General features: G+C 60.1%; 51 protein-coding genes (2 of these 51 running past the window's edge). 32 read left to right on the plus strand and 19 right to left on the minus strand.

The genetic code is table 11. The annotated features are described in order from the left end of the window. Both AC1RAC_RS08645 and AC1RAC_RS08650 read left to right on the plus strand, forming a co-directional pair. Positions 1-160, plus strand: the final stretch of a protein-coding gene (locus AC1RAC_RS08645) for a hypothetical protein (RefSeq protein WP_072447665.1). The gene continues 161 nt to the left of window position 1, outside the view; the window shows 160 of its 321 coding nt (coding positions 162-321); the start codon falls outside the window, past its left edge; it ends in the stop codon at positions 158-160. 73 nt (positions 161-233) lie between these two features. Continuing rightward, positions 234-428 (plus strand): hypothetical protein, encoded by a 195-nt coding sequence (locus AC1RAC_RS08650; protein ID WP_072447667.1) that lies wholly within the window; start codon positions 234-236, stop codon positions 426-428. A gap of 24 nt (positions 429-452) precedes the next feature. Here AC1RAC_RS08650 and lptF read toward each other — a convergent pair whose 3' ends face one another. From lptF to AC1RAC_RS08665, 3 genes are all read right to left on the minus strand, one after another. Further along, entirely contained in the window at positions 453-1,238 is a 786-nt protein-coding gene (gene lptF / locus AC1RAC_RS08655) for a lipotoxin F family OmpA-related lipoprotein LptF (protein WP_034126516.1), read from the minus strand. A 56-nt stretch (positions 1,239-1,294) separates the two neighbouring features. Continuing rightward, on the minus strand, positions 1,295-1,720 hold the full coding sequence (locus tag AC1RAC_RS08660) for a DUF4398 domain-containing protein (protein WP_034126517.1): 426 nt from the start codon (positions 1,718-1,720) through the stop codon (positions 1,295-1,297). A 283-nt stretch (positions 1,721-2,003) separates the two neighbouring features. Beyond that, positions 2,004-2,348 (minus strand): hypothetical protein, encoded by a 345-nt coding sequence (locus tag AC1RAC_RS08665; RefSeq protein WP_054917830.1) that lies wholly within the window; start codon positions 2,346-2,348, stop codon positions 2,004-2,006. 197 nt (positions 2,349-2,545) lie between these two features. Between AC1RAC_RS08665 and ppc the strand changes: the two genes are divergently transcribed. The 6 genes from ppc to AC1RAC_RS08695 all read left to right on the plus strand — a co-directional run bounded on the left by ppc (position 2,546) and on the right by AC1RAC_RS08695 (position 8,922). Beyond that, positions 2,546-5,191 (plus strand): phosphoenolpyruvate carboxylase, encoded by a 2,646-nt coding sequence (gene ppc, locus AC1RAC_RS08670; protein ID WP_034126519.1) that lies wholly within the window; start codon positions 2,546-2,548, stop codon positions 5,189-5,191. Between the two features lie 280 nt (positions 5,192-5,471). Continuing rightward, entirely contained in the window at positions 5,472-6,119 is a 648-nt protein-coding gene (gene adk, locus AC1RAC_RS08675; protein WP_003189104.1) for an adenylate kinase, read from the plus strand. A gap of 90 nt (positions 6,120-6,209) precedes the next feature. Continuing rightward, positions 6,210-6,896: a tRNA (adenosine(37)-N6)-threonylcarbamoyltransferase complex dimerization subunit type 1 TsaB gene (gene tsaB / locus AC1RAC_RS08680; RefSeq protein WP_034126520.1), complete on the plus strand. Its 687-nt coding sequence runs from the start codon at positions 6,210-6,212 to the stop codon at positions 6,894-6,896. A gap of 160 nt (positions 6,897-7,056) precedes the next feature. Beyond that, complete coding sequence (locus tag AC1RAC_RS08685) at positions 7,057-7,359, plus strand: hypothetical protein (RefSeq protein WP_034126521.1); 303 nt, start codon at positions 7,057-7,059, stop codon at positions 7,357-7,359. Then, positions 7,359-8,219, plus strand: a complete 861-nt coding sequence (locus tag AC1RAC_RS08690; protein WP_038449171.1) for a DUF72 domain-containing protein — start codon at positions 7,359-7,361, stop codon at positions 8,217-8,219. The genes AC1RAC_RS08685 and AC1RAC_RS08690 overlap by 1 nt, the downstream gene beginning before the upstream one ends. A gap of 16 nt (positions 8,220-8,235) precedes the next feature. Further along, positions 8,236-8,922, plus strand: coding sequence for an extensin-like domain-containing protein (locus tag AC1RAC_RS08695; protein WP_054917832.1), 687 nt, complete (start codon positions 8,236-8,238; stop codon positions 8,920-8,922). A gap of 3 nt (positions 8,923-8,925) precedes the next feature. Here AC1RAC_RS08695 and AC1RAC_RS08700 read toward each other — a convergent pair whose 3' ends face one another. Further along, complete coding sequence (locus AC1RAC_RS08700) at positions 8,926-9,546, minus strand: energy transducer TonB (protein ID WP_089041282.1); 621 nt, start codon at positions 9,544-9,546, stop codon at positions 8,926-8,928. Between the two features lie 96 nt (positions 9,547-9,642). Between AC1RAC_RS08700 and AC1RAC_RS08705 the strand changes: the two genes are divergently transcribed. Next, on the plus strand, positions 9,643-10,425 hold the full coding sequence (locus tag AC1RAC_RS08705) for a class I SAM-dependent methyltransferase (protein WP_014717213.1): 783 nt from the start codon (positions 9,643-9,645) through the stop codon (positions 10,423-10,425). 603 nt (positions 10,426-11,028) lie between these two features. On the opposite strand, the gene AC1RAC_RS08710 is transcribed toward AC1RAC_RS08705, so the two are convergent. Next, on the minus strand, positions 11,029-11,685 hold the full coding sequence (locus AC1RAC_RS08710; protein ID WP_034126815.1) for a TetR/AcrR family transcriptional regulator: 657 nt from the start codon (positions 11,683-11,685) through the stop codon (positions 11,029-11,031). A 93-nt stretch (positions 11,686-11,778) separates the two neighbouring features. On the opposite strand from AC1RAC_RS08710, the gene AC1RAC_RS08715 reads away from it, so the two are divergent. Further along, entirely contained in the window at positions 11,779-12,879 is a 1,101-nt protein-coding gene (locus AC1RAC_RS08715) for an efflux RND transporter periplasmic adaptor subunit (RefSeq protein ID WP_054917837.1), read from the plus strand. A 5-nt stretch (positions 12,880-12,884) separates the two neighbouring features. After that, positions 12,885-15,950 carry an efflux RND transporter permease subunit gene (locus AC1RAC_RS08720; RefSeq protein WP_259038559.1) on the plus strand — a complete coding sequence of 1,022 codons (3,066 nt, stop codon included), beginning with the start codon at positions 12,885-12,887 and terminating at the stop codon, positions 15,948-15,950. A gap of 592 nt (positions 15,951-16,542) precedes the next feature. On the opposite strand, the gene AC1RAC_RS08725 is transcribed toward AC1RAC_RS08720, so the two are convergent. From AC1RAC_RS08725 to plsB, 3 genes are read right to left on the minus strand one after another with little or no spacing between them, the layout of a single operon-like run. Next, a complete protein-coding gene (locus AC1RAC_RS08725; protein WP_003189124.1) occupies positions 16,543-17,232 on the minus strand; it encodes a DUF4197 domain-containing protein in 690 nt (229 codons plus the stop codon). A 27-nt stretch (positions 17,233-17,259) separates the two neighbouring features. Then, complete coding sequence (locus tag AC1RAC_RS08730) at positions 17,260-17,661, minus strand: YbaY family lipoprotein (RefSeq protein WP_014717218.1); 402 nt, start codon at positions 17,659-17,661, stop codon at positions 17,260-17,262. Positions 17,662-17,712: 51 nt separating this feature from the next. Further along, positions 17,713-20,232 carry a glycerol-3-phosphate 1-O-acyltransferase PlsB gene (gene plsB / locus AC1RAC_RS08735; protein WP_089041279.1) on the minus strand — a complete coding sequence of 840 codons (2,520 nt, stop codon included), beginning with the start codon at positions 20,230-20,232 and terminating at the stop codon, positions 17,713-17,715. 180 nt (positions 20,233-20,412) lie between these two features. Between plsB and AC1RAC_RS08740 the strand changes: the two genes are divergently transcribed. Beyond that, positions 20,413-20,622 (plus strand): cold-shock protein, encoded by a 210-nt coding sequence (locus AC1RAC_RS08740; protein ID WP_034126819.1) that lies wholly within the window; start codon positions 20,413-20,415, stop codon positions 20,620-20,622. Positions 20,623-20,741: 119 nt separating this feature from the next. On the opposite strand, the gene AC1RAC_RS08745 is transcribed toward AC1RAC_RS08740, so the two are convergent. The 4 genes from AC1RAC_RS08745 to AC1RAC_RS08760 form a co-directional block, all read right to left on the minus strand. Then, on the minus strand, positions 20,742-21,119 hold the full coding sequence (locus tag AC1RAC_RS08745; RefSeq protein ID WP_034126820.1) for a hypothetical protein: 378 nt from the start codon (positions 21,117-21,119) through the stop codon (positions 20,742-20,744). Between the two features lie 54 nt (positions 21,120-21,173). Then, a complete protein-coding gene (locus tag AC1RAC_RS08750) occupies positions 21,174-21,983 on the minus strand; it encodes a putative RNA methyltransferase (protein ID WP_054897127.1) in 810 nt (269 codons plus the stop codon). After that, positions 21,983-23,134, minus strand: a complete 1,152-nt coding sequence (dapE, locus tag AC1RAC_RS08755; RefSeq protein WP_072447683.1) for a succinyl-diaminopimelate desuccinylase — start codon at positions 23,132-23,134, stop codon at positions 21,983-21,985. Before dapE ends, AC1RAC_RS08750 begins: the two co-directional genes overlap by 1 nt. Before the next feature lie 224 nt (positions 23,135-23,358). Continuing rightward, positions 23,359-25,950, minus strand: a complete 2,592-nt coding sequence (locus AC1RAC_RS08760) for a glycosyltransferase (protein WP_034126823.1) — start codon at positions 25,948-25,950, stop codon at positions 23,359-23,361. 217 nt (positions 25,951-26,167) lie between these two features. On the opposite strand from AC1RAC_RS08760, the gene tcdA reads away from it, so the two are divergent. After that, positions 26,168-26,977, plus strand: a complete 810-nt coding sequence (gene tcdA, locus AC1RAC_RS08765; protein ID WP_373456461.1) for a tRNA cyclic N6-threonylcarbamoyladenosine(37) synthase TcdA — start codon at positions 26,168-26,170, stop codon at positions 26,975-26,977. A 632-nt stretch (positions 26,978-27,609) separates the two neighbouring features. On the opposite strand, the gene AC1RAC_RS08770 is transcribed toward tcdA, so the two are convergent. The 4 genes from AC1RAC_RS08770 to AC1RAC_RS08785 form a co-directional block, all read right to left on the minus strand. Continuing rightward, positions 27,610-28,023 (minus strand): SufE family protein, encoded by a 414-nt coding sequence (locus AC1RAC_RS08770; RefSeq protein WP_054917849.1) that lies wholly within the window; start codon positions 28,021-28,023, stop codon positions 27,610-27,612. Further along, complete coding sequence (locus AC1RAC_RS08775; RefSeq protein WP_259285013.1) at positions 28,020-29,225, minus strand: cysteine desulfurase; 1,206 nt, start codon at positions 29,223-29,225, stop codon at positions 28,020-28,022. The genes AC1RAC_RS08770 and AC1RAC_RS08775 overlap by 4 nt, the downstream gene beginning before the upstream one ends. A 68-nt stretch (positions 29,226-29,293) precedes the next feature. After that, a complete protein-coding gene (gene dapD, locus AC1RAC_RS08780) occupies positions 29,294-30,328 on the minus strand; it encodes a 2,3,4,5-tetrahydropyridine-2,6-dicarboxylate N-succinyltransferase (protein WP_034126827.1) in 1,035 nt (344 codons plus the stop codon). 31 nt (positions 30,329-30,359) lie between these two features. Then, complete coding sequence (locus AC1RAC_RS08785) at positions 30,360-30,668, minus strand: arsenate reductase (protein WP_259285226.1); 309 nt, start codon at positions 30,666-30,668, stop codon at positions 30,360-30,362. Positions 30,669-30,947: 279 nt separating this feature from the next. On the opposite strand from AC1RAC_RS08785, the gene AC1RAC_RS08790 reads away from it, so the two are divergent. Beyond that, a complete protein-coding gene (locus tag AC1RAC_RS08790; RefSeq protein WP_236281392.1) occupies positions 30,948-32,591 on the plus strand; it encodes a Na+/H+ antiporter in 1,644 nt (547 codons plus the stop codon). 11 nt (positions 32,592-32,602) lie between these two features. On the opposite strand, the gene dapC is transcribed toward AC1RAC_RS08790, so the two are convergent. The 3 genes from dapC to map form a co-directional block, all read right to left on the minus strand. Beyond that, positions 32,603-33,802, minus strand: a complete 1,200-nt coding sequence (gene dapC, locus AC1RAC_RS08795) for a succinyldiaminopimelate transaminase (RefSeq protein ID WP_034126829.1) — start codon at positions 33,800-33,802, stop codon at positions 32,603-32,605. A 135-nt stretch (positions 33,803-33,937) separates the two neighbouring features. Then, the gene (locus AC1RAC_RS08800) at positions 33,938-36,640 is read right to left on the minus strand and encodes a [protein-PII] uridylyltransferase (RefSeq protein WP_054917855.1); all 2,703 of its coding nucleotides are present in this window, start codon (positions 36,638-36,640) and stop codon (positions 33,938-33,940) included. Between the two features lie 64 nt (positions 36,641-36,704). Continuing rightward, positions 36,705-37,487 carry a type I methionyl aminopeptidase gene (gene map / locus AC1RAC_RS08805; protein WP_054917857.1) on the minus strand — a complete coding sequence of 261 codons (783 nt, stop codon included), beginning with the start codon at positions 37,485-37,487 and terminating at the stop codon, positions 36,705-36,707. 388 nt (positions 37,488-37,875) lie between these two features. Here map and rpsB point away from each other — a divergent pair, with 388 nt between their 5' ends. From rpsB to tilS, 18 genes are all read left to right on the plus strand, one after another. Then, complete coding sequence (gene rpsB / locus AC1RAC_RS08810; protein WP_003189158.1) at positions 37,876-38,613, plus strand: 30S ribosomal protein S2; 738 nt, start codon at positions 37,876-37,878, stop codon at positions 38,611-38,613. Positions 38,614-38,804: 191 nt separating this feature from the next. Next, the gene (gene tsf, locus AC1RAC_RS08815) at positions 38,805-39,668 is read left to right on the plus strand and encodes a translation elongation factor Ts (protein WP_054899096.1); all 864 of its coding nucleotides are present in this window, start codon (positions 38,805-38,807) and stop codon (positions 39,666-39,668) included. Positions 39,669-39,878: 210 nt separating this feature from the next. Continuing rightward, positions 39,879-40,622, plus strand: a complete 744-nt coding sequence (gene pyrH, locus AC1RAC_RS08820; protein WP_003189161.1) for a UMP kinase — start codon at positions 39,879-39,881, stop codon at positions 40,620-40,622. Continuing rightward, positions 40,619-41,176 (plus strand): ribosome recycling factor, encoded by a 558-nt coding sequence (frr, locus tag AC1RAC_RS08825; protein ID WP_003189163.1) that lies wholly within the window; start codon positions 40,619-40,621, stop codon positions 41,174-41,176. Before pyrH ends, frr begins: the two co-directional genes overlap by 4 nt. Positions 41,177-41,193: 17 nt before the next feature. Then, on the plus strand, positions 41,194-41,949 hold the full coding sequence (uppS, locus tag AC1RAC_RS08830; RefSeq protein WP_054899097.1) for a polyprenyl diphosphate synthase: 756 nt from the start codon (positions 41,194-41,196) through the stop codon (positions 41,947-41,949). Continuing rightward, positions 41,950-42,756 carry a phosphatidate cytidylyltransferase gene (locus AC1RAC_RS08835; protein ID WP_034126832.1) on the plus strand — a complete coding sequence of 269 codons (807 nt, stop codon included), beginning with the start codon at positions 41,950-41,952 and terminating at the stop codon, positions 42,754-42,756. Next, on the plus strand, positions 42,753-43,943 hold the full coding sequence (gene ispC, locus AC1RAC_RS08840; protein ID WP_054917859.1) for a 1-deoxy-D-xylulose-5-phosphate reductoisomerase: 1,191 nt from the start codon (positions 42,753-42,755) through the stop codon (positions 43,941-43,943). Before AC1RAC_RS08835 ends, ispC begins: the two co-directional genes overlap by 4 nt. A gap of 53 nt (positions 43,944-43,996) precedes the next feature. After that, positions 43,997-45,349 (plus strand): sigma E protease regulator RseP, encoded by a 1,353-nt coding sequence (gene rseP / locus AC1RAC_RS08845; RefSeq protein ID WP_054899099.1) that lies wholly within the window; start codon positions 43,997-43,999, stop codon positions 45,347-45,349. Between the two features lie 74 nt (positions 45,350-45,423). Then, positions 45,424-47,811: an outer membrane protein assembly factor BamA gene (gene bamA, locus AC1RAC_RS08850; protein ID WP_054917864.1), complete on the plus strand. Its 2,388-nt coding sequence runs from the start codon at positions 45,424-45,426 to the stop codon at positions 47,809-47,811. A gap of 45 nt (positions 47,812-47,856) precedes the next feature. After that, complete coding sequence (locus AC1RAC_RS08855) at positions 47,857-48,360, plus strand: OmpH/Skp family outer membrane protein (protein WP_003189173.1); 504 nt, start codon at positions 47,857-47,859, stop codon at positions 48,358-48,360. A gap of 3 nt (positions 48,361-48,363) precedes the next feature. Further along, positions 48,364-49,419 (plus strand): UDP-3-O-(3-hydroxymyristoyl)glucosamine N-acyltransferase, encoded by a 1,056-nt coding sequence (gene lpxD, locus AC1RAC_RS08860; RefSeq protein ID WP_034126835.1) that lies wholly within the window; start codon positions 48,364-48,366, stop codon positions 49,417-49,419. A 111-nt stretch (positions 49,420-49,530) separates the two neighbouring features. Continuing rightward, positions 49,531-49,971 carry a 3-hydroxyacyl-ACP dehydratase FabZ gene (gene fabZ, locus AC1RAC_RS08865; protein WP_003172281.1) on the plus strand — a complete coding sequence of 147 codons (441 nt, stop codon included), beginning with the start codon at positions 49,531-49,533 and terminating at the stop codon, positions 49,969-49,971. Then, a complete protein-coding gene (gene lpxA, locus AC1RAC_RS08870) occupies positions 49,968-50,744 on the plus strand; it encodes an acyl-ACP--UDP-N-acetylglucosamine O-acyltransferase (protein WP_032893181.1) in 777 nt (258 codons plus the stop codon). The genes fabZ and lpxA overlap by 4 nt, the downstream gene beginning before the upstream one ends. Positions 50,745-50,746: 2 nt before the next feature. Further along, complete coding sequence (gene lpxB, locus AC1RAC_RS08875) at positions 50,747-51,886, plus strand: lipid-A-disaccharide synthase (RefSeq protein WP_072446902.1); 1,140 nt, start codon at positions 50,747-50,749, stop codon at positions 51,884-51,886. A 2-nt stretch (positions 51,887-51,888) separates the two neighbouring features. Beyond that, positions 51,889-52,515, plus strand: a complete 627-nt coding sequence (rnhB, locus tag AC1RAC_RS08880) for a ribonuclease HII (protein WP_161793220.1) — start codon at positions 51,889-51,891, stop codon at positions 52,513-52,515. Between the two features lie 76 nt (positions 52,516-52,591). Continuing rightward, a complete protein-coding gene (gene dnaE / locus AC1RAC_RS08885) occupies positions 52,592-56,113 on the plus strand; it encodes a DNA polymerase III subunit alpha (RefSeq protein ID WP_003189180.1) in 3,522 nt (1,173 codons plus the stop codon). A gap of 129 nt (positions 56,114-56,242) precedes the next feature. Continuing rightward, positions 56,243-57,190, plus strand: a complete 948-nt coding sequence (locus tag AC1RAC_RS08890; protein ID WP_003189182.1) for an acetyl-CoA carboxylase carboxyltransferase subunit alpha — start codon at positions 56,243-56,245, stop codon at positions 57,188-57,190. Positions 57,191-57,364: 174 nt separating this feature from the next. Further along, a protein-coding gene (gene tilS / locus AC1RAC_RS08895) for a tRNA lysidine(34) synthetase TilS (protein WP_314549152.1) crosses the window boundary here: on the plus strand, positions 57,365-57,671 show its 5' end (the start). Its footprint extends 1,013 nt past the window's final position; the window shows 307 of its 1,320 coding nt (coding positions 1-307); the start codon lies at positions 57,365-57,367; its stop codon lies off the right edge, out of view.

The raw sequence follows: 57,671 nt of genomic DNA on the forward strand, positions 1-57,671 counted from the left end.
CGGTTCGGGAGGCGCTGTGGATGACCTTAAAAAACTGCTGAAAGAACTCGAGGAAAAGCTTAAAGCTATGGAAGGCCAAGAGGGTAAAGGCGCTGATGGCGAAGGCAGCAAGTCTGGTGGCGAAGGTAGCGCAAAGATTTCCATTGATTTCCAGCAGTAACATGAATAACGGGAACCGTCTTGCGTCAGAAGCCACAAAAGCGTCATGACTCATAAAGATTGGGGCCGAGACAGTGGCGATTACTATTGCTGCGATACGCAATATGTTGAATATGGCGAGAGGGCATGAAGAACTGGAGCGCAAAGCTGCCCAGACGCATGAGCTTAGCCAGCTGATGGACAAGCTATCGAGCGCGAAGATAGAAATGCCGCTCGAAGATACACATCGTCCAGTCGGGTTCGACGAACCCAAAAAAAACCCACCGTAAGGTGGGTTTTTTATCCAGCATCAATCAGTTAGCAACGGAAGACCGTGGCTTGACCGGCTGGTTGTCGTTGGAAATGGTCACTTCCACGCGACGGTTCATGGCGCGGCCGGAGACGCTGCCGTTATCGGCAACCGGGTATTCCTTGCCATAACCCTGGGTCACGATACGCGAGATATCCACGCCTTGTTGAGCCAGTGCACGCTGAACAGAAGCGGCACGACGCTCAGACAGGCTCTGGTTGTACGAGTCGGAACCGGTGCTGTCGGTATAGCCTTCGACGATCACTTTACGGTCTGGGTTATCGCGCAGGAACTGAGCCAGCTTGGTGATGTTCACCAGGCCGCTGGATTTCAGATCGGACTTGTTGGTGGCGAACAGCACATCACCGAAAGTCACCAGGGTGCCGCGATCGGTTTGTTTGGCGTTCAAGCTGTTTTGCAGTTGCTTGATTTGTGCGTCACGAGCGTCCAGCAGGGCGCGGGCACGTTCGTCACCAGCGTTTTTCAGCTTGGCCTCGGATTCGCGCAGGACGATGGTGTCCTTGGCCACTTCAACGCGCTGGTTGGTCAGGTAGGCCAACTGGTCGACTTTCTTCTCGTCTTCCTTGTCGCGGTAGGCCTTGTCAGCCTTGTCCAGCCATTCGCTGGCGTCTTTGGTTTCCAGCGCCGCCAGCTTGGTGGCTTGCGGGTTGGTTTGCAGGGACGAGAAATTGGTCCGCGCATTTTCCAGGTTCGCGTTCGGCGGGGTGGAGCAGGCCGCCAAGGCAACGCTCATCGCCAGCAGGGCAGGGATCATCAATTGTTTACGCATAGTCGTGTCGTCCTTTCAATTCGATATCAGGTGCGATGCAGTCAAGGGGCTGCGGCTTACTTCTGCATGATTGCAGCTGGGCGCATGCCTTCCTTACGCAGTTCTTCAACAGCCTTCTGGGAATCCTTCACAGCCTGTTGAGCCTTGGCAGCCTGGGCCTTACGCTCAGCGACGCGGGCATCCCACTCGGCTTGTTCAGCCAATTGGCGAGCCTTGTCGTAGTTCTTGTCGTGCATGGCAATCTCAGCTTCTTTGAGCTTGTCCTGGGCCGACTTCATTTCCACCGCCGCATACTCGGTACCGCCGGCGCTGACTGCGCTGTTGACGGCCGATTGGGTTACGGCGTACTGCTCGGTTGGAGGGTTGCCGGCGCAGCCAGCCAGAACGAAGCTGGTGCCGATTGCCAGCGCGGCCAATTTGAGCCCGCGCAGGTGGTTAAACGAGGATTTGGCAGTGCTGGTGTTCATCGTCTTCAACTCCATTGGATAACTCCTGAAAAACATCAAAATCCATCGGGGCGTATCGATTTCGGGCCCGTCGGTAAAGCACATGGCGTCCGTTCAAACGACCGTTCCACAAGTGATGGCTACTGGCTGTGACCGGAGGCTTTTTTCAAAAGTTCAGCGGATATGGCGATTTGCCTAAAAAAATATCTGACTGATTGGTCAGTGTTTGAAAAATGGAACTTTCGCGGCGTGCGGCGGTACCTCCGGGCCTGTAAAAGGCCCGGAATACGTGGGTTTAATTGACGTCAATAAATGTTTATCAGTGTTTTTGTTCGTCAGTGCCGGCCGACAAATCATGTAGGTGGCGACGGGATAAAGTAAGAAAGCGTGGCGTGGGGCCGACGTCTTCATACAACGGGTCACCCTCTTCGTCGGTGGCAATTACCTGCTGGCCCTGGATGTAGGGAAAGCTGGCTTCCAGCTCTTCAAGGGCGGCACCGATCAACTCGCCGAGCAGTTCTTCGACATGGCGCTTGGGGTACATTTCGGCAATGGCCGCCAGCCGTGCAGCGGCTTCTACATCCAGATGAATGGCGTATTCAGACTTGGTCAAACGACCCTTGGCGGTTTCTTCCCAATGCTGGGCCAGTTCTCGAATTTTCATGGCTACCTCAATAAAGCCTGCGATGGCAGGCGGTGATGAGCGACCAGCCGCCTGCGCGGATGACGCGGCGACTCACCGTTGAGACTAGCTGCAAGCGCCAAGGTTTAAAGTCGTTTGCGTTCGGCCTTGTCAGAAACCGACGTCGGCGGCACTCTGAAGCACCTGCGCGTCCCGGATTTCTGGCTGGAGATTGGCTGATGAGTGATATCGATGCACGCTTGCGTGAGGATGTTCACCTGCTGGGTGAGCTGTTGGGCAACACCATTCGAGAGCAGTACGGCGAGGCTTTCCTCGAGAAGATCGAGCAGATCCGCAAAGGCGCCAAGGCCGACCGTCGCGGAGCCGTTTCAGAGAAAGCCGCTGGCGATGAGTTGAGCGCCAGCCTCAACCAGTTGCAGGAGGACGAACTGCTGCCGGTGGCCCGAGCCTTCAACCAGTTCCTCAACCTGGCCAACATTGCCGAACAATATCAATTGATTCATCGGCGCGATGAATCGCAACCCGCGCCGTTCGAATCCCGGGTTTTGCCGGAGTTGCTGGCCCGTCTGCAAAGCGAAGGTCACAGCAATGAATCCCTGGCCCGGCAGTTGGCGCGGCTGGACATCGAGCTGGTGCTCACCGCCCACCCCACCGAAGTGGCCCGCCGCACGCTGATCCAGAAATACGATGCCATTGCTGCGCAACTGGCCTTGCAGGATCACCGCGACCTCACCACCGCCGAGCGCGAGCAGATTCGCGAGCGCTTGCAACGCTTGATCGCCGAAGCCTGGCACACCGAAGAAATCCGTCGGGTGCGGCCCACCCCGGTGGACGAAGCCAAATGGGGCTTTGCGGTGATCGAGCATTCGCTGTGGCACGCCATCCCCAATTACCTGCGCAAGGCCGACCAGGCCCTGCACGCCGCCACCGGCCTGCGCCTGCCCCTGGAGGCTGCGCCGATTCGCTTTGCTTCGTGGATGGGTGGCGACCGTGACGGCAACCCGAACGTCACCGCGCCGGTCACGCGCGAAGTGCTGTTGCTGGCGCGCTGGATGGCGGCGGATTTGTATCTGCGTGACATTGATCAGTTGGCCTCCGAGCTGTCGATGCAACAGGCCAGCCCGGCGTTGCAAGCCAAAGTCGGCGACAGCGTCGAACCTTATCGTGCCTTGCTAAAGCAACTGCGTGAACGCCTGCGCGCCACGCGCCAGTGGGCCCACACCTCGTTGACCAGCACCACCCCGGCGCCGGCCGAGGTGTTGCAGAACAACCGCGACCTGCTGGACCCGCTACAACTGTGCTACCAGTCCCTGCACGAATGCGGCATGGGCGTGATCGCCGATGGCCCGCTGCTCGACTGCCTGCGCCGTGCCGTGACGTTCGGCCTGTTCCTGGTGCGCTTGGATGTGCGCCAGGACTCCAGCCGTCACTCGGCGGCCATGACCGAAATCACCGATTACCTGGGCCTGGGGCGTTATGAGGACTGGGATGAGGATGCGCGTATCAGCTTCCTCACCCAGGAACTGACCAATCGGCGGCCATTGCTGCCGGGTTACTTCAAACCCTCGGCGGACACTGCCGAGGTGCTCAATACCTGCAAGGAAATCGCCGCCGCACCAGCCGCATCATTAGGTTCGTATGTCATCTCCATGGCCGGCGCCGCGTCGGATGTGCTGGCGGTGCAACTGCTGTTGAAGGAATCCGGTGTACAGCGGCCAATGCGCGTAGTGCCATTGTTCGAGACCCTGGCCGACCTGGACAACGCCGGGCCGGTGATGGAGCGCCTGTTGCAACTACCGGGTTACCGCGCGCGCTTGCAGGGCCCGCAGGAAGTGATGATTGGCTACTCGGACTCGGCCAAGGACGCCGGCACCACGGCAGCCGCCTGGGCACAGTACCGCGCCCAGGAGCGCCTGGTGGACATCTGCCGCGAGCAACAGGTGGAGCTGTTGTTGTTCCACGGTCGCGGCGGCACTGTTGGTCGTGGCGGTGGCCCGGCGCACGCTGCCATCCTGTCGCAGCCACCGGGCTCGGTAGCGGGGCGGTTCCGCACCACTGAGCAGGGAGAGATGATTCGCTTCAAATTCGGCCTGCCGGATATCGCTGAGCAGAACCTCAATCTCTACCTGGCCGCGGTACTGGAAGCGACCCTGTTACCGCCGCCGCCTCCCGAGCCTGCCTGGCGTCATCTGATGGACGAACTGGCGGCAGACGGTGTCAGCGCATACCGTGCCGTGGTGCGGGAAAATCCGCAGTTCGTCGAGTACTTCCGCCAGTCCACGCCGGAGCAGGAGTTGGGCCGTTTGCCTTTGGGCAGTCGCCCGGCCAAGCGTCGTGCGGGCGGGATTGAGAGCTTGCGCGCCATCCCATGGATCTTTGGCTGGACCCAGACGCGCCTGATGCTGCCCGCCTGGCTCGGCTGGGAAGCGGCACTGAGCAAGGCGCTGGAGCGCGGTGAAGGTCAATTGCTGGGGCAGATGCGCGAGCAGTGGCCGTTCTTTCGCACGCGCATCGACATGCTGGAAATGGTCCTGGCCAAGGCCGATGCCGATATCGCCCGTCTTTATGATGAGCGCCTGGTGCAGCCGGACCTGCTGGCATTGGGTGCGCACTTACGCGACCTATTGTCGCAGGCGTGTGACGTGGTGCTTGGCCTGACCGGCCAGTCGCAGTTGCTGGCCCATAGCCCCGACACCCTGGAGTTCATCCGCCTGCGCAACACCTACCTCGACCCCTTGCACCTGTTGCAGGCCGAGTTGCTGGCACGTTCCCGTCAGCAGGAGGCTGCCCAAGACAGCCCTCTGGAACAGGCGCTGCTGGTGTCCGTGGCCGGTATCGCGGCCGGTTTGCGCAACACCGGCTGAGGTTTTTTGCGTGTACTCAATGGCTTGCGGATAAACCGCGACGACCGCCCGGAAACGGGCGGTCGTCGTTTGAGAGGGTGGGTTGCGCTCAGGCACACCCTGGCGCTGACGCATGTGCGGCGCGGGTTTCTCCGACTTTTGGCGGCTTGTATGGTGAGGGCCCGCTGTGTATCTTGATCAGCCTTTGGCCGTTTGATCGGCCTAGAACCACATTTTTACGAGATTGGCCCCACGCGGCGAATCCGAGCGTCATCTCTATAAAAAATTGAGGAGCACATCGATGCGCGTCATTCTGCTGGGAGCTCCCGGGGCCGGTAAAGGTACTCAGGCAAAGTTCATCACTGAAAAATTCGGCATTCCACAAATCTCCACCGGCGACATGCTGCGTGCGGCCGTCAAGGCTGGCACCGAACTGGGCCTGATCGCCAAGAGCGTGATGGACAGCGGCGGCCTGGTCTCCGATGACCTGATCATCAACCTGGTCAAGGAACGCATCAGCCAGGAAGACTGCAAGAACGGTTTCCTGTTCGACGGCTTCCCACGCACCATTCCCCAGGCTGAAGCCTTGGTGAAGGCGGGCGTGGAGTTGGACGCCGTGGTCGAAATCGCGGTTGAAGACGAAGAGATCGTCCAGCGTATCGCTGGCCGTCGTGTTCACGAAGGCTCTGGCCGCGTGTACCACATCGTCTACAACCCGCCGAAAGTGGAAGGCAAGGACGATGTCACCGGCGAAGACCTGGTGCAGCGTAAAGACGACACCGAAGAAACCGTGCGTCATCGCCTGTCGGTCTACCATTCCCAGACCAAGCCCCTGGTGGACTTCTACCAGAAGCTGTCCGCAGCCCAAGGCAAGCCGAAATACAGCCACATCCCTGGTGTGGGCTCGGTAGAGGCCATCACCGCCAAGGTGCTGCAAGCACTGAGCTGATCCCTTGATCAGCGGCACAGACAACGGCCCGCTTGCGGGTCGTTGTTGTTTATACTGGCGCACTTTTTTCCGACTTGGACACCCACACCGATGAGTACCCTGCTGGCCCTGGACACCGCGACTGAAGCTTGCTCCGTTGCCTTGCTGCACGATGGCAAGGTCACGAGCCACTACGAGGTGATCCCGCGCCTGCACGCGCAGAAATTGTTGCCGATGATCAAGCAATTGCTTGAAGACGCCGGGACCACCCTAGCGGCGGTGGATGCCATCGCGTTCGGCCGTGGCCCCGGTGCATTCACTGGCGTGCGCATCGCCATCGGCGTGGTGCAGGGCCTGGCCTTTGCGCTGGAGCGCCCGGTGTTGCCGGTGTCCAACCTGGCGGTACTGGCCCAGCGCGCGTTGCGTGAGCACGGGGCGTCGCAAGTGGCAGCGGCAATTGATGCGCGCATGGATGAGGTTTACTGGGGTTGCTACCGTGAGACCGCAGGCGAAATGCGCCTGGTCGGTGCGGAAGCGGTGCTGGCCCCCGAAGCGGCGCAGTTGCCCGCTGACGCCAGCGGCGATTGGTTCGGTGCCGGCACGGGCTGGGGTTATGGCGAACGCATCAAGGTGACCTGTGCCGAGCAGGACGCAGCGATGTTGCCACACGCCGAAGACCTGCTGGCGTTGGCACGTTTCGCATTCGAGCGCGGCGAGGCGATTGCGGCGGACCAGGCAGCACCGGTGTACCTGCGCGATAAAGTCGCGCAGACCAAGGCCGAACGCGGGATTATTTGACGCCAAAAATGTGGGTGTTACGCGGCAAATTTCGCCAATCGTCAGAATTTGCCTGGGTTTTTAAACCTTTTACAAATTATGTGTTCTAGTTATCACCAGAGCATTTGCGCGCCATGGAAAGTGCCGCTAAATTGCCATCATTGATACCGAGTCTGCATGTATGCGTATAGACGGTTTTTCCTCACAGTCGTACCCCCTCAAGCGTAAGCCGCGCAAGGCGAGCGTGACGGTAGACGAGTCCGTCGAGGATTCACCGGACTTCATCGAAGTACACACCGATACGCCTTCCAAAGCTCAAGGCGCCTCGAGCGCACGCATAAGCGGCGTTCCTGCCCGTCAGCAAGACATGGTCTTTCCCCGTTCCATGAGCAAAAGCGTTGCCACCGCCTTGGCCAGCTACCTGACCACCGCCGGCTTTGTCGAATGGGATATGGAAGTGCTGGGTCTCGATATCCATATCTGATGCGTTTGCCTTATTACATCGGCTGCCCGTCCTGGAGTGAAAACGCCTGGCGCGAGTACCTGTATCCCGTTGAGGCACGTTCCAGCGATTACCTCGGGCTCTATTCCCAGGTCTTCAACGCCGTTGAGGGCAATACCACTTTTTATGCTCGCCCCTCGGCCGCCACTGTGCAGCGCTGGGCCGAAATCATGCCTGATGATTTTCGCTTCACCGCCAAATTTCCCGGCGATATCAGCCATGCTGGCGATTTGCGTGAACAGTTGCCGGCGGCAGAAAGTTTTGTCGGCTTGATGAGCCCTTTGGGTGAGCGCGTTTCACCGCTGTGGCTGCAGCTCTCGAAGAGCTTTACGCCGCCACGCCTGGCGGAGCTGGCTGGATTTCTCGATGGCATTGATCGGCCGCTGGCCGTGGAGGTGCGTCATGAACAGTTCTTCGCCAAGGGTGATGCTGAGCGCATGCTCAACCGCCTGTTGCGCGATCGCGGTGTCGAGCGCATCTGCCTCGATCCACGTGCCCTGTTCAGTTGTACCTCTACCTCCGAAGCGGTGCTGCATGCCCAGTCCAAAAAGCCCCGGGTGCCACCGCGCCCAGCGGCCCTGACGCAGTTTCCCCAGGTGCGCTTTATCGGGCATCCGGACCTTGAGGCCAATGACCCGTTCCTGATTCCCTGGGTGGAAAAGATCGCCAGTTGGATCGAAGAGGGCCGCACGCCCTATATGTTCCTGCACACCTCGGACAATCGTCTCGCGGCACAACTGGCGCTGCGCTTCCACGCCAAGCTGATGGTGCGCCTGCCAGGGCTACCGCCGCTGCCTGCCTTGCATCGAGAACCCGTGGCGGAGCAGCTCGGACTACTTTGAGGGTTGAGCCGTGGGTATGGTCAAGACATTGAGTGTGTTGCTGGTGCTGGTGGGCGCCTTTGCGCTGGCTGTCTGGCGGGGTTGGGTGCCGCCTGAATGGAACCCCTGGGCGCCCTTGGATGTGCGAGCGAGCCCCAACCTGTTGACGCGCTACAAGCTCAGTCGTTTGCAGGATGATCCAGCGCTGTGTGACCAGGTGTTGAACACCTCTGGTCTGCGCGTGAGCCGCCAGGCCGATACATCGGCGGATGCGGCATGCCCCTTGCGTAATATTCTGCGTGTGCAGGGCGCTGACGTGGCCTTGAGCAGCAGCTTTCTCGCCAGTTGCCCGCTGGCGGTGGCGTTCGCCTTGTTCGAGCGCCACAGCCTGCAGCCGGCGGCTCAAGCGGTATTTGGCCAGGCGGTGAGCCGCGTCGAGCATTTGGGCAGTTTTGCCTGCCGTAACATCTACAATCGCGCCGACGGGAGGCTCAGCCAGCATGCCTCGGCCAATGCCCTGGATATCGCCGGTTTTCGCCTGGCCGATGGGCGCAGCATCAGCGTGCTCAAGGATTGGCCAGGTCAGGGCGACAGCGCGCGTTTCCTGCGTTTGGTACGCGATGGCGCCTGTGATGATTTCAACGTGGTGTTGAGCCCGGACTACAACGCCGCCCATCGCAACCATTTCCATCTGGACATGGGGCGTTGGTGGGTGTGTCGCTAGGGTTCAGGCGGCCAGGCGCAGGTTGTGGGTCACCAGCGGGCGTGCCCAGTAGTAATCGAAATCCAGGGCCTTTTGCTGCGCCAGCAGTTCTTCTTCGGGGTACGGCGTGGCGGCCGGTGGCAGCAGGTCCAGCTCGAATTCGGCAATTGGCAGGTGCAGGGGGCGTGGTTGTGGCGCCGGGCCTGGCTCGGGTAGCGGTTGGCCGGCGTTCAGCACGATGGGGCGCACCCACTCGCTCTCAAACGCTTGCTGGCGTTGCTGGGCGACTATTTCTTCTTCCGGGAACGGCGTCGCGGCCGGTGGCAGCAGCTCGGTTTCGAACTCGGCAATTGGCAGGAAGAGCGGTTCCGGCGGGGCGATCTCGGTGTCTTTCACATCGCACTCACGCTGGGTGAGGATCTGCGCCAGCAGGTCGGCGCCTTCGCGGGGTTCAACCGCCGGGTCTGCCGGGGCAGGCGTCTTGGCGGCGAGCGCGTCCGGCGTTTCACCGAGCTGCTCGGCCAACGCGCGGGCAAAGAAGTCCTGCCACACATGACTCACCCCGGCCAGCGCTTGGGTATTGCGCAGGCCGTAATGGTTGTGGGTCGGCAGTACACCGATGGAAAGGGGAAGAATGTCTGACATTTTTCTCGGTCGACGCTCAGCTCTGGCAAAATACCTGACTGTAATTTTTATCGGCTGTTGTTTGCCGATCCTTAATTTTTTTGAGCGTGGCGATTGATGAACGAACAACCAGCGGCCAGCCGCATCCAGGTCCAAGCCTTGGCTGACAGCTTCCAGGCCCGCGCTGAACAGTGGGCTTCGCTGCTGGGGTTGCCTCTGCAGGTGGCCGATGCGGATTTTTCCCTGCAAGTGGGGGAGCACGGTTTGCAGTTGCAACAGCTTGGGCCTGATGCGCCAGGGCCGGTGCGGGTCGACTTTGTCGAAGGCGGCGCGGCGCATCGGCGATTGTATGGTGGTGGCAGCGGGCAGATGATCGCCAAGGCGGTGGGCATCGCCCAGGGCGTGCGCCCGCGAGTGCTGGATGCCACGGCTGGCTTGGGCAAGGACGCGTTCGTGCTGGCCAGCCTCGGGTGTGAGATGAGCCTGATCGAGCGCCAGCCGTTGATCGGCGCCTTGCTCGAAGATGGCCTGGCACGCGCTGCCGAAGATTTTGACGTGGCGCCGATTGTGGCGCGCATGAAGCTGCTCAAGGGCAACTCCATCGACGTGATGCTCAATTGGCAGGGCGAGCCGCCTCAGGTGATCTACCTGGACCCAATGTTTCCGCACCGTGAGAAAACTGCCCTGGTGAAGAAGGAAATGCGCCTGTTCCGGCCGTTGGTGGGCGATGACCCGGATGCACCGGCGTTGCTTGCGGCCGCTCTGGCTTTGGCCAGCCATCGGGTGGTGGTCAAGCGGCCGCGCAAGGCACCCTGTATTGAGGGGCCGAAGCCAAGCCATGCGCTGGATGGCAAGTCCAGCCGCTACGACATTTATCCCAAGAAAGCGCTCAAGCCGTAAGCTGCAAACAGCAGCACTTATCTCCCAGGTGCGGCGAGATCCAACTGTGGGAGCTGGCTTGCCTGCGAAGACGGCCTGACAGCCGATGCCTATCTCTCTGGCGCGCCGCAATCCCAATGTGGGCTTGCCTGCGATGACGGCCTGAAAGCCGACACCTATCTACCTGACGCCGCGCTATCCAAACAAGCGGGCTTGCTCGCGAAGGCTGCCTGGCAGTCAACACAGTTGGATTGTGTACATATCCATTGCTGCGGTAACGGCTACTTAGGGTTCCGCCCTGACGGCGGGTCACTTTGGAAAAGCCGGAATGCCGGCCCAGCCCAAAGTAACCAAAGGGCTCTTGCCCCACCACTCGGCACCTCGCTTAGGCTCGGTGTGCCCGTAATCCGCCAGTGATTTGGGGGGCCGCCGCCACGCGCCATCCATGGCGCGGGGCGGCTAAACCGGCATCCCTGCCGGTTTACCCCCCAAATCCCTGTCGAATTCCGGCCAGCGTGGTTTGACGGGGCGCTTAAGATCAAAATCAAAAGCAGATCAAAAGCAGATCAAGAGCAGATCAAGAGCGACTCGCTTCGCATCGTGGTTACCGTCGGTTGCTACCGCCTATGCAGTGCTGTCGAGCCCCGTGCTGCGATAGGCCCGCATAAACAACTTCACCACGTCCTGCACATGCTCCTCGGCCTCTTGCGCACTCAATTGCCCGCCACACCCGTACAACAAACGAAAGTTCGCCGTGCCCTTGAGCAAGCAAAAAAAGTGCTCCGCGGCTTTGAACGGTGTGTCGATGCTCAGGGCGCCGCCCTGGTGAATCTTGCCGAGCAGGCGCTCCATGCCTTGCAGCATGCGCATGGGGCCGGCGTTGAAGAATATCTGGGAGAGTTTCACGTCCTGATTGCCGGTGGTCATCATCAGGCGATGCAGGTTTACCGACTCCTCGCTGTTGATCAGCCGATGAAAGCCGCGTGCGATGTTGAGCAACACCGTCTCGACGGGCATGCCTTCGGGAAGCTCGAAGTACATCACCGGCAACTGCTCTTCACATTTGGCCACCACCGCAGCGGTGAACAGCGTCTCCTTGTCGGTGAAGTGGCTGTAAACCGTGAGCTTCGATACGCCGGCGGCCAGGGCAACGGCGTCCATGCTGGTGTTCGCATAACCCTTGTCCAGGAACAGCGATTTCGCCGATTCGAGGATTGCCTGGCGTTTTGCCATGTCCTTGGGACGCCCGGGGCTTGCGGTGTTCAGAGGATTGTCGGACATTTTCACCTTTAATACTGGACTGGTGAGTTTGGTATTAATAACATACCGGTCAGTATAATTATTCCAAGCTCTATTTGCGAAAGGTCCTTCAGCATGCGCAGCGCTTTCCTGCCCCTTGCTTTGCCTGTCAGCCTGGTCTTCCTGTTAGCCGCGTGCGGCCATGAAGAAGCGGCCCAGACCACCGTACGTCCGGCCATGGTGGTGCAACCGCAGCCTTCGGCACAGGCGATGGACAGCTACCCTGGTGAGGTGCGTGCCCGTTATGAGCCGGACCTGGCCTTTCGCATCGGCGGTAAAGTCAGCAAGCGCCTGGTGGAGGAGGGCGAGCGGGTCAAGGCCAACCAGCCGCTGGCCGAACTCGACCCCCAGGACGTGCGCCTGCAACTGGAAGCGACCCGCGCTCAAGTAGCCGCTGCAGAGGCCAATCTCAGCCTGGTGCGTGCGGAGCGAGATCGCTACAAGACCTTGATGGACCGGCAGATGGTCAGTCGGTCGCAGTACGACAATTCCGAAAACCTCTATCGAGCCGGTGAAGCACGCCTTAAGCAGATCAAGGCCGAGTTCGATGTGTCGAGCAACCAGGCCGGCTACGCCGTGCTGCGTGCGCCTCAGGACGGGGTGGTCGCCAAGCGTGCGGTCGAAGTGGGGCAAGTGGTTTCCGCTGGCCAGACCGTGTTCACCCTGGCCACCGATGGCGAGCGTGAAGTGTTGATCAGCCTGCCTGAACAGGGCTTTGGCCGCTTCAAGGTCGGCCAGCCAGTGTCGGTGGAGTTATGGAGCCAGCCAGAGCAACGCTTTGCCGGGCGCATTCGTGAGCTGTCTCCCGCGGCCGATCCCAAATCCCGCACTTTCGCCGCGCGTGTGGCCTTCACTGGCGGCAAAGTGCCCGCCGAACTGGGTCAAAGTGCGCGGGTTTTCATCCAGGCCGACGGTGTCATTGCGCTGTCGGTACCCTTGTCTGCCCTGAGTGCCGAAAACGGCGCGTCCTACGTCTGGCGTGTACAACCGGACAACACCCTTGAACGCACTCCCGTGCGCATTGGTGCCTTTGGCGAGAACACCGTACCGATACTGGAAGGATTGGCCGCCACCGATTGGGTGGTTGCCGCAGGCGTGCATGTACTCCATGAAGGCCAATTAGTGCGCCCGGTGGATCGCTCCAACCGTGTGGTTAATCTGGCGGCCAAGGAGTAGTCCCCATGGGTTTCAATCTTTCCGAATGGGCGTTGCGTAATCGCCAGATCGTACTGTTCCTGATGATCCTGCTGGCCGTGGTTGGCACCTTGTCCTACACCAAGCTGGGGCAAAGCGAAGACCCGCCCTTTACCTTCAAGGCCATGGTGATCAAGACCAACTGGCCCGGGGCCACGGCCCAGGAGGTATCGCGCCAGGTCACCGAGCGAATCGAGAAAAAACTCATGGAGACTGGTGAGTACGAACGCATCGTGTCGTTCTCCCGCCCCGGTGAATCCCAGGTCACCTTTATTGCCCGTGATTCGATGCGTTCGGCGCAGATTCCCGAGCTGTGGTATCAGGTGCGCAAGAAAATCAGCGACATCCGCCACACCTTGCCGCCGGATATCCAGGGGCCGTTTTTCAACGATGAGTTCGGCACCACGTTCGGCAATATCTACGCCCTGACCGGCGACGGATTCGACTACGCCGTGCTCAAGGACTACGCCGACCGTATCCAGATCCAACTGCAACGCGTCCCGGATGTGGGCAAGGTCGAGCTGCTCGGCTTGCAGGACGAGAAGATCTGGATCGAGCTGTCCAATCTCAAGCTCGCCACCCTCGGCTTGCCTTTGGCCGCGGTCCAGCAGGCGTTGCAGGAACAAAATGCGGTCTCCACCGCCGGCTTCTTTGAAACCCCTACCGAGCGCGTGCAATTGCGCGTTTCTGGCAACTTCAAGACGGTGGAAGAGATCCGCAACTTTCCGATACGTGTGGGGGATCGCACTTTCCGCATCGGTGACGTGGCTGACATCCATCGAGGTTTCAACGACCCACCGGCACCGCGTATGCGCTACATGGGCGCAGATGCCATCGGCCTGGCCGTGGCCATGCGCGACGGTGGCGACATCCTCGTATTGGGCAAGGCCCTTGAAACGCAATTCGCACGCCTGCAAAAGAACCTTCCGGCAGGGATGGAGCTGCGCAAAGTGTCGGACCAACCAGCAGCGGTAAAGACCAGCGTCGGCGAGTTTGTCCAGGTACTGGCTGAAGCGTTGGCGATTGTTTTGCTGGTGAGCTTTTTCTCCCTCGGTGTGCGCACCGGCATGGTCGTTGCCCTGACGATTCCGCTGGTACTGGCGATGACCTTTGCCAGCATGTATTACCTGGGCATCGGCCTGCACAAGATTTCCCTTGGCGCCTTGGTCCTGGCCCTGGGCTTGTTGGTAGATGACGCGATCATCGCCGTGGAAATGATGGCGATCAAAATGGAGCAGGGCTACGACCGGCTCAAGGCTGCAAGTTTCGCCTGGACCAGTACCGCGTTCCCTATGCTCACCGGCACCCTGATCACGGCGGCGGGCTTCTTGCCAATTGCCACCGCGCAATCGAGCACCGGGGAATACACCCGCTCGATCTTCCAGGTGGTGACCATCGCACTGCTGGCCTCCTGGGTGGCAGCCGTGGTGTTTGTGCCGTACCTGGGGGAAAAACTCCTGCCCGACCTGGCGAAGATTCACGCCGCCAAACACGGTACCGACGGCCCGGACCCTTACGGCACACCCTTTTATCAGCGTGTAAGACGTCTGGTGGAGTGGTGCGTGCAACGGCGTAAAACCGTGATCGTGCTGACCTTGCTGCTGTTTATCGGCTCGGTTGCACTGTTCCGCTTCGTGCCGCAACAGTTCTTCCCGGCTTCCGGTCGCCTGGAGTTGATGGTCGACCTGAAACTGGCCGAGGGCGCTTCGCTCAGTAACACCGCCGAACAGGTCAAACGCCTGGAGGCGTTGCTCAAGGAGCATGCCGGCATCAACAACTATGTCGCCTACGCGGGCACCGGTTCGCCGCGGTTTTACCTGCCACTGGACCAGCAATTGCCCGCTGCCAGCTTCGCCCAGTTTGTGGTGCTGGCTAACACCATCGAGGAGCGAGAAAGCCTGCGCACCTGGCTGATCGAAACCCTCAACGAGCAATTTCCCGACCTGCGTTCGCGTGTCACACGGCTGGAGAACGGCCCGCCCGTAGGCTACCCGGTGCAGTTTCGCGTGACCGGCGAGCACATCGAAGAGGTGCGCGCGCTGGCGCGCAAAGTGGCGGCGAAGGTTCGCGAAAATACCCATGTGGTCAATGTGCACTTGGATTGGGAAGAGCCAAGCAAAATCGTGTACCTGAATATCGACCAGGACCGTGCCCGCGCCCTCGGCGTGAGCACTGCCAACCTGGCGAAATTCCTGCAGAGTTCCCTGACCGGCTCCAGCGTCAGCCAGTACCGTGAGGACAACGAATTGATCGAGATCCTCCTGCGCGGCACGGTGCATGAGCGTAGCGAACTGTCGCGCCTGCCGAGCCTTGCCGTGCCCACCGACAATGGTAAAAGCGTGGCGCTGTCGCAAATTGCCACCCTCGAATATGGCTTCGAAGAGGGCATCATCTGGCATCGCAACCGCTTGCCCACGGTGACTGTGCGGGCCGATATCTATGGCAAGGAACAGCCGGCGACCCTCGTGCAGCAGATCTTGCCGACGCTCGCCGATGTACGTGCCGAACTGCCGGACGGCTACCTGCTGGAAGTGGGCGGCACGGTTGAAGATTCAGCGCGTGGGCAAAACTCGGTGAAGGCCGGCGTACCGCTGTTTATCGTGGTGGTGCTGACCTTGCTGATGCTGCAACTGCGCAGCTTTTCGCGCACGGCGATGGTCTTTCTCACCGCACCGTTGGGGCTGATCGGCGTGACCCTGTTCCTGCTGGTATTCCACCAACCCTTCGGCTTCGTCGCCATGCTTGGCACCATCGCGCTGTCGGGAATGATCATGCGTAACTCGGTGATTTTGGTGGACCAGATCGAGCAAGACATCAAGGCCGGCCTGGCACCTTGGCAGGCGATTATCGAAGCTACGGTCCGACGCTTTCGCCCGATTGTTCTGACGGCACTGGCGGCGGTGCTGGCGATGATTCCGCTGTCGCGCAGTGTGTTCTTCGGGCCGATGGCCGTGGCGATCATGGGAGGGTTGATCGTGGCTACGGCATTGACCTTGCTCTTTCTCCCGGCGCTTTATGCTGCGTGGTTTCGCGTCAAAAAGGACGCTGGATAATCAGGCTGTCATCTCGGTTGTCGGGGCGTAGAGCGTACGCGCCCCGTCACCGTGGACATGCGGCAGAATGAGCAATTTTCCTATGTGAGAGATAGGAAGCTCACTACACGGGCCTAGGAACCTTTCCTTATTGATTGCCACTCAATGTTACCTGGTTGGCAGGTACCTACTGCTCTTGCTCGTCGGCAGAAACAGTAGTGATTGGAATGAATTTAAGGAGTTCGCCATGTGTATAGCTAGTTTGAAGGCTTTTCTGCGTCCGCCCAGCAGGCCAAAACCTCCTGAAAAGTGTAAACCCAGCCCTCCGGAACGTTGTAAGCCCAAGCGCCCTGGGTATTGCAAACCCAAGCCCCTTGAGAGTTTCAGACCCAAGCCTCCTGAGGAATGCAGACCCAAGCCTCCTGAGGAATGCAAACCCAAACCTCCTGAAGAGTGCAATCCCGAGCCCCCTCCGAAGTGTTGCTACATAAAAACCGTTGAGCTGACGATTGTCATGAAGGCGGCCATAAATTACTGACTTTGAGGCTCTTTTTTGCGCAAACGCCTCGAGAATACGAGGCGCTTGTGGGGGGGCAGGGCAGATCGGCAGGTTTTACAGCGCGCCAAACACCTTCTTGGCCAAGCTGGTAGCCGCAGCCGCTGGATTCTTGCGAATCGTTTCTTCCTGCTGCGCAATCATCTTGAACAAACCATCCAGGGCCTGCTCGGTCACGTAGTTCTCAACGTTGGCGCTCTTGGCGTCCACCGCGCCAAAGGCCGCGGCCTTGCCGGCGAGGGCGTTGTACTGCTGGGCCACGCCGACTTTGTCGGTGGCGGCCTTGACGATAGGCAGGAACTTGGCGCGAATCTCTTCACGGCTGCTTTTGTTCAGGTACTGGGTGGCGGAGTCCTGGCCACCGCTGAGAATGCCCTTGGCGTCGGTCACGCTCATGTTCTTCACAGCGTTGACCAGGATCGGCTGGGCCTGGGTCACGGCGGTTTCCGCCGCCTTGTTCATGCTGGTTTCCAGCTGCGTGACCTGGTCACCCATGCCGAACATTTTCAACTTGTCGGCGACTTTGCCGAGTTTGCCCGGCAGGCCGATCTTCACGTCCGGGTTGTTGCTGAAACCACCGGGCGTCCCGAGCTGTTTCACAGCAATCTGTGCACCTTGGGTCAAGGCATCCTTGAGGCCGCCGCTGGCGTCACCCTGGGACAGGCTGCCGAGATCCAGGGCCATGGCGTTGGCGCCGAATAGCAAGCCAGCACACAGGGCGGTGAGGCGAAGAGATTTGCGGAGCATGGGCGCTTCCTTATGAAGTGGGAATGATCAGTGTGCAGCCGCATCCACGCGCAGGCGCAGCGGTTGTGGGTCCTGGCCGTTGAGCTGCACGGTGTGCCGCTCGGTGGTGATAAACAGTAGCTTGCCGTCCAGCTCGATGCGAGCGCTGACCGAGTATGTGTGGCCTGGCTTAACCTGGGCCGGGTCATAGCTCAGGTGAAACGGCAGCGGCACCTGGCCTTTGACCGGGCCTTTCTGTTCGGCGAGGGTCACGGCCGGGGCGTCCATCAAGGACACGTCCTGCAGGCTGACACTCAAGGTGGCGGCTGGCGGCAGGGCGATACGTTGCAGGTAGAACACTTCGCCGTCGAGGCTGGCCTTCGGGGTTGGGGTCATCGAGTGGCAGGCTCCGAGCAGGGCGGTCAGGCCCAGGAGGATGAGTTTTTTCAAGGTGCGGCTCCTTTTCAACGGCGCCGGAATCCGCCCGGCGCCTCATTCAGTCTAGCGCTGTGCTTCAGGGTTGACGGCAACCGGTTCGGCCGCAGCCTCGGCTGCGCCGTCCACGCGGTGCAAGGCAACCTGGCGGATCGACAGGCGAATATCCGCCGGCAGTACGCGTTTGGCGGCGCCTTCGGCCAGTTCGCCGAGCAGGTCGTGATAGCCCAGCTTGCCGGCTTCATCGCGGCGCAGCACATCTTGCTCCAGCAACGTCTGGATAAAATGTCGGAAAAGACTCTTGTCGAAGAATTCCGGGGCATTGAGGCCGTGCAGGATCGACAGGCGCTGGGCCATGATCGTGCACAGGTCTTCCAGCTCTTCGGCGCTGATACTGTTCTGGCCGCTGTTGAGCAGCAACGAGATCGCCATGTAGAAGCGTTGCAGGGTCTGGGCGATGCTCTTGGACAGCAGCGTCAGCAGCACAAAGTGCCGCGAACTCGGCGCCGGGCGCAGGTATACGGCGTTTTCGAAACGCAGCAGGCCTTGTTCGACAAACGCGTCCAGCCACTGGTCGACCACGCTGTCCAGGTCCTCCAGCGACCAACGGATAAACAGCTCTGATTGCAGGTACGGGTAGAGCGCGTGGGTGTAGCGCAGGATCTGTTCGCGGGTCATGCGCGAACTGCTCTGGAAGAAGCTCGCCAGCAACGCTGGCAGGGCGAAGATGTGCAGCACATTGTTGCGGTAGTAGGTCATCAGGACGGCATTCTGCTCATCCAGATAAACGATTTTGCCCAGGGCGTCACTCTGCTCGGACAACAGGTTCATGTCCTTGACGTGCTTGATCAGCGCCAGGCCATCGCCCTCCGGCAAAGTGGTATGGGGCGAGTAGGGCACACGACGCAACAGCGCCAGGTACAGGTCCAGCTGGCGGGCCATTGCCTGTTCATCCAGGGCCAGGCGGGTGGTGGACAGCAGGGCCAGCGCCACCAGGTTCACCGGGTTCACCGCAGCGGCTTCGTTCAAATGACGCGCCACCTGTTCGCCGAGGCGATTGGTGGTTTCGTTGAGCCAGGCCGGTTTGTAGTTCGGCCCCAGTTCCTGGGCGCGCCAGTCCGGTTGCTCGGCGTCGAGGAACTCCGCCAGCTTGATCGGCTCACCGAAGTTGACCGCCACTTGGCCGAAGCGCTGCTTGAGCGCGCCGACCACTTTGAAAATATCGAAGATCGACTCTTTCTTCTTGCTCGCGCCACGCAGTTCGCCCAGGTAAGTGCGGCCTTCGAGCACCCGCTCATAGCCGATATACACCGGCACGAACACGATGGGCATGCGCGAGGAACGCAGGAAGCTGCGCAAGGTGATCGCCAGCATGCCGGTTTTCGGTTGCAGCATGCGCCCGGTGCGCGAGCGGCCGCCTTCGACGAAGTATTCCACCGGGAAACCCTTGGTAAACAGGGTGTGCAGGTATTCGTTGAACACCGAAGTGTACAAAGGGTTGCCCTTGAAGGTGCGGCGCATGAAAAACGCACCGCCACGGCGCAGCAGGCTGCCGATCACCGGCATGTTGAGGTTGATGCCGGCGGCGATGTGCGGTGGGGTCAGGCCGTTCTTGAACAGCAGGTAGGACAGCAGCAGATAGTCGATGTGGCTGCGGTGGCAAGGCACGTAGATCACCTCGTAGCCTTGGGCCACCTTCTGCACGCCCTCGATGTTATTGACCTTGATACCGTCGTAGATCTTGTTCCAGAACCAGCTCAATACCACTTCCAGGAAGCGGATCGCGGTGTAGGTGTAATCCGAGGCAATCTCGTTGCCATAGCGCAGGGCCAGGGCCTTGGCTTTTTCCGGGGCGATCTTTTCGCGTTCGGCTTCATCCGCAATGGCTTGGCGTACCAGCGGCATATTGACCAGGCCCTTGACCAGATTACGGCGGTGGGACAGGTCGGGGCCGATCACTGCCGTCTTCAGGTTACGAAAGTGCACACGCAAGATGCGCTGGGCCATGCGTACGGTGCGTTCGTGGCCTTTATTGTGCTCGATCAATTCACGCAGGTTGATAGGCGCGGAGAATTGCACGCGGGTCTTGCGCCCCAGGATCAGGATGCTCAACAACCGGCGTAGACGCCCGGTGACCGCCCAGCTGTCGGCGAACAACAGCTTCCACGGGCTGGACTCGCTTTCGGGGGATTGGCCCCAGAACACACTGACCGGAATGATTTGTGCATTCTCTTCGGCGTGTTCGGTGAGGGTGTTGACCAGGCGCGTCAGGGTCGGCGGTGCACCGCGCTTGTCCTGGCGGCCGAGCCAATCCGGGTCTGGCGTGAGGTAGAAGAACGCCGCAGGCTCCATCAACGGCCCCACCGACACCGGCAGCACCGGACGTGGCAGGCCAGCCTTGGTGCACTCGGCATCGACCACCGCCAACTCGGTGAGGGAGGGTGATTGCAGGACGTAGAAAACCGGCCGGCTGCGGTCCAGGTTGAGGGTTAGGGACGACTGGTTGATCGTCTCCGAGCGAACCCAGAGGTACAACAGTCGGCGCAAGGTGCCAAACACCAGACGGCGGAACGGGGAGCGGGTCATAGGCGAGCTGCTTCAAGTGGAAAAAACCGAGCAGGCGCTCGGGCGGGTAGTGTGCCGTATTCGCCGAAAATCGGCAAAAAAGCAGCGATGTAAAGTTGAGTTGATGGTTTTTGAGCCTGTCTTATACTCGGCAGTTCAATGCGAGCGACTCAACAATAAAAAACCAGTGGGAGTGAACAGATGTCAACGCGCGAAACCGGCAATGTGAAGTGGTTCAACGATGCAAAGGGCTACGGCTTTATCCAGCGTGAGGATGGCAAGGATGTGTTTGTGCACTACCGCGCCATTCGCGGTGAAGGCCACCGTTCGTTGGCCGAGGGCCAGCAGGTGGAGTACGCCGTGGTGACGGGCGAGAAGGGCTTGCAGGCGGAGGATGTGGTGGGCCTGTAACAACTTTGTTTGATCGTTCCCACGCTCTGCGTGGGAACGCCTCTTGTGACGCTCCGCGTCACGCTTTGGGACGCAGAGCGTCCCAGGCTACTTTCCCACGCAGAGCGTGGGAACGATCTTCAGGCGGTCTTCCAAGTGATCTGCTCTTCACCGTCTTCGCTGATGCGAATCCAGGTGTCGGCACTTTCCTCACCTTCTTCCTCAACCCAGGTGCCCGGTGCGCAACGCACTTCGACGTTCAGCGCGGCAAACGCGGCGCGGGCGCAGGCGATGTCGTCGTCCCACGGGGTCTGGTCGCTTTCCAGGTACAGGCTGTTCCATTTGCCCACCGCCTTGGGCAGCCAGGTCACCGGCACGCTGCCGGCCTTGCACTTGTAGGTCTGGCCTTTCTGGACCCAGTCGGTACACGGGCCGAGTGCGGCGCCCAGCCAGGCAGCGATGGCCTTGTGATCGACGTCGGCGTCCTTCAGGTAAATCTCAATATCGGGTTGGCGCATGGATGTTCCTCGTTGCGGGATTCGAAAATCCATTCGCGGATGGGTGAATGTCAGTCATTGAAGCACGAAATAATCGTAACGCATCGACACCGTGACCTGCAGCGGCTCGGCCGCCTCGATCACCTCGTGGCGGCGCTCGGCACTGGCCCGCCAGCCGTGGGGCGTCATCGCCAGCAGGTTGGCGCGGTCCTGGGGTTCGGCCAGGCTCAGGGTGAATTCCAGGGTTTCACTGTGAGCAAGGCTCATACCGTCCGGCACCAGGGCCAGGTGTTTGTCGTCGGTGTACTCGCGTACCTCGTCGTAAAGACGCTCGCGCAGTTCCATCAAGTGGCCGCTGGTCGGGCCGACCTTCATCAAACCACCGCCGGGACTGAGCAGGCGCTTGGCCTCTTGCCAGTCCAACGGGCTGAACACGCTGGCGAGGAACTGGCAGCTGGCATCGGCCAATGGCACGCGGGCCATGCTGGCGATCAACCAGGTCAGCGCCGGGTTGCGTTTGCACGCGCGCTTGACCGCTTCCTTGGAGATATCCAGGGCATAGCCGTCGGCGTGGGGTAGGGCCTGGGCAATTTGCGCGGTGTAGTAACCCTCGCCACACCCAATGTCGACCCAGCGCTGCGGTGCACGCTCGGCGGCCAGTTCGGCCAGGCGCTTGGCCACTGGCGCATAGTGGCCAGCGTTGAGGAAGTCGCGGCGCGCCTCGACCATGGCCAGGTTGTCGCCTGGGTCGCGGCTGTTCTTGTGCTGCACCGGCAACAGGTTCAAATAACCCTGGCGCGCGCGGTCGAAGCGGTGCCCGGCCGGGCACGCCACGCCATTGTCCACGGTATTGAGCGGTGCACTGCAAATGGGGCAGGCAAGCATCAGGCGAGCAACTTGATCAGGGTCTGGTAGTAGATTTCGGTCAGCACGTCGAGGTCGCTGGCCAGGATGCGTTCATTGACCTGGTGGATCGTCGCGTTCACCGGGCCCAGTTCGACCACCTGGGTGCCCAACGTTGCAATGAAGCGCCCATCGGAAGTACCGCCACTGGTAGACGCCTGGGTCTCGCGCCCGGTGATCGCCAGGATGCTGGCCGACACTGCATCCAACAGAGCGCCTGGCTCGGTGAGGAACGGCAGGCCCGACAGCGCCCACTCCACGTGCCAGTCCAGGCCATGTTTGTCGAGAATGGCCGCGACGCGTTGTTGCAGGCCCTCGACGGTGGACTCGGTGGAAAAACGGAAGTTGAACACCGCCGTCAGGTCACCCGGGATCACGTTGGTGGCGCCGGTACCGGAGTTGAGGTTGGAAATCTGGAAGCTGGTTGGCGGGAAGAACGTGTTGCCGTCATCCCAATGCTCGGCAGCGAGTTCGGCCAGCGCCGGTGCGGCCAGGTGGATCGGGTTCTTTGCCAGATGCGGGTAAGCCACATGGCCCTGTACACCGCGCACTGTCAAGGTGGCGCCGAGGGAACCACGGCGGCCGTTCTTGACCACGTCGCCCACCAGGCTGGTGCTCGACGGTTCGCCGACGATGCACCAGTCCAGGCGCTCGTTGCGTGCGGCCAGGCGTTCGATCACGGCCTTGGTGCCGTGGTGCGCCGGGCCTTCTTCGTCGCTGGTGATCAGGAAGGCGACCGAACCCTTGTGGTCCGGGTAGTCGCTGACGAAACGTTCCGCCGCCACCAGCATCGCCGCCAGGCTGCCTTTCATGTCCGCCGCCCCACGGCCGCAGAGCATGCCGTTGTCATCGATCAACGCATCGAACGGGTCGTTCTGCCAGGCCTGTACCGGGCCGGTCGGCACCACGTCGGTGTGACCGGCAAAGCACAGCACCGGGCCTTCGTGCTTGCCGTGGGTGGCCCAGAAGTTGTCCACATCTTCGATGCGCATCGGTTCAAGCGCAAAACCGGCGTCGCCCAGGCGCTGCATCATCAGCTTCTGGCAATCGGCATCGATCGGCGTGACCGACGGGCGACGGATCAGGTCGATGGCAAGTTGAAGGGTCGGCGAAAGGTCGGCATGGGCCGTCATGGGGGGAACTCCGGAAATCGAGGCGGCGACGTTCTAACTGTAGGAGCGAGCTCGCTCGCGAAAAACTCAAGGGCACCGCGTGCATTCAGGATGCCCGCGTTATCGTTAACGATTTTCGCGAGCAAGCTCGCTCCTACAGTGATGGGTGTAAGGCACGCAAAAGGGCCGTTATCTTATAGCAAAACGGCGGCCAAGGGCCGCCGTTTAGTGCATCGCGTGACTTTTTACGCCGCCGGCGCAGCCTCAGGCGCCGTCGAAGGTTTGGGCAGCGACGACAAGAACGCCATGATCAGCGCCGCCACGTACGGCAGCGACTGTACCAGCAACATCACCACCCAGAAGCGAATGTCATTGCTCGGCAGGCCTTGCACCAGGTAGATCCCCAGCGCCGCGCCCCATAGCAGCAGCATGATGAACATTTCTTCGCGGGCTTCGGAAATCGCCACCCAGAAGCCGTGGTTATCCGCGTTTTTCGGTGTACGAAAGAACGGAATGCTGCTGGTGAAGAAGCCGTACAACACCGCTTTGGCGATGGTATGAGACAGCGCCAACCCGGCCAGTGCCGCGCAGAACGCATCTTTCAAGTTCACACCTACCGCACGACGATAGAGGAAGATGATCTTGCCGACTTTGAACACAAACAACGCCAACGGCGGGATCGCGAAAATCAGCAATGGCGGGTCGACCCGAGTCGGCACGATGATCATTGCCGCAGACCACAACAGGGCGCCGACGGTAAAGAAGATGTTCATGCCGTCGGCCACCCACGGCAACCAGCCCGCAAGGAAGTGGTAGCGCTGGCCACGGGTCAGTTCGGTGTCTTTACCGCGCAACAGGCTGGCGGTGTGGCGCTTGATGATCTGGATCGCGCCATAGGCCCAGCGGAAACGCTGTTTCTTGAAGTCGATAAAGGTATCCGGCATCAAGCCCTTGCCGTAGCTGTCGTGGTAGTACGCTGCCGACAAGCCCTTCTCGAACACACGCAGGCCCAGTTCGGCGTCTTCACAGATGCACCAGTCGGCCCAGCCCAGCTCTTCAAGCACCGAGCGGCGGGTCATGGTCATGGTGCCGTGCTGGATGATCGCGTCACGGTCGTTACGGGTGACCATGCCGATATGGAAGAAGCCCTTGTATTCGGCGTAGCAGAGCTTCTTGAAGGTGCTTTCGTTCTGGTCGCGGTAATCCTGGGGCGACTGCACTACCGCGATTTTCGGGTCGGCGAAGTGCGGCACCATGTGCTTGAGCCAGTTCGGCGATACGCAGTAGTCCGAGTCGATCACTGCGATCACTTCGGCATCCTTGGCGGTGTGCGGGATCAGGTAGTTCAGCGCGCCGCCCTTGAAACCGGCCAGGGGCGCGACGTGGAAGAACTTGAAGCGCGGGCCGAGGGTTTCGCAGTAGTCGCGCACCGGCTCCCACACCGCCGGGTCCTTGGTGTTGTTGTCGATGATCAGGACTTCATAATCCGGATAGTCGAGGGCGGCCAGGGCGTCGAGGGTCTGCTTGACCATTTCCGGTGGTTCGTTGTAGCACGGCACGTGGATCGACACTTTCGGGCGGTAGTCCGAGTCGCCTTCCACGGGCAGGAATTCACGCCGACGCTTGTGGGTCCACACCGCTTCCGCCAGTTCGTGGGCTTCGGTCAGCAACACAATGAACACGCCCAGGGCGCCGAGTGCCAGCAACACCCCGACCGTCACGCTGAACCACGTGCTGTATTGCTGGCTGTAGTCGTAGCCGATCCAGACCAGCACCGACCCGCACAGGAACGCAATGAAGGTCAGGAAGGTACGGCCCCGCTGGCGCAGGGCCGAGCCGTCGATCATCAACAGGGTCAGGGACAGCAGCGCAAGCACCACCGAACCGATGGCCAGTACCCGCCATTGCGGAATCGCCACCACCGGGCCGTCAAAATTGAATTTCTGCTGGCGCGCGGCATTGAATACACCCCAATACGCACCCGCCGACCCTTCGTCGCTGACCTTCCACGGCTGGTCGAAGGCCTCGATCACAAAGTAGTTGTAACCCTGGCGGTTGAGCTTGTTGACCAGCGTACGCAGGTAAATCGCCTGGTCGGCCGGCGACGACTCATTGCCACCGCGCATACGGCCGTTGCTCGGCCAGCCCACTTCCGATAGCAGCAGTGGCTTTTTCGGGAAGGCTTTCTTCAGGTCCTTGGCGCGGTCGAGAACGTACTGGCCGGCCTTGTCCATTGGGATGTATTCCCAGAACGGCAGGATGTGCGCGGCGATCAGGTCGACGTGCTTGGCCAGTTGCGGGTTCTTTTCCCAGATGTGCCATTGCTCGGAGGTGGTCACCGGGACTTTCACGGCGGCGCGCACGCGGTCGAGCAGTACGATCAGGGCTTCGGGGGTGATTTCTTCACGGAACAACGCTTCGTTGCCCACCACTACGCGCACGACACTGCGCGAGGTGTTGGCGATCTCGATAGCGCGCTGGATCTCCCGCTCGTTACGCTCAAGGTCCGGGCTGATCCAGATCCCCAGGGTCACGCGCAGGCCAAACTCTTCGGCCAGCTTGGGTATATCCCCCAGGGGGCCGTCCACCGAGTAGGTACGGATGTTGTCCGTCAGCTTGCTCATGATCGCAAGGTCCTGACGCATCTGTTCGTCAGTAGGGTACTGGCCTTTCTGCGGGTACTGGCCTTGCTGGAACGGCGAGTAGGAAAAACCGGAGATCTGATCGGGCCAGTTGGGAGCGGTGACCGGGCGGTTGATCAGCGCCCAGAAACCGGTGAACAGCGCGGCAATTGCCAGCACCACCACCAGGTTGAGTCCAAATTTACGCGATGCCATGGTTATGTCGGGTTCCAAAGGGTGCGGAACGAAAGAGGTGTCGGCCTGCGCCGAACGGCGCGCATCCTACACTGGCGCTTCCCTGAGCGTACAGCAGACAGAGAAAAGCCGGACGTTAGTCTGCGAAACTCCATCTAAGTTCTTCACTTGTAACTTGTAGCTTAAAACTTGCCGCTCCGTAGCCCTATAATGCGCGCCGGTTTTTGGGGTAATGATGATGAGTACAGAAGATCCGCGGTTTGCAGGCGTCGCCCGCTTGTACGGGCTTGAGGGCCTGGAGCGCTTGAAAGCGGCCCATGTGGCGATTGTCGGCGTCGGCGGCGTGGGTTCCTGGGCGGCGGAAGCGATTGCCCGCTGCGGGGTGGGCGAGATTTCGCTGTTTGACCTGGACGATGTCTGCGTCAGCAACAGCAACCGCCAGTTGCATGCCTTGGACAGCACCGTGGGCAAGCCTAAGGTCGAAGTGATGGCCGAGCGTTTGCGCGGTATTAATCCTGAGTGCACCGTGCACGCGGTGGCAGACTTCGTCACCCGCGACACCATGGCCGAGTACATCACCCCGACTATCGACTGCGTGATCGACTGCATCGACGCGGTCAACGCCAAGGCGGCGCTGATTGCCTGGTGCAAGCGTCGCAAGATCCAGATCATCACTACTGGCGGTGCCGGCGGGCAGATTGACCCCACGCTGATCCAGGTGTGCGACCTGAACCGCACCTTCAATGATCCGCTGGCGTCGAAAGTACGCTCTACCTTGCGCCGCGATTATGGCTTCTCGCGCACGGTGACCCGTCATTACAGCGTGCCGTGCGTGTTTTCCACCGAGCAACTGCGCTATCCCAAGCCCGATGGCAGCATCTGTTTGCAGAAGAGTTTTGTCGGTGATGGCGTGAAGCTGGACTGCGCCGGAGGGTTTGGCGCAGTGATGATGGTCACGGCCACGTTCGGTATGGTGGCGGCGACCAAGGCGGTGGACAAGATTGTGGCGGGAGTGCGCAGGCCGTCGGAGCGCATCAGACCCAGTTAAATCTCATTGCCGAACATAGATCCAGATTGTGGGAGCTGGCTTGCCTGCGATAGCGGTGTGTCAGCCACTGAAAATACTGACTGATTCGCCGCTATCGCAGCATAGGTATCTACACAACTTCGGCACGACGCTAAATCTGTGGCGAGGGAGCTTGCTCCCGTGACGGCCTGGCAGCCGACACAGATATAACTGATGCCCCGCGATCCAATGTGGGAGCTGGCTTGCCTGCGAAGACGGCCTGACAGTCAACACAGTTGGACCGTGTACATATCCATTCCTGCGGTAACGGCCACTTAGGGTTCCGCCCTGACGGCGGCTCACTTTCGAAAAGCGCGAAAGTAAGCAAAGCGCTCTTGCCCCACCACTCGGCACCTCGCTTAGGCTCGGTGTGCCCGTAATCCGCCAGTGATTTGGGGGGCCGCCGCCACGCGCCATCCATGGCGCGGGGCGGCTAAACCGGCATCCCTGCCGGTTTACCCCCCAAATCCCTGTCGAATTCCGGCCAGCGTGGTTTAACGGGGCGCCTAAGATCAAAAGCAGATCAAGAGCGGCTCGCTTCGCATCGTGGTTACCGTTGAGCTAACAGAGTTATGTAGATACCTATGGCTATCGCAGGCAAGCCAGCTCCCACATTATTTCTGTGTACGCGTCAGGTCTCGCATGCGTTGCAGTACGGCATTCAAGCCATTGCTGCGCGACGGCGATAGTTGGCGCGACAGGCCCAGTTGATTGAACCAGCCGGGCAGGTCGACCGCTTGCAATTGATCAGCCGACAAGCCGTTGACCCGCGCCAGCAGCAACGCCACCAACCCACGGATCATGCGCGCCTCGCCGCTGGCGGCAAACTGCCAATGACCGTCCTGCAGGCGGCCCACCAACCACACTAGGCTTTCACAACCTTGCACCAGGTTAGCGTCGACCTTTTCGTCATCAGCCAGGGCGGGCAAGCGTTCACCCCATTGCATCAGCATCCGTGCGCGCTGCTCCCAGCTGCCCACGGCCTGGAAGGCTTCCAGCGCGGCTTGTGCCTCCAGCGGCAAGCTCATCGCAGCATGTCCAGCGCCTGGTCCAGCGCTTCAAAAAAGCGTTCCAGGTCGTCGGAATCGTTGTAGAGCGCCAGGGACACTCGGATTGCGCCTGACAGATGCATTGCCTTCAATAATGGCATCGCGCAGTGATGACCGGCACGCACAGCAATGCCTTGCTCGGTCAGCAGGTGGGCGAGGTCGGCGTTGTGCACGCCCTCCACCACAAAACTCACCAGCGCCACCTGTGGCGATCCCAACACGCGTACACCATTGCGTGCCTTAAGCCCACGCAGCAGGTAGTCATGCAGGGCGGCTTCGTGGGCGATCACCGCGGAGGGATCCAGCGAGCTCAGGTAATCCAGGCTCGCGCCCAGGCCGATCACGCTGGCAATCGGTGGGGTGCCGGCTTCAAAGCCCAGCGGCGCGGGGCGAAAGCTGGCGCCGTGGTAGTCGGCCTGTTGCACCATCTCGCCGCCGAACTGCCAGTGGCGCAGGTGGTGCAGGGTCTCATTACGGCCATACAGCACGCCGACGCCGTCCGGGCCGTAGAGTTTGTGGCTGGAGAACACGTAGAAGTCGCAGCCCAGGGCCTGTACGTCGTGGCGGCCATGGACGATGCCTTGGGCGCCGTCCACCACCGTGAGGGCGCCATGTGCCTGGGCCAGCGCCAGCAAGGCTTGCAGCGGCTGCCAGGCACCGAGCACGTTGGACAACTGGCTCACCGCCAGCAGGCGCGTGCGCGGGCCAATCAAGCGGGCCGCGGCGTCCAGGTCGATTACGCCTTCATCGTCCAGGGGTAATACCACCAGCGTGAGCGCGCGGCGTTTGGCCAATTGCTGCCAGGGCAACAGGTTGGCGTGGTGTTCCAGGGCGCTGATGGCAATCTCATCGCCCGCATTGAATAAGTGTTCCAGGCCATAGGCCAGGAGGTTCAGCGCAGACGTTGCGCCGTGGGTAAACACAACCTGCCCGCTGTCACCTGCGTTCAACCACTGCGCGACCTTGCTGCGGCTGTCTTCAAAGGCCTGGGTAGCATGGGCCCCGGGCAAATGCTGGGCACGGTGCACATTCGCTGCGCCATTGGCGTAGTAATGACTGATGGCATCCAGCAGGGCTTGGGGTTTTTGCGTGGTGGCGGCGCTGTCCAGATAGGTCTGGTCTTGCCGTTGCAGGGTGGCGATGGCCGGGAAGTCGGCGCGCCAGGGGGAGGGCACAAGCATGGTGATCAAGACTCGTATAAGCGGGCCGCCCCCGAGGGTGCGGCCCGCTAGTGGCATCGAGTGGCTGCTTAGTTGTGAGCGTGCAGCGCTTCGTTCAGTTCGATGGCCGATTTGTGGGTTTTGCACTCCACGGCACCGGTCTCGGAGTTACGACGGAACAGCAGGTCCGGCTGGCCAGCCAACTCGCGTGCCTTGACCACCTTGACCAGTTGGTTCTGCTCGTCCAGCAGGGCAACCTTGGTGCCGGCGGTGATGTAGAGGCCCGACTCCACGGTGTTGCGGTCGCCCAATGGGATACCGGTACCGGCGTTGGCGCCGATCAGGCAGCCTTCGCCCACCTTGATCACGATATTGCCGCCGCCCGACAGGGTGCCCATGGTGGAGCAACCGCCGCCCAGGTCCGAGCCCTTGCCGACGAATACGCCCGCCGATACGCGACCTTCGATCATGCCCGGGCCTTCGGTGCCCGCGTTGAAGTTGACGAAGCCTTCGTGCATCACGGTGGTGCCTTCGCCCACGTACGCGCCCAGACGGATACGTGCAGCGTCAGCGATACGCACGCCAGCCGGTACGACGTAGTCGGTCATTTTCGGGAACTTGTCCACCGAGAACACTTCCAGCAGGTCGCCACGCAGGCGCGCTTCCAGTTGGCGCTCGGCCAGTTCATTGATGTCGATAGCGCCCTGGCTGGTCCAGGCCACGTTCGGCAACTGCGGGAACACACCGGCCAGGCTCAGGCCGTGGGGCTTGACCAGGCGATGGGACAGCAGGTGCAGCTTGAGGTAGGCCTCAGGCGTGGAGGTCAGTGCGGCGTCTTCGGCCAGCAAGGTCGCGACCAGCGGCGTGTGGCTTTCAGCCAGGCGGCTGAGCAGGGCGGCCTGGGCAGCATCGACGCCTTTGAGCGCGTCGGCCAGTTGCAGGGCCTGGCTCACGGTGAAGGTGATCGCCTGGTTGCCTTCGGTGTAACCGAGGATCGGTGCGATGGCGGCAACGATTTCAGCCGATGGATTGAGCAAGGGTTGTGCGTAAAACACTTCCAGCCAAGCACCTTGGCGGTTCTGAGTGCCGACGCCGAAGCCCAGGCTGAACAGGGAATTGGACATGCTGTTACCTCTACAAAAATGGAAGGCTGGCCTACTTGAGGGCCGCCGAATAACTATCTGGCTTGAAGCCAATCAGGGTTCTGTCACCGAGATCGAGCACCGGGCGCTTGATCATCGAGGGTTGTGCGAGCATCAATTCAATGGCTTTCGACTGATCGAGATCGGCTTTGCGTTCGTCTTCGAGTTTGCGAAAGGTGGTGCCCGCACGGTTCAAAACCACCTGCCAACCGTGCTCGTTGCACCATTGGGTCAAGTGTTCGCGGTCGATACCGGCCGTTTTGTAGTCATGGAACGCATAGCTCACCCCGTGCTCATCGAGCCACGTGCGCGCCTTTTTCATGGTGTCGCAGGCTTTGATGCCGAAAAGGTGCAAGGTTTTGCTTGAAGCACTCAAGGAATTGCCCCCCTTTGGACGTATGAAAATGAAAGATCGCCGATTATGCCACGACCAGCGGGTTTCGGCGCCGCTCGTCAACAGCGTGCGACTTTTGTGCAAAGTGCCAGTGCGCAGCATAGGCGAGTAACATAGCCAGGTAACATAGCCGGGTAATATGGCACTTCAACGGCCAGTTGTTGCCTTATGTGTCTTTGCAAGCCGATTGTCCGGGAAACCCGCGTTATGCAAACCGCCTACACCGTTCTTATCCTGCTGATGCTGGTCAGCTTTTCGCGCCTGATCGGGCGCATCATCCCACTGCCCTTGCCCCTGGTGCAGATCGCCGCCGGCGCCTTGTTGGCCTGGCCCACGTTGGGGCTGCATGTGGCGCTGGACCCTGAGCTGTTCCTGTTTCTGTTCCTGCCGCCACTGTTGTTTTCCGATGGTTGGCGCATGCCCAAGCGCGAGTTGTGGCGCCTGCGTGGCCCGATCCTGACATTGGCGGTGGGGCTGGTGCTGTTCACCGTGGTGGGCGCCGGTTACTTCATTCATTGGTTGCTGCCCTCGATCCCCTTGCCGGTGGCCTTTGCCCTGGCAGCGGTGCTCTCGCCGACGGACGCCGTGGCGGTGTCGGCCATTTCCCAGAACCGTTTGCCCAAGCCGCTGATGCACATGCTCCAGGGCGAGGCCTTGATGAATGACGCGTCGGGCCTCGTGACTTTCAAGTTCGCCCTGGCCGCGGCGTTGACCGGGGTCTTTTCCCTGGCGGATGCCAGCCTGACGTTTGTGTTGGTGGCGGTGGGCGGGCTGGCGATCGGCGTGGCGTTGAGCTGGTTGGTCGGCCGCCTGCGCGCCTGGATGATCGCGCGCGGGTGGGATGACCCGGCGACCCATGTGGTGTTCATGTTGTTGCTGCCCTTTGCTGCGTACGTACTGGCTGAACGCCTGGGCGCGTCCGGCATCCTCTCGGCGGTGGCAGCGGGCATGATGCAAAGCTGGCTCGACCTGCTGCCGCGCCAGACCAGCACGCGCTTGCTCAACCGCAGCGTGTGGTCGTTGGTGGAGTTTGCCTTTAACGGCCTGATCTTCCTGCTGCTCGGTCTGCAACTGCCTGACATCATCAAGGCCGTGGTCAGCCATGAAACCACGCTGTGGCCCACCTTGATGTATCGCTGCCTGGATGTGGTGGCGATCTTCCTGGTGCTGGTGGTATTGCGCTTCATCTGGGTGCAAAGCATCTGGCGGCTGTCGGGGTTGCTGCGCAGGCTACGTGGCAAAAACGCGCTGACCCTGGTGCCGACGGCCCGTTCCTGCTGGTTGTTGACCGTCGGCGGTGTACGCGGTGCGGTGACCCTGGCGGGCGTCATGTCGGTGCCCTTGCTGTTGGCGCCTGGCCAGGATTTCCCTGAGCGTGACCTGCTGATCTTTATCGCTGCCGGTGTGATCCTGTTATCACTGGTCGCTGCCTGTATCGCGCTGCCGCTGCTGTTACGCGGCGTCGAGAATAGCCCGGATGAAAAACGCCACAAAGAAGTGCGCGAAGCCTGGAAAAAGACCGCCGTGGCCGCGATTCATGCACTGGAGGCCGACGAGCCAGCCGAGGCCGACACGCCGGACGCCGCCCAGGCGGCATTGGCTACCGAACTGAAGGCACGGCTGATGTCGGAATATCGCCATCAATTGGAAGTCTTCAACGATTCGGCTGAAGCTCAGGCGCTGGCGCAGCAAATGGACCTGCTTGAGCGCAAGCTGCGGCTCAAGGCTCTGCGCGCGCAACGGTTGGAGTTGTACAGCTTGAGCCGTCACCACCAGATTGGTGATGACGTATTGAGGGAGGTGCTGGCGGAATTGGATATGAGCGAGGCGAATTTGGGTCACATGAAGTGACCCGTAAGCCCTTAACGGCGACGCTGGATAAAGTCGCGAATCCGCTCAGCCGCTTCCACGCATTCGGCCAATGGCGCAACCAATGCCAGGCGCACACGCCCCGCACCTGGGTTAAAGCCGTCCACTTCCCGCGACAGGTAAGAGCCCGGCACCACCGTCACATGTTCTTCCACGAACAAATCGCGGCAGAAGGCGGCGTCATCGCCTTGTACATTCGGCCACAGGTAAAAGCCGCCGTCCGGGCTTTGCACGTCCAGCACCGGCTTGAGGATCGCCAGCACTGCGTCGAACTTCTCGCGGTACAGGTCACGGTTGGCCAGTACATGGGCCTCGTCCTGCCAGGCGGCGATGCTGGCCAACTGGGTTTGCACCGGCATCGCGCAGCCATGGTAGGTGCGGTACAGCAAAAAGGCCTTGAGGATCTCGGCGTCGCCGGCCACGAAGCCTGAACGCAGGCCTGGCAGGTTGGAGCGCTTGGATAGGCTGTGGAATACCACACAACGCTTGAAGTCCTGACGGCCCAGTTCGACGCAGGCGCTGAGCAGGCCCGGGGGTGGGGTTTGTTCGTCGAAGTACAGTTCGCTGTAGCATTCGTCGGCGGCGATGACGAAATCGTATTTATCGGCCAGGGCGATGAGTTTTTTCAGCGTGGCGACTGGAATCAGCGCACCGGTCGGGTTACCGGGGGAGCACAGGAACAGGATCTGGCAACGTTTCCAGATATCCGCAGAGACAGCATCGAAGTCTGGATTGAAGCCGTTGCTATCCAGGCACGGCAGGTAATGCGGCTTGGCCCCGGCCAGGAACGCGGCGCCTTCGTAGATCTGGTAGAACGGGTTGGGGCTCACAACCAGTGCATCGTCGCCACGGTTGACCACGGTCTGGGTGAAGGCAAACAACGCCTCGCGCGTACCGTTGACCGGCAGGATGTTGCGCGCCGGGTCCAGCCAGCCCTTGGGCACGTTGAAGCGGCGTTCGCACCAGGCGCCGATGGCTTCACGCAGTGCCGGGATACCCAACGTGGTGGGGTACACCGCCATTTGATCGAGGTTATTGCTCAAGGCCTCGGCAACGAAGGCCGGTGACGTGTGCTTGGGCTCGCCGATGGACAGTGCGATCGGGCGTTTGTCCGGGTTCGGCGTCACGCTGCCGAGCAGGGCGCGCAGCTTCTCGAAGGGGTAGGGCTGCAACTGGTTAAGGGCGTTGTTCATATAAGCCTCTATCACGGTGAGCGCGGATCTGTGGGAGCTGGCCTGCCTGCGATCTGCGGTCGATCGGACGGGCCGAGGTGTCTGCATCGCAGGCAAGCCGGCTCCCACATGACTCGTGTTCACAAAGTTAAGAATTCAAATAGTCAGTCTGGTCAGCTCGACACCGGGTTCCTGGGTCACGCTCAACTGCTCCACGATTGCCGCCTGTAAACGCAGGCACAGCTCCGGGTCGGACAGTGGCTGGTTGTCGGCATCGGTGATAAAGAACACGTCTTCCACCCGCTCGCCCAGGGTCGCAATCTTGGCATTTTGCAATGACAGGTCGAACTCCAGGAAAATCCCGCCGATACGCGCCAGCAGGCCTGGGCGATCCGGTGCGCTGAGCTCCAGCACCGTCACCGGGCGCTGTGCGTCGTTGGAAATGGTCACCTGAGGCGCAAAGGCAAAATGCTTGAGCTGGCGCGGCACCCGGCGCTGGATGATGGTGGGGTAGTCGTCGGGGTTGCGCAGGGCTTCGGTGAGGCCCTCGCGGATCTTTTTCACGCGCGCCGGGTTGTCGCCAATCGAGTCGCCGTCGGCGTCGAGCACGATGTAGGTGTCGAGGGTGAACTGGCTGCTGGAGGTGATGACCCGGGCGTCATGGATGTTCAGGTTGAGCTGGTCCATGGCCGCCACGGTCACGGCGAAGAAGTCGTGCTGGTCGGGCGCGTAAATGAAGATCTGCGTGCCGCCTTCGAATTCGCGCTGGGTGGTTTCCTTGATCAAGACCAACGGGCCGCCATCGGCGGGTTGCTGCAGGATTGCGTCACTGTGCCAGGCCACGTCGCCGGCGGTGTGGCGCAGGAAGTAATCATCACCCAGTTGCGACCAGAGTTGCTCGACGTCGTCCGGGTCGTTACCGCCGCGCACCAGGATATCCAGGGCTGCGCTTTGGGTGCGGCGGATCTGCTCTTCGCGGTCCACCGGGTTCTCCAGGCCACGGCGCAGGGCGCGCTTGGTTTCGGTGTACAGCTGGCGCAACAGGCTGGCACGCCAGGAGTTCCACAGCGTGGGGTTAGTGGCGTTGATATCGGAGACGGTCAGCACATACAGGTAATCCAGGCGGGTTTCATCGCCGACGATGCCGGCAAAGTCGTGGATCACCTGCGGGTCAGACAAGTCCTTGCGCTGGGCCGTGGTCGACATCACCAGGTGGTTCTGCACCAGCCAGACAATCAGGCGGCTGTCCCACAACGGCAACTGGTGGCGCTGGCAGAAGGCTTCGGCATCGACCGCGCCGATCTCCGAGTGGTCGCCATGCCGGCCTTTGCCGATGTCGTGGTACAAGCCGGCCAGGTAAATCAGCTCGGGCTTGGGCAGCTTGGCCATCAGCTTACTGGCCAGCGGGAATTTCTCTGACACCTGGGTGTACTGCAACTTACGCAGGTGCTTGATCAGGTTCAGGGTGTGGGCATCGACGGTATAGATATGGAACAGGTCGTGCTGCATCTGCCCGACGATAAAGCCGAACTCCGGCAGGTAGCGCCCGAGAATGCCGTAGCGGTTCATGCGCCGCAGGTTGCGATGGATGCCGATGCGGCACTTGAACAGTTCGATAAACAGGCTGGTATTGCGAATGTCGTTGCGAAAATCGTCGTCGATCAGGTGACGGTTTTCCCGCAGCAAGCGGATGGTATCGGCACGCACGCCTTTGATCTCCGGCTGCTGGGCCATCAACACGAAGATTTCCAGCATGGCGAACGGCGTGCGGCGGAACACATTGTCGTTGCGTGCTTCGATATAGCCGTCGTGCAACTGGAAACGCGCATTGATCGGCTGCGGTGGCGCTTCGTCTTCGGGGGCCAGGATCACTTCTTCGAAGTGCTGGATGATCAAGTCGCTGAGCTGGGCAATGCTCATGACTACCCGGTAATACTGCTGCATGAAGCTCTCGATGCTGGTCTTCGCATCTTCGCCTTCAAAGCCCAGAAGGGTAGCGATAGAGCGCTGGTGATCGAAGAGCAGGCGGTCTTCGGAACGACCGGCCAGCATGTGCAGGGCGTAGCGCACCTTCCACAGGAATTCCTGGGACGAGGCCAGCAGGGAATTTTCGCTCTCCACCAGAAAGCCTTCGCCGGCCAGGGCGCGCAGGTTCAGCGTGCCGTATTGACGGCGCGCCACCCACAAGATTGTCTGGATATCCCGCAGCCCACCGGGTGAGCCTTTGACGTTGGGTTCCAGGTTGTATTCGGTGTCGTTGTACTTGTGGTGCCGGGCTTTTTGCTCGGCGCGCTTGGCCAGGAAAAAGTCTTTGCTTGGCCACATGTGTGCGGTACTGGTGACTTCTAGCATGCGCTGGCGCAGGCGCTCGGGGCCGCAGATGGTGCGGCTTTCCATCAGGTTGGTGACCACCGTCAGGTCGGCACGGGCTTCTTCGGCGCATTCGTCCACCGAGCGTACGCTCTGGCCGACTTCCAGGCCGATGTCCCACAGCAACGTCAGAAAGCGCTCGATGGAATCGCGAAAGGTCTCATGATCGGCCTGGTCCAGCAGGATCAGCAGGTCGATGTCGGAGTAGGGATGCAGTTCGCCGCGACCGTAGCCGCCGACCGCCACCAGGGCGATATCGGCGTCGAAACTCCAATTGAACTGCTCCCAGGCCTTTTGCAGGATGTTATCGACGAACCAGGCGCGGTCTTCGATCAGGCGGCGAATATCCCGGCCGCTGCGAAAGCGCGCATCGAGCACCTCGCGGGCTTGGCGGATGGCCTTCTTGAAGGCGGCGATGGGGCTTGCCTTCAGTGCCAGCTCGGCCTGGAATTGGCCACGGTCGAAGAGTTCGGGATCCACCTGGGGCATCGTTCGGCTTTCCTTTCTATCTATCAGTCAGTCACAACACGTTGCGGGAAAACCTGGGCGACCTTCAGGCAGAAACGCGTGGGATGGTGTCGTCAGCGCGCAAGGTGAAGATCTCGTAGCCGGTGTCGGTGACCAGCAGGGTGTGCTCCCACTGGGCCGAGAGCTTGCGGTCCTTGGTGATGGCGGTCCAGCCGTCGCCCAGCACCTTGGTGTCGGCCTTGCCTTGGTTGATCATCGGTTCGATGGTGAACGTCATGCCGGCCTTGAGTTCCATGCCGGTGCCGGCGCGGCCGTAATGCAGAATCTGCGGCTCTTCGTGGAACACCTTGCCGATACCGTGGCCGCAGAACTCGCGCACCACCGAGAAGCCGTTCTTTTCCGCGTGCTTCTGGATCACTTCACCGATGTCACCCAGGCGGCAGCCGGGCTTGACGATCTCGATGGCCTTGTACATGCATTCCTGGGTGACCTGGGACAGACGCTCGGCCCATACCGGCACATTACCGACGTGGAACATGCGGCTGGTGTCGCCGTGGTAACCATCCTTGATCACCGTGACGTCGATGTTCAGGGTGTCGCCGTCTTTCAGTGGCTTGTCACCGGGAATGCCGTGGCAGACCACGTGGTTGATCGAGGTGCAGATCGACTTGGGGAAGCCTTTGTAATTCAGCGGGGCAGGGATGGCTTTTTGCACGTCGACTATATAGTCGTGGCAAATGCGGTCCAGCGTTTCGGTGGTGACGCCGGGCTTGACGTGTTCGGCGATCATTTCCAGCACGTCGGCAGCCAGTTTGCCGGCAACGCGCATGCCTGCGATGTCTTCGGCGGTTTTCAAGGTAACGGTCATACAGGCTCTCTCTAGCGCGACGCGCTGAAATCAATACGGTTCACGGGGAGCGCGACAAAGGGGTACAGCATTCGCGCAAGTCCCAAAAAACGCGATTCTAACAGACGATGCTGGCAAATCATGCGCGTCTGGTGATCGCTTCTCTCTATGAGGTAGAGGCATGTTGGCTGTATTCAAGGGGTTACGCAAAGACGACGACCGGCAAGTGTGATTGCGGGTTTCGTTTTTGCCGATGCTGTGGTATAAAATGCGCCGCTTTCCGGGGATACCCCGCAAAGCTTAAATCCACACACGTGTCGACACGATGACCTGGGTGCCGGAGGCCTTGATGCCGCTGGTTGGTCATTGGGATACGTGGAGGCCAAACCCGACTTATTAAGGAACTATCATGTCCCAAGTCAACATGCGCGATATGCTGAAGGCCGGTGTGCACTTCGGTCACCAGACCCGTTACTGGAACCCGAAAATGGGTAAGTACATTTTCGGCGCGCGTAACAAGATTCACATTATCAACCTTGAAAAAACCCTGCCAATGTTCAACGAAGCGCTGACTTTCGTAGAGCGTCTGGCCCAGGGCAAAAACAAGATCCTGTTCGTTGGCACCAAGCGTTCCGCTGGCAAGATCGTTGCTGAAGAAGCAGCACGTTGCGGTTCGCCGTACGTGGATCACCGCTGGTTGGGCGGCATGCTGACCAACTTCAAAACCATCCGTGCTTCCATCAAGCGTCTGCGTGACCTTGAAGTACAAGCCGAAGACGGTACTTTCGCCAAGCTGACCAAGAAAGAAGCGCTGATGCGCTCCCGTGACCTGGAAAAGCTCGATCGTTCCCTGGGTGGTATCAAGGACATGGGCGGTCTGCCTGACGCACTGTTCGTTATCGACGTTGATCACGAGCGCATCGCGATCACCGAAGCCAACAAGCTGGGCATCCCTGTTATCGGCGTAGTCGATACCAACAGCAGCCCGGAAGGCGTTGACTACATCATCCCAGGCAACGATGACGCAATCCGCGCTATCCAGCTGTACATGGGTTCGATGGCTGACGCTGTAATCCGTGGTCGCAACCACGTTGCTGGTGGTACCGAGCAGTTCGTTGAAGAAGCTCCGGTAGCTGCCGCTGAGTAATTGACGCCCTGGCGTTGACTCAGTAAGCAAAAAGGGGGCTTGGCCCCCTTTTTGCCACCTCGAAAACCATTTGTCGGCAGCGCAGCTACATTATTTGTAACGTGCAGCGGCCTACAACGGAAATTCGGGAAGAATTGATCGCCCGTTTAATCGGGTGGAATGGTTGAAAACCTATCCAAGAGGATTTTGAAATGGCAGAGATTACTGCAGCGTTGGTTAAAGAACTGCGTGAGCGTACCGGCGAAGGCATGATGGATTGCAAAAAGGCCTTGACCAAGGCCGGCGGCGACATCGAAAAAGCCATTGATGACATGCGTGCTTCCGGCGCCATCAAGGCTGCCAAGAAAGCAGGTAACGTGGCTGCTGAAGGCGCTATCGCTCTGAAAGAAGACGGCAAATCCGCCGTTCTGCTGGAAGTGAACTCCCAGACCGACTTCCTGGCTCTGCAGGATGACTTCAAGGCGTTCGTTGCTTCCAGCGTCGAAAAAGCTTTCGCTGACAAGCTGACCACTGTTGAGCCTCTGATCGAAGCTCAAGAAGCAGCTCGCCTGGTACTGGTCGGCAAGGTTGGCGAAAACGTCAACATCCGTCGCCTGGTTCGCGTTGAAGGTGATGTAGTTGGTGGCTACCTGCACGGCAACAAAATCGGTGTTGCAGTTGTTCTGAAAGGCGGCGACGTTGAGCTGGCCAAAGACATCGCGATGCACGTTGCTGCAAGCAACCCTGAGTTCCTGCTGCCTTCGGAAGTTTCGGCCGAAGCGATCGAGCGTGAAAAAGCTGTGTTCCTGCAGCTGAACGAAGAAAAAATCAAAGGCAAGCCAGAAAACATTGTTGAGAACATGGTCAAAGGCCGTATCAGCAAGTTCCTGGCCGAAGCAAGCCTGGTTGAGCAGGCGTTCGTCAAGAACCCTGAGATCAAGGTTGGCGAACTGGCCAAGAAAGCCGGTGCTGAAATCGTTTCCTTCACTTACTTCAAAGTAGGCGAAGGCATCGAGAAGCCGGTCGACAACTTCGCTGAAGAAGTTGCTGCCCAGCTGGCTGCCGCCAAGCAATAAGACAGTTCCAAACTGTCGCCGAAAGAGGCTGCCCGCTCACGCGCGCAGCCTCTTTTCAAATGGGAAGGCCAATTTTATTTGGTTTCCTCTCGGAACTGGCTTACAAAGCCGTGTTCCGATGGCGCTGTGACAGCGTCCAGCTAGAGTGAACGCAAGCCGTAAACGGCTCGCCAAGAATTTTTAAAAAATACGCCGCAGGAGAGATTCGCAATGGCTCAGCAGGGCAGTGGTTATCAGGCTCGCTATAAACGCATTCTACTCAAGCTCAGCGGCGAGGCCCTGATGGGCTCGGAAGAGTTCGGGATCGACCCCAAGGTGCTTGACCGCATGGCGCTGGAAGTCGGCCAGTTGGTCGGTATCGGCGTGCAGGTCGGCCTGGTGATTGGTGGTGGCAACCTGTTCCGCGGTGCGGCACTGAGTGCGGCCGGTATGGACCGGGTTACCGGCGACCACATGGGCATGCTGGCCACTGTGATGAACGCCCTCGCCATGCGCGACGCCCTGGAGCGCGCCAACATCTCGGCCATCGTGATGTCGGCAATTTCCATGGTTGGCGTGACCGATCACTATGATCGCCGCAAAGCCATGCGCCACCTGAACTCCAAGGAAGTGGTGATCTTTGCTGCTGGCACAGGTAACCCGTTCTTCACTACCGACTCGGCCGCATGCCTGCGTGCTATCGAAATCGATGCTGACGTGGTGTTGAAGGCGACCAAGGTGGATGGCGTATACACTGCAGACCCATTCAAAGACCCGCATGCCGAGAAGTTCGATCATCTGACCTACGATGAAGTACTGGATCGCAAGCTGGGTGTCATGGACCTGACCGCTATCTGCCTGTGCCGCGACCACAAGATGCCGCTGCGCGTATTTAACATGAACAAGCCCGGCGCCCTGCTGAATATCGTACACGGCGGCGCAGAAGGGACTCTGATCGAGGAAGGCCAACAATGATCAACGAAATCAAGAAAGACGCCCAGGCGCGTATGCAGAAATCCCTGGAATCCTTGAGCCACGCCTTTGGCCAGATCCGTACTGGCAAGGCGCACCCAAGCATCCTGGGCAGCGTGATGGTGCCTTACTACGGTTCCGACACCCCGCTGAGCGGCGTGGCCAACGTGACCGTGAAGGATTCGCGTACCCTGCAAGTTGTTGCCTTCGAGCGCAACATGCTCGCCGCCGTCGACAAGGCTATCCAGAGTGCCGGCCTGAACCTCAACCCGACCAACCTGGGCGAGTTGCTGCTGATCTCCATGCCAGCCCTGACCGAAGAAACCCGCAAGGGCTTCACCAAGCAGGCGCGCAGTGCTGCTGAAGATGCGCGCGTTGCAGTGCGTAACATCCGCCGCGATGCACTGGGCGATCTGAAGAAGCTGGTCAAGGACAAGGAAATCAGCGAAGACGAAGAACGCCGCGCCGTCGCTGATATCGACAAGCTGACCAAGGACGCCGAAGCCCAGATCACCAAGGCGACCGAAGAAAAAGAAAAGGACCTGATGGCCGTATAAGGGGTCAGGACGCCTTCATGGAAAAGACCAAGCAGACTGTGCCCTCCGTGGTGCCGCGCCATGTCGCGATCATCATGGATGGGAATAATCGCTGGGCGAAAAAACGCTTTATGCCGGGTGTTGCCGGGCATAAAGCGGGTGTTGACGCGGTAAGGGCGGTGATTGAGGTGTGTGCCGAGGCCAAGGTCGAAGTATTGACCTTGTTCGCGTTCTCAAGTGAGAACTGGCAGCGACCCGCCGATGAAGTCAGTGCCTTGATGGACCTGTTCTTCAAGGCTCTGCGTCGTGAGGCCAAGCGCCTCAACGACAACAACATCAGTCTGCGCATCATTGGTGATCGCTCGCGGTTCCATCCGGAGCTGCAAGCGGCCATGCGCGAAGCCGAGGCCATCACTGCCGGTAGTAACCGTTTTGTGTTGCAGATCGCAGCCAACTACGGTGGCCAGTGGGATATTGCCCAGGCTGCGCAGCGGCTGGCCCGCGAAGTGCAGGCCGGCCATCTGCGCCCGGACGACATCACGCCCCAACTGTTGCAAACCTGCCTGGTGACCGGCGACCTGCCGTTGCCGGACTTGTGCATTCGCACCGGTGGCGAGCATCGCATCAGCAATTTCCTGCTGTGGCAGTTGGCCTACACCGAGCTGTACTTCTCCGACCTGTTCTGGCCGGACTTCAAACACGAAGCCATGCGTAATGCACTGGCTGATTTCGCTTCCCGTCAGCGTCGCTTCGGTAAAACGAGCGAGCAGATCGAAGCTGGAGCCCGGGTTTAAATGCTTAAACAACGAATCATCACGGCGCTGATCCTGCTGCCGATTGCCTTGTGCGGTTTTTTCCTGCTCGACGGTTCCGGCTTTGCGCTGTTCATCGGCCTGGTTGTGACCCTTGGTGCGTGGGAGTGGGCGCGCCTGGCAGGCTTTGTCAACCAGTTGCCGCGTATGGCCTATGCCGCCTTGGTCGCGCTGTTGTTGTTCTTCATGTACATCCTGCCGGACATCGCGCCCTGGGTGCTGGGGGCTGCAGTGTTGTGGTGGGCGTTGGCGACTTTCCTGGTGCTCACCTATCCGCGCACCAGTAGCCAGTGGTCCAGCGTGGCCTGCAAGCTGGTGATTGGCCTGGCGATCCTCTTGCCGGCCTGGCAAGGGCTGGTGGAGATAAAGCGTTACCCGCTGGGCAACGAATTGATCCTGGCTGTGATGGTGTTGGTATGGGGTGCCGACATTGGTGCCTACTTCTCGGGTAGAGCTTTTGGCAAACGCAAGCTGGCCCCGGCCGTAAGCCCCGGCAAGAGCTGGGAAGGTGTATACGGCGGCCTGGCCTTGACGCTGCTGATCACCCTGGTGGTCGGTGTGGTGCGTGACTGGTCGGTAAAGGAGGTGCTTCTGGCCTTGCTGGGGACGGCTATTGTCGTCTTCATCTCGGTGGTGGGCGATCTTACCGAGAGCATGTTCAAACGCCAGGCGGGCATCAAGGACAGCAGTAACCTGTTGCCTGGTCATGGCGGTGTGCTTGACCGTATCGACAGTCTCACCGCTGCGCTGCCTATTTTTGCCGTGCTGTTGTGGATGATCGCTTCGTGAGCCGCCTGCAGCAGGTTACGGTGCTGGGTGCGACCGGCTCGGTCGGGCTCAGTACCCTGGATGTCATCGCGCGTCACCCCGATCGCTATCAGGTTTTCGGCCTGACCGGCTTCACGCGTTTGCGCGAGTTGCTGGCCTTGTGCGTGCGTCACTCGCCGCGCTTTGCCGTGGTGCCGGAAGCTGCTGCGGCTCGCAGTCTGCAGGATGATCTGCGGGCTGCCGGGCTGGCCACTCAGGTATTGGTTGGCGAGGCAGGCTTATGCCAGGTCTCGGCCGATGCGGACGTGGATACGGTGGTGGCGGCGATTGTCGGTGCGGCAGGTTTGCGCCCGACCTTGGCGGCAGTCGATGCTGGCAAGAAAATCCTGCTGGCCAACAAAGAAGCCTTGGTCATGTCCGGCGCACTCTTTATGCAAGCGGTGCGTAAGAGCGGAGCGGTGCTGCTGCCTCTGGACAGCGAGCACAACGCCATCTTCCAGTGCATGCCCGGTGATTTTGCCCGCGGCTTGAGCCAGGTCGGCGTGCGCCGAATTCTGCTGACGGCATCGGGTGGCCCATTCCGCCAGACTCCGTCGGCCGAGCTGGACCATGTGTCTCCCGATCAGGCATGCGCTCACCCGAACTGGTCCATGGGGCGCAAAATCTCCGTGGATTCGGCGAGCATGATGAACAAGGGCCTGGAGTTGATCGAGGCATGCTGGCTGTTCGATGCGCGGCCTGACCAGGTTGAGGTGGTCATTCACCCACAAAGTGTGATCCATTCCCTGGTCGATTACGTGGATGGTTCGGTGTTGGCGCAATTGGGTAACCCGGACATGCGCACACCGATCGCCAACGCCTTGGCGTGGCCTGAGCGGATTGATTCCGGCGTAGCACCGTTGGACTTGTTTGCAATCGCGCGCCTGGACTTCGAAGCCCCGGACGAGCAGCGTTTCCCTTGTTTGCGCCTGGCGCGGCAAGCGGCCGAGGCGGGTAACAGTGCCCCGGCGATGCTTAACGCGGCCAACGAAGTTGCCGTGGCGGCGTTTCTTGAGCGGCGCATCCGCTTTCCGCAGATCGCGAGTATCATCGAGGACGTCCTGGCGCTTGAGCCGGTAGTGGCAGTGAATGACCTGGAGGCGGTGTTCGAGGCCGACAACAAGGCCCGAGCCCTGGCCGGGCAATGGTTGGATCGCAATGCGGGTTAGGCCGCGGGCAGGTTTGAGTCTTCAGGCATTGGATTGAAATGCGGAGAAATTAGATGAGTGCGCTCTACATGATTGTCGGCACCCTGGTTGCTCTGGGTGTGTTGGTGACCTTCCACGAATTCGGCCACTTCTGGGTGGCGCGTCGTTGCGGCGTCAAGGTATTGCGCTTTTCCGTCGGTTTCGGCATGCCGTTGTTGCGCTGGCATGATCGCCGAGGCACTGAGTTTGTCATTGCTGCTATCCCGTTGGGCGGCTACGTCAAGATGCTCGATGAGCGCGAAGGCGAAGTGCCTGCGGACCAGTTGGACCAATCCTTCAATCGCAAGACCGTTCGTCAGCGTATTGCGATTGTCGCGGCGGGACCGATCGCCAACTTCCTGTTGGCGATGGTGTTCTTCTGGGTCTTGGCCATGCTGGGCAGCCAGCAGGTGCGCCCGGTCATTGGCGCGGTCGAAGCCGACAGCATCGCGGCCAAGGCGGGCCTGACGGCAGGGCAGGAAATTGTATCCATTGATGGCGAACCCACCACAGGTTGGGGCGCGGTCAACTTGCAGTTGGTGCGTCGCCTGGGTGAAAGCGGCACCGTCAATGTGGTGGTGCGTAACCAGGACTCCAGCGCTGAAACCCCGCGGGCATTGGCGCTGGACCATTGGCTCAAGGGCGCCGATGAGCCCGATCCGATCAAATCCCTGGGGATCCGCCCTTGGCGTCCGGCTTTGCCGCCGGTGCTGGCCGAGCTGGATCCAAAAGGGCCGGCCCAGGCTGCTGGCCTGAAAACCGGTGATCGCCTGTTGGCCCTTGATGGCCAGGCGCTGGATGACTGGCAGCAGGTGGTCGACCTGGTGCGTGTGCGCCCTGATACCAAAATTGTGCTGAAAGTTGAGCGCGACGGTGCTCAAATCGACGTCCCCGTGACCCTGTCGGTGCGAGGCGAAGCCAAGGCGGCCGGGGGCTACCTGGGGGCAGGGGTCAAAGGTGTCGAATGGCCGCCATCGATGGTGCGAGAGGTCAGCTACGGGCCTTTGGCAGCGATTGCAGAGGGCGCGAAACGCACCTGGACCATGAGCGTGCTGACCCTCGAATCCCTCAAGAAAATGTTGTTCGGTGAGCTCTCGGTAAAAAACTTGAGTGGACCGATAACCATTGCTAAAGTGGCGGGCGCTTCTGCCCAGTCGGGTGTCGCGGATTTCCTGAATTTCCTGGCTTATCTGAGTATTAGCCTTGGGGTTCTGAATTTGCTGCCCATTCCAGTATTGGATGGGGGGCATCTGCTGTTTTATCTGGTCGAGTGGGTGCGTGGTCGCCCCTTGTCGGATCGGGTGCAGGGTTGGGGGATACAGATTGGTATCAGTTTGGTGGTCGGGGTGATGTTGTTAGCCCTGGTCAACGATCTGGGACGTCTGTAACGCTTCGCTGAATTGCGAATCTGCCGCATTTTGCGGCAGTTTGTTTATTGCCAGTTGGAATAAGAAAGGACTTCATGAAACGTCTGCTGCTAACTGCGGTTCTCACCGTATTGATGATCGCCGAAGTTCACGCCGAGTCCTTCACCATCTCCGATATTCGCGTCAATGGCCTCCAGCGGGTCTCCGCGGGTAGCGTCTTTGGTGCCTTGCCGTTGAACGTCGGGGAACAGGCGGATGATCGTCGCCTGGTGGAATCCACTCGTGCGCTGTTCAAAACCGGGTTCTTTCAAGATATCCAACTGGGTCGCGAAGGCAACGTCCTGGTCATCACGGTCGTCGAGCGACCTTCCGTCGCCAGTATCGCGATCGAAGGTAACAAGGCCATCTCCACTGAAGACCTGATGAAGGGCCTGAAGCAATCGGGCCTGGCCGAGGGCGAGATCTTCCAGCGCGCAACCCTTGAGGGTGTGCGTAACGAGTTGCAACGCCAGTACGTTGCCCAGGGCCGCTACTCCGCGACCGTGGAAACCGAAGTGATCCCCCAGCCTCGTAACCGTGTGGGCCTGAAGGTCAACATCAACGAAGGCACCGTGGCCGCCATCCAGCACATCAACGTCGTGGGCAACACCAAGTTCCCTGATGAAGACCTGGTCGACCTGTTCGAACTCAAGACCACCAACTGGTTGTCGTTCTTCAAGAACGATGACAAGTACGCCCGTGAAAAACTCTCCGGTGACCTGGAACGCCTGCGCTCCTACTACCTGGACCGTGGCTACATCAACATGGACATCGCTTCGACCCAGGTGTCCATCACCCCGGACAAGAAGCACGTCTATATCACCGTCAACGTCAACGAAGGCGAGAAGTACAAGGTTCGTGACGTCAAGCTCAGCGGCGACCTGAAAGTGCCTGAAGACCAGGTCAAGTCCCTGCTGCTCGTGCAGAAGGACCAGGTGTTCTCGCGCAAGCTGATGACCACCACCTCAGAACTGATCACCCGCCGCCTGGGTAACGAAGGCTATACCTTCGCCAACGTCAACGGCGTGCCGACCCCGAATGATGAAGACCACACCGTGGACATCACCTTCGTCGTCGATCCGGGCAAGCGTGCCTACGTCAACCGTATCAACTTCCGCGGCAACACCAAGTCCGCGGACGAAGTGCTGCGTCGTGAAATGCGTCAGATGGAAGGTGGCTGGGCTTCGACCTACCTGATCGACCAGTCCAAGACCCGTCTCGAGCGCCTGGGCTTCTTCAAGGAAGTCAACGTCGAAACCCCGGCCGTACCGGGTGTGGATGACCAGGTTGACGTGAACTACGCCGTGGAAGAACAAGCCTCGGGTTCGATCACCGCCAGCGTCGGTTTCGCCCAGAGTGCCGGTTTGATCCTGGGTGGTTCCATCACGCAGAACAACTTCCTGGGTACCGGTAACCGTGTGTCCATCGGCCTGACCCGCAGCGAATACCAGAGCCGATACAACTTCGGCTATACCGACCCCTACTGGACTGCAGACGGTGTGAGCCTGGGCTACAACGCCTTCTACCGCACCACCGACTACAAAGACCTCGATGTTGACGTTGCAAGCTATGCGATCGACAGCCTGGGTGCCGGTGTCAACGTGGGTTACCCGATCAGCGAGACTTCGCGCCTGACCTTCGGCCTTACCGCCCAGCAGGATGAGATCAAGACCGGTATTTATACCGTGGACGAAATCTTCGACTTCACCCGTCGTGAAGGCGACAAGTTCCTGAACTTCAAGGCGTCTGCCGGCTGGTCCGAGTCGACCCTGAACAAAGGCGTACTGGCAACCCGCGGCCACTCCCAGAGCCTGACCGCGGAAGTCACTACGCCGGGCAGCGACCTGTCGTTCTTCAAGCTCGACTACCGCGGCCAGTTGTTCCAGCCGTTGAGCGATAACTACACCATGCGCCTGCACACAGAGTTGGGCTATGGCGACGGTTATGGTTCGACCAATGGCTTGCCGTTCTATGAAAACTACTATGCAGGTGGTTTCAACTCGGTACGTGGCTTCAAGGACAGCACTCTGGGTCCGCGTGGTACGCCGAGCCGCGGTTTTGCTCAGACCGGTAACCAGGGCACTGTCGCTGACTCGGACAACGACCCGCTGCCATTCGGTGGTAACGTGCTGATCCAGGGTGGTGCGGAGATTCTGTTCCCGCTGCCGTTCGTCAAGGACCAGCGTTCGCTGCGTACTTCGGTCTTCTGGGACGTGGGTAACGTGTTCGACTCCAAGTGCGAACAGATCAAAAACCCAAGTGGCTTGAAGTCCAATACTCAATGCAACGACGTGAGCCTCAGCAACCTGGCGAGCTCCGTGGGCGTGGGTGTGACCTGGGTGACTGCGCTGGGCCCGTTGAGCTTTGCTCTGGCCATGCCGATCAAGAAACCGGATAACGCTGAAACCCAGATTTTCCAATTCTCCCTCGGCCAGACGTTCTAAGCGTCTGACCTAAGATAACGACAACGGATTCTGTAGGAGTACATCGTGCGTAAGTTGACTCAATTGGTCTTGCTGGCCACTGTGCTGGTCACCACCCCGGCCTTCGCCGAAATGAAAATCGCGGTCCTGAACTATCAGATGGCCCTGCTGGAGTCCGATGCGGCCAAGCGATACGCCGTGGATGCCGAGAAGAAATTCGGTCCGCAGCTGACCAAGCTCAAGACGCTGGAAAGCAGCGCCAAGGGCATCCAGGACCGCCTGGTAGCCGGTGGCGACAAGATGCAGCAAGGCGAGCGCGAGCGTCTGGAGCTTGAATTCAAGCAAAAGGCCCGTGACTACCAGTTCCAATCCAAGGAGCTGAACGAAGCCAAGGCTGTGGCCGACCGCGAAATGCTCAAGCAGCTCAAGCCGAAATTGGACAGCGCTGTGGAAGAAGTCATCAAGAAGGGTGCCTTTGACCTGGTGTTCGAGCGTGGCGCCGTGATCGACGTCAAGCCTCAATACGACATCACCCGCCAGGTGATCGAGCGCATGAACCAGCTGAAGTAAACCATGACAGCGACTATCAAGCTCGGCGAGTTGGCCGAGTTCCTGGGAGCCACCTTGCGTGGCTCCAAGGAGAAAGAAATCACTGGGCTAGCCACCTTGCAGGAGGCTGGCCCAGCTCAGTTGAGCTTCCTCGCAAATCCTCAATACCGTAAATACCTGGTCGACTGCCAGGCCGCAGCCGTGTTGCTGAAGGCCGCCGACGCCGAAGGGTTTACCGGGGATGCGCTGGTGGTGGCCGATCCGTACCTGTCGTACGCCAAGGCGTCGCACCTGTTCGATCCCAAGCCGAAGGCGGCCGGCGGTATTCACCCGTCTGCCGTGATCGCCGATGATGCCCAGGTTGATCCTGCCGCCAGCATCGGTGCATTCGCCGTGATCGAAAGCGGGGCGCGTATTGGTGCTGGTGTCACCGTGGGTGCCCACTGCTTTATCGGTGCACGCTGTGAAATTGGTGCCGATGGTTGGCTGGCCCCCCGCGTGACCCTCTACCACGATGTGCGTATTGGTCAGCGTGTGGTCATTCAGTCCGGTGCTGTTATCGGCGGCGAAGGCTTTGGCTTTGCCAACTCCAAAGGTGTCTGGCACAAGATCGCCCAGGTCGGTGGCGTATTGATCGGCGATGATGTGGAGATCGGCGTGAACACCGCCGTGGATCGCGGGGCCTTGGCTGATACCGTGATCGGCAACGGTGTGAAGCTCGATAACCAGATCCAGATCGCCCACAACGTGCAGATTGGCGATCACACCGCCATGGCGGCCTGCGTGGGTATTTCCGGCAGCACCAAGATCGGCAAGCATTGCATGCTCGCCGGTGGCGTTGGGCTGGTGGGACATATCGATATTTGCGACAACGTCTTCATCACCGGCATGACTATGGTGACCCACTCGATCACAGAGCCAGGGGCCTACTCGTCCGGTACCGCGATGCAACCTGCGGCCGAATGGCGCAAGAGTGCCGCGCGTTTGAGGAAGATCGACGACATGGCACGACGTATCAAACAGCTTGAAAAGCGTGTCGGGGACGTGACCCCTGGCGGTAATGCTTCATCAGAAGGCTGATACCATTTCCATATCAAGTGTGCGCAGCCGCTAGACGGCCTCCTTGATTTGCTAGCGGGGCGTGCGCCTGGTGCGCCCGCCCCCAATCTTTATTACAGGCTTCCCCCCGAAATGATGGACATCAACGAGATTCGCGAATACCTGCCTCACCGTTACCCGTTCCTGCTGGTGGACCGCGTAGTGGACCTCAATGTCGAGGAAAAGCGCATTCGTGCCTACAAGAATGTCAGCATCAACGAACCATTCTTCAATGGTCACTTTCCTGCGCATCCAATCATGCCAGGTGTGTTGATCATCGAAGCCATGGCCCAGGCTGCCGGTATCCTTGGTTTCAAAATGCTCGACCTCAAGCCTGCTGACGGCACGCTTTACTATTTCGTGGGTTCGGACAAGCTGCGTTTTCGCAACCCGGTCACCCCGGGTGACCAGTTGATCCTGGAAGCCAAGTTCATCAGTTGCAAACGCCAGATCTGGAAGTTCGAATGCCAGGCCTCGGTAGATGGCAAGCCGGTGTGCTCTGCCGAGATCATCTGTGCGGAACGCAAACTATGAGTTTGATTGACCCTCGCGCAATCATCGATCCGTCGGCCGTACTGGCCGCCGACGTTGAGGTCGGCCCTTGGTCGATCGTCGGCGCAGGTGTGGAAATCGGCGAGGGGACTGTCATCGGGCCGCACGTGATCCTCAAGGGTCCGACCCGCATTGGCAAACACAATCGCATCTACCAGTTTTCCTCGGTAGGCGAAGACACCCCGGACATGAAGTACAAGGGTGAAGAAACACGCCTGGTAATCGGTGACCACAATATTATCCGTGAAGGCGTCACCATTCACCGTGGCACCGTGCAAGATCGCGCCGAAACCACCTTGGGTGATCACAACCTGGTCATGGCCTATGCGCACATCGGCCATGACAGCGTGATCGGCAATCATTGCATCCTGGTCAACAACACTGCGTTGGCAGGCCATGTGCACGTTGATGACTGGGCGATCCTTTCCGGCTTCACCCTGGTACATCAATACTGCCATATCGGCGCCCACAGCTTTTCCGGTATGGGCACCGCCATCGGCAAGGATGTCCCGGCATTCGTGACGGTGTTCGGCAATCCTGCCGAAGCCCGCAGCATGAATTTTGAAGGCATGCGTCGTCGTGGTTTCAGCGAAGAAGCCATCCACGCCCTGCGCCGTGCCTACAAGACGGTTTACCGCCAAGGGTTGACCGTGGAGCAGGCCCTGGCCGAGTTGGCCGAGCCTGCCACGCAGTTCCCGGAAGTCGCGGTATTCCGTGATTCTATCCAGACCTCGACTCGCGGCATCACCCGCTGATCATGGCCACTCTGCGTATTGCGCTCGTGGCCGGTGAAGCTTCCGGCGATATCCTGGGTTCTGGCTTGATGCGCGCGCTCAAGGCCCAGCATCCGGCGGTGGAATTTATCGGGGTCGGCGGCCCGTTGATGCAGGCCGAAGGCCTGACCTCCTATTTCCCCATGGAGCGCCTGTCGGTCATGGGACTGGTGGAAGTCTTGGGGCGCCTGCGTGAGCTGCTGGCTCGCCGCAAGCTGCTGATCAAGACGCTGATCGAAGAAAAACCTGACGTCTTTATCGGCATCGATGCGCCGGACTTCACGCTCAATATCGAACTCAAGTTGCGCCAGGCCGGGATCAAGACCGTGCACTACGTCAGCCCATCCGTGTGGGCGTGGCGCCAGAAGCGTGTGTTGAAAATCCGCGAAGGCTGCGACCTGATGTTGACCTTGCTTCCATTCGAAGCCCGGTTCTACGAGGAGAAGGGCGTGCCGGTGCGGTTTGTCGGCCACACCCTGGCTGACGCCATTCCCTTGCAGGCTGATCGTGCGGCTGCGCGCGCCGAGCTGGGCTTGCCCGATGGCCCGTTGGTAGCGTTGATGCCAGGCAGTCGTGGCGGTGAGGTGGGGCGTTTGGGGGCGTTGTTTTTTGATGCTGCCGAACGTCTTCAGGCGCAAAAGCCGGGAATCCGCTTTGTGCTGCCTTGCGCCAGTCCACAACGTCGTGCACAGATCGAAACCCTGCTGGAAGGCCGCAACCTGCCGTTGACCCTGCTCGATGGCCAGTCCCACCTGGCCCTGGCAGCCTGCGATGCGGTGTTGATCGCCTCGGGCACTGCCACACTTGAGGCCCTGCTGTACAAGCGGCCGATGGTCGTGGCCTATCGCCTGGCGCCACTGACCTTCTGGATCCTCAAGCGCATGGTCAAGAGCCCTTACATTTCCTTGCCCAACCTGCTGGCCCAGCGCCTGCTGGTGCCGGAGTTGTTGCAGGACGATGCAACGCCCGAAGCGCTTGCGCAAACCCTACTACCCTTGATTGACGGCGGCGAAGAGCAGACCCGTGGTTTCGACGATATTCACCGCACGTTACGCCGTGATGCCTCGAACCAGGCGGCCGACGCCGTGTTGACCCTGATCGGCCATAAACAGGAAGCCTTATGACCATGCAAATGGGCCTGGATTTCAGTCTCGTCGCCCAAGCCCACGAACTGGTGGCGGGTGTTGACGAAGTCGGGCGCGGCCCGCTGTGTGGCGCAGTGGTCACGGCGGCGGTGATCCTTGATCCGAACCGCCCGATCCTGGGGCTCAACGATTCGAAGAAGCTCACCGAAGCCCGTCGCGAAAAGCTCTATGACGAGATCTGTGAGAAAGCCCTGAGCTGGCATATCGCCCGGGCTGAAGTCGAAGAAATCGACGAGCTGAATATCCTGCACGCCACCATGCTGGCGATGCAGCGCGCTGTGGAAGGGCTGCACATCACCCCGAAAATGGCGATGATCGACGGTAACCGCTGCCCCAAACTGACAATGCCGTCCGAAGCGGTGGTCAAGGGCGATAGCAAGGTTCCCGCCATTGCCGCCGCCTCGATCCTGGCCAAGGTCAGCCGCGACCGTGAAATGGCCGCGTTCGAATTGATCTATCCCGGCTACGGCATTGGAGGCCATAAAGGCTACCCGACCCCCGTTCATCTGGAAGCTCTGGCTCGGCTCGGCCCCACCCCGATCCATCGCCGCTCGTTTGCCCCGGTGCGCCAGGCTTATGAGGCCCGTGAAAGTCTGATCGAGGTATAGCAGCAAGGCTGATGTTTTTACCCAGGCCCGGTACAATCCGGGCCTTGTTGTTTTCATGTATCAAGACAGGATCACTATGCCGGCTTCATTCGTTCATCTACGCCTGCACACTGAGTACTCCCTGGTCGACGGCCTGGTACGGATCAAACCGCTGGTCAAAACCCTGGTGGGCATGAACATGCCTGCGGTTGCGGTTACCGACCAGAACAACATGTGTTCCCTGGTCAAGTTCTACAAGAACGCCATGGGCGCCGGCATCAAGCCGATCTGCGGCGCCGATCTGTGGCTGTCCAACAAAGACCCGGATAACCCCCTGAGCCGCATCAGCCTGCTGGCGATGAACGGCGTGGGTTATCGCAACCTCACCGAACTGATCTCCCGTGGCTTTATCGATGGTCAGCGCAACGGCTCGATCATCATCGAGCGCGAGTGGGTGGCCGAAGCCAGCGAAGGTCTGATCATGCTCTCGGCGGCCAAAGAGGGCGAAATCGGTATCGCGCTGCTGGGCGGCAACCCTCAGGAAGCCGAAGTGCTGGCGCGTGAGTGGATGCAGGTGTTCCCAGGCCGGTTCTACCTGGAAGTCCAGCGCACCAACCGCCCCAACGATGAAGAGCATCTGCACGCTGCCGTAGCCCTGGCCGATAAGCTGGGTGCGCCGCTGGTGGCGACCAATGATGTGCGCTTTATCAAGAAAGAAGATTTCGAAGCCCACGAGACCCGCGTGTGCATCGGCGAAGGCCGTGCCTTGGATGACCCGCGCCGCTCGAAGAACTACAGCGAAGAGCAGTACCTCAAAAGCGCCGAGGAAATGGCGGAGCTGTTCAGCGACTTGCCCGAGGCCCTGGAAAACTCCGTCGAGATCGCCAAGCGCTGCAACATCGAAGTGAAGCTGGGCAAACACTTCCTGCCCAACTTCCCGATTCCCGATGGCATGACCATCGACGAATACTTTCGCAAAGTGTCGTTCGATGGCCTGGAGGAACGCCTCAGCGTCCTGCTGCCCAAGGACACCACCGAGGACTACGAAGCCAAGCGCCAGGTGTATGTCGATCGGTTGAATTTCGAGCTGGATATCATTATCCAGATGGGGTTCCCCGGTTACTTCCTGATCGTAATGGACTTTATCCAGTGGGCCAAAAACAACGGTGTACCGGTAGGCCCTGGTCGGGGGTCAGGTGCTGGCTCGCTGGTGGCCTACGTACAGAAGATCACCGACCTTGACCCGCTTGAATATGACCTGCTGTTCGAACGGTTCCTGAACCCGGAACGGGTTTCCATGCCCGACTTCGACGTCGACTTCTGCATGGATGGCCGTGACCGCGTGATTGAGTACGTGGCCGAAAAATACGGTCGCAACGCGGTAAGTCAGATCATCACCTTCGGCTCCATGGCCGCCAAAGCGGTAATCCGCGACGTGGCGCGGGTGCAGGGCAAGTCCTACGGTTTGGCGGACCGCCTGTCGAAGATGATCCCGTTCGAAGTCGGCATGACCCTGGAAAAAGCCTACGAGCAGGAAGAAATCCTGCGCGACTTCATCAAGGTCGATGAAGAAGCCGCCGAAATCTGGGACATGGCGCGCAAGCTCGAGGGCGTGGTGCGTAACGTCGGTAAACACGCCGGTGGTGTGGTTATTGCGCCGACCAAGCTCACCGACTTTTCGCCGATCTATTGCGATGAAGAAGGCGACGGACTGGTCACCCAGTTCGACAAGGACGATGTGGAGGCCGCCGGCTTGGTGAAGTTCGACTTCCTCGGCCTGCGGACTCTGACGATCATCGACTGGGCACTCAAGACCATCAACCGCGACCGTGCCAAGGTCGGCGAAGAACCGCTGGATATCGCGTTTATCCCGCTGGACGACAAGCCGACGTACAGCCTGCTGCAAAAAGCCGAAACCACCGCAGTGTTCCAGCTTGAATCCCGGGGCATGAAGGAACTGATCAAAAAGCTCAAGCCCGACTGCCTGGAAGACTTGATCGCACTGGTGGCCCTGTTCCGTCCGGGCCCGCTGCAATCGGGCATGGTGGATGACTTCATCAACCGTAAACACGGCCGGGCCGAGCTGGCTTACCCGCATTCCGACTATCAGTATGAAGGCCTCAAGCCCGTACTGGCGCCGACCTACGGCATCATCCTGTACCAGGAACAGGTGATGCAGATCGCCCAAGTGATGGCCGGCTACACCCTCGGCGGTGCGGACATGCTACGTCGCGCCATGGGTAAGAAAAAGCCCGAGGAAATGGCCAAGCAGCGCGGCGGTTTCATTGAAGGTTGCGCGACCAACAACATCGATGCCGACCTGGCCGGTAACATCTTCGACCTGGTAGAAAAGTTCGCCGGTTATGGCTTCAACAAATCCCACTCCGCAGCCTATGGCCTAGTGTCGTACCAGACCGCCTGGCTGAAAGCTCACTACCCGGCACCGTTCATGGCGGCGGTACTTTCGGCGGATATGCACAACACCGACAAGGTCGTGACCTTGATCGAGGAAGTGCGCACCATGAAGCTGCGCCTCGACGCGCCGGACGTGAACGCTTCGGAGTTCAAGTTCACGGTGAACGACGAAGGCCGCATCATCTATGGCCTCGGCGCGATCAAAGGCGTGGGCGAAGGCCCGGTCGAGGCCATTACCGAAGCGCGTCAGGACGGGCCGTTCAAGGACCTGTTCGACTTTTGCGCACGCGTTGACCTCAAACGCATCAACAAGCGTACCCTCGATGGCCTGATCCGCAGCGGCGCACTCGACCGTCTTGGCCCGTATTTTCATGATGAGCCGAAGGCTTACCAGGCCAATATCGATCGTAACCGGGCGGTGCTGCTGACCGCCATGGAAGAGGCGATCAAGGCCGCCGAACAGACCGCCCGTACCCATGACAGCGGCCACGCCGACCTGTTTGGCGGGCTGTTCGTCGAAGAAGATGCGGATGTCTACGCGAATCACCGCAAGGCCAAGGAGCTGACTCTGAAGGAGCGCCTCAAGGGTGAAAAAGACACCTTGGGCCTGTACCTCACTGGCCACCCGATTGACGAGTACGAAGGCGAAATCCGCCGTTTTGCCCGCCAGCGCATCATCGACCTGAAACCGGCGCGGGATACCCAGACCGTCGCCGGTATGATCATCGCCCTGCGGGTGATGAAAAATAAGAAGGGCGACAAGATGGGCTTCATCACCCTCGATGACCGCTCGGGCCGTATCGAAGCGTCATTGTTTGCCGACGCGTTTCACTCCGCCCAATCGCTGTTGCAGACCGACGCCATGGTGGTGGTGGAAGGGGAGGTCAGCAATGATGACTTCTCCGGTGGCCTGCGCCTGCGCATCAAGCGCGTGATGAGCATGGAAGACGCCCGCACCAACCTGGCCGAAAGCCTGCGCCTGAAGGTCAAGACCGAAGCGCTTAAGGGCGATCAGCTACGCTGGTTGGGTGACCTGCTAAAACGCCATCGTGGCGCATGCCCGGTGACCATGGAGTACACCGGCAGCGATGCCAAGGCCATGTTGCAGTTTGGTGAGACGTGGCGAATTGATCCCGCTGATGGCTTGATTCAAGCTTTGCGTGACCAGTTCGGGCGAGACAACGTCTTCCTCCAATACCGTTGACGGTCAGATAGATCTGATCTCGACTAAACATTTAATCTCGACCTAAACGCGCCTCTCCCTTAAGGTAGGGCGCGAATAGACAACCGGCTGGCCAGGCACCCCTTGGCCGTCGACCCAAGACGGACGCTTATGAACCCGAATTTTCTTGATTTCGAACAGCCGATCGCTGACCTGCAAGCCAAGATCGAAGAGCTGCGCCTGGTCGGCAATGACAATTCGCTGAACATCGGTGATGAAATCGCTCGCCTGCAAGACAAGAGCAGCACGCTCACCGAAGACATCTTCGGCAAGCTGACCAGCTGGCAGATCGCGCGCCTGGCTCGCCATCCGCGCCGTCCCTACACCCTGGACTACATCGAACACATCTTCACCGAGTTCGACGAGTTGCACGGCGACCGTCACTTCTCCGACGACGCAGCCATCGTGGGCGGCATCGCTCGCCTGGACGACCAGCCGGTGATGGTGATCGGTCACCAGAAGGGCCGTGAAGTGCGCGAGAAAGTACGCCGCAACTTCGGTATGCCGCGCCCGGAAGGCTATCGCAAGGCGTGCCGCCTGATGGAAATGGCCGAGCGCTTCAAGATGCCGATCCTGACCTTCATCGACACGCCGGGTGCCTACCCGGGTATCGACGCCGAAGAGCGCAACCAGAGCGAAGCGATTGCCTGGAACCTGCGCGTCATGGCGCGCCTGAAAACTCCGATCATTGCCACCGTGATCGGTGAAGGTGGTTCCGGCGGTGCCCTGGCCATTGGTGTCTGCGACCAATTGAACATGTTGCAGTACTCGACCTACGCGGTGATCTCGCCGGAAGGTTGTGCCTCGATCCTGTGGAAAACCGCCGAAAAGGCGCCGGACGCTGCCGAAGCCATGGGCATCACCGCCGATCGCCTCAAAGGCCTGGGTATCGTGGACAAGGTCATCGCCGAGCCACTGGGCGGCGCCCACCGTGACCCGGCTGCCGCCGCTGCGACCATCCGTGCCGAGTTGGGGTCGCAACTGGCGATGCTCAAGAAGCTGGATAACGAAGCGCTGCTGGCTCGTCGTTATGAGCGCCTGATGAGCTACGGCCTCTAAGCCGACGCTGTACCCAATGTAGTAGCCGGCTTGTGTGGGAGCTGGCTTGCCTGCGATAGCATCACCTTGGTATCACTGATACACCGAGGTGCCTGCATCGCGGGCAAGCCCGGCTCCCACATTTGCTTTGTGTATGCTGACGAACGTATTCAAGCTTTGCGGCGGTGACGTGTGATGAAACCAACCCTGCCGGCCACACTCCTGCACACCCTGGCCGACTGGCGCAACGCGCCGGCCTGGCATATCGCATTCTCCGGCGGTCTCGACTCCACCGTTCTGCTGCACCTCCTGGCCTCATTGGCCAAAATCGAAAATCTGCCTCCTGTCAGCGCCGTCCATGTCCACCATGGCCTGCAAGCTGCTGCCGATGCTTGGCCCTCTCATTGCCAATCGGTCTGCGACAGCCTGGGCGTACCTTTGCGCGTCATGCGCGTGCAGGTCAGTCAGGGTGCGAGCCTTGAGCGTGCGGCCCGCGAGGCGC

Source organism: Pseudomonas sp. GW823-FHT02F05, from assembly GCF_058797315.1.

Coding starts and splice junctions, on each gene's coding strand:
- lptF (WP_034126516.1), bottom strand. CDS start 1,238: ATGCGTAAACAATTGATGATCCCTGCCCTGCTGGCGATGAGCGTTGCC.
- AC1RAC_RS08660 (WP_034126517.1), bottom strand. CDS start 1,720: ATGGAGTTGAAGACGATGAACACCAGCACTGCCAAATCCTCGTTTAAC.
- AC1RAC_RS08665 (WP_054917830.1), bottom strand. CDS start 2,348: ATGAAAATTCGAGAACTGGCCCAGCATTGGGAAGAAACCGCCAAGGGT.
- ppc (WP_034126519.1), top strand. CDS start 2,546: ATGAGTGATATCGATGCACGCTTGCGTGAGGATGTTCACCTGCTGGGT.
- adk (WP_003189104.1), top strand. CDS start 5,472: ATGCGCGTCATTCTGCTGGGAGCTCCCGGGGCCGGTAAAGGTACTCAG.
- tsaB (WP_034126520.1), top strand. CDS start 6,210: ATGAGTACCCTGCTGGCCCTGGACACCGCGACTGAAGCTTGCTCCGTT.
- AC1RAC_RS08685 (WP_034126521.1), top strand. CDS start 7,057: ATGCGTATAGACGGTTTTTCCTCACAGTCGTACCCCCTCAAGCGTAAG.
- AC1RAC_RS08690 (WP_038449171.1), top strand. CDS start 7,359: ATGCGTTTGCCTTATTACATCGGCTGCCCGTCCTGGAGTGAAAACGCC.
- AC1RAC_RS08695 (WP_054917832.1), top strand. CDS start 8,236: ATGGTCAAGACATTGAGTGTGTTGCTGGTGCTGGTGGGCGCCTTTGCG.
- AC1RAC_RS08700 (WP_089041282.1), bottom strand. CDS start 9,546: ATGTCAGACATTCTTCCCCTTTCCATCGGTGTACTGCCGACCCACAAC.
- AC1RAC_RS08705 (WP_014717213.1), top strand. CDS start 9,643: ATGAACGAACAACCAGCGGCCAGCCGCATCCAGGTCCAAGCCTTGGCT.
- AC1RAC_RS08710 (WP_034126815.1), bottom strand. CDS start 11,685: ATGTCCGACAATCCTCTGAACACCGCAAGCCCCGGGCGTCCCAAGGAC.
- AC1RAC_RS08715 (WP_054917837.1), top strand. CDS start 11,779: ATGCGCAGCGCTTTCCTGCCCCTTGCTTTGCCTGTCAGCCTGGTCTTC.
- AC1RAC_RS08720 (WP_259038559.1), top strand. CDS start 12,885: ATGGGTTTCAATCTTTCCGAATGGGCGTTGCGTAATCGCCAGATCGTA.
- AC1RAC_RS08725 (WP_003189124.1), bottom strand. CDS start 17,232: ATGCTCCGCAAATCTCTTCGCCTCACCGCCCTGTGTGCTGGCTTGCTA.
- plsB (WP_089041279.1), bottom strand. CDS start 20,232: ATGACCCGCTCCCCGTTCCGCCGTCTGGTGTTTGGCACCTTGCGCCGA.
- AC1RAC_RS08740 (WP_034126819.1), top strand. CDS start 20,413: ATGTCAACGCGCGAAACCGGCAATGTGAAGTGGTTCAACGATGCAAAG.
- AC1RAC_RS08745 (WP_034126820.1), bottom strand. CDS start 21,119: ATGCGCCAACCCGATATTGAGATTTACCTGAAGGACGCCGACGTCGAT.
- AC1RAC_RS08750 (WP_054897127.1), bottom strand. CDS start 21,983: ATGCTTGCCTGCCCCATTTGCAGTGCACCGCTCAATACCGTGGACAAT.
- dapE (WP_072447683.1), bottom strand. CDS start 23,134: ATGACGGCCCATGCCGACCTTTCGCCGACCCTTCAACTTGCCATCGAC.
- AC1RAC_RS08760 (WP_034126823.1), bottom strand. CDS start 25,950: ATGGCATCGCGTAAATTTGGACTCAACCTGGTGGTGGTGCTGGCAATT.
- tcdA (WP_373456461.1), top strand. CDS start 26,168: ATGAGTACAGAAGATCCGCGGTTTGCAGGCGTCGCCCGCTTGTACGGG.
- AC1RAC_RS08770 (WP_054917849.1), bottom strand. CDS start 28,023: ATGAGCTTGCCGCTGGAGGCACAAGCCGCGCTGGAAGCCTTCCAGGCC.
- AC1RAC_RS08775 (WP_259285013.1), bottom strand. CDS start 29,225: ATGCTTGTGCCCTCCCCCTGGCGCGCCGACTTCCCGGCCATCGCCACC.
- dapD (WP_034126827.1), bottom strand. CDS start 30,328: ATGTCCAATTCCCTGTTCAGCCTGGGCTTCGGCGTCGGCACTCAGAAC.
- AC1RAC_RS08785 (WP_259285226.1), bottom strand. CDS start 30,668: ATGAAAAAGGCGCGCACGTGGCTCGATGAGCACGGGGTGAGCTATGCG.
- AC1RAC_RS08790 (WP_236281392.1), top strand. CDS start 30,948: ATGCAAACCGCCTACACCGTTCTTATCCTGCTGATGCTGGTCAGCTTT.
- dapC (WP_034126829.1), bottom strand. CDS start 33,802: ATGAACAACGCCCTTAACCAGTTGCAGCCCTACCCCTTCGAGAAGCTG.
- AC1RAC_RS08800 (WP_054917855.1), bottom strand. CDS start 36,640: ATGCCCCAGGTGGATCCCGAACTCTTCGACCGTGGCCAATTCCAGGCC.
- map (WP_054917857.1), bottom strand. CDS start 37,487: ATGACCGTTACCTTGAAAACCGCCGAAGACATCGCAGGCATGCGCGTT.
- rpsB (WP_003189158.1), top strand. CDS start 37,876: ATGTCCCAAGTCAACATGCGCGATATGCTGAAGGCCGGTGTGCACTTC.
- tsf (WP_054899096.1), top strand. CDS start 38,805: ATGGCAGAGATTACTGCAGCGTTGGTTAAAGAACTGCGTGAGCGTACC.
- pyrH (WP_003189161.1), top strand. CDS start 39,879: ATGGCTCAGCAGGGCAGTGGTTATCAGGCTCGCTATAAACGCATTCTA.
- frr (WP_003189163.1), top strand. CDS start 40,619: ATGATCAACGAAATCAAGAAAGACGCCCAGGCGCGTATGCAGAAATCC.
- uppS (WP_054899097.1), top strand. CDS start 41,194: ATGGAAAAGACCAAGCAGACTGTGCCCTCCGTGGTGCCGCGCCATGTC.
- AC1RAC_RS08835 (WP_034126832.1), top strand. CDS start 41,950: ATGCTTAAACAACGAATCATCACGGCGCTGATCCTGCTGCCGATTGCC.
- rseP (WP_054899099.1), top strand. CDS start 43,997: ATGAGTGCGCTCTACATGATTGTCGGCACCCTGGTTGCTCTGGGTGTG.
- bamA (WP_054917864.1), top strand. CDS start 45,424: ATGAAACGTCTGCTGCTAACTGCGGTTCTCACCGTATTGATGATCGCC.
- lpxD (WP_034126835.1), top strand. CDS start 48,364: ATGACAGCGACTATCAAGCTCGGCGAGTTGGCCGAGTTCCTGGGAGCC.
- fabZ (WP_003172281.1), top strand. CDS start 49,531: ATGATGGACATCAACGAGATTCGCGAATACCTGCCTCACCGTTACCCG.
- lpxA (WP_032893181.1), top strand. CDS start 49,968: ATGAGTTTGATTGACCCTCGCGCAATCATCGATCCGTCGGCCGTACTG.
- lpxB (WP_072446902.1), top strand. CDS start 50,747: ATGGCCACTCTGCGTATTGCGCTCGTGGCCGGTGAAGCTTCCGGCGAT.
- rnhB (WP_161793220.1), top strand. CDS start 51,889: ATGCAAATGGGCCTGGATTTCAGTCTCGTCGCCCAAGCCCACGAACTG.
- dnaE (WP_003189180.1), top strand. CDS start 52,592: ATGCCGGCTTCATTCGTTCATCTACGCCTGCACACTGAGTACTCCCTG.
- AC1RAC_RS08890 (WP_003189182.1), top strand. CDS start 56,243: ATGAACCCGAATTTTCTTGATTTCGAACAGCCGATCGCTGACCTGCAA.